The sequence below is a fragment of the Actinokineospora diospyrosa genome, assembly GCF_024171925.1.
GTDB classification, from domain to species: Bacteria; Actinomycetota; Actinomycetes; order Mycobacteriales; family Pseudonocardiaceae; genus Actinokineospora; species Actinokineospora diospyrosa.
In genome coordinates this window covers 1-57,671 of the sequence record NZ_JAMTCO010000010.1, presented here as the reverse complement: position 1 = coordinate 57,671, position 57,671 = coordinate 1, and the positions used below count along the sequence as shown (strand labels likewise).

52 protein-coding genes and 1 tRNA gene (1 of these 53 running past the window's edge) are annotated in these 57,671 nt (G+C 69.9%); 34 read left to right on the top strand and 19 right to left on the bottom strand.

The window, feature by feature from the left end; all coding sequences use genetic code 11:
• Positions 1–364 carry the 5' portion of an acyl-CoA dehydrogenase family protein gene (locus tag LV75_RS20560; protein ID WP_253888604.1) on the bottom strand. The gene continues 1,265 nt to the left of window position 1, outside the view, so 364 of the gene's 1,629 nt are visible here — the first part of the coding sequence; its start codon is at positions 362–364; its stop codon lies off the left edge, out of view.
• Between the two features lie 264 nt (positions 365–628).
• On the opposite strand from LV75_RS20560, the gene LV75_RS20555 reads away from it, so the two are divergent.
• The 8 genes from LV75_RS20555 to LV75_RS20520 all read left to right on the top strand — a co-directional run bounded on the left by LV75_RS20555 (position 629) and on the right by LV75_RS20520 (position 12,062).
• A complete protein-coding gene (locus LV75_RS20555; RefSeq protein ID WP_253888603.1) occupies positions 629–1,864 on the top strand; it encodes a lytic transglycosylase domain-containing protein in 1,236 nt (411 codons plus the stop codon).
• A gap of 1,524 nt (positions 1,865–3,388) precedes the next feature.
• Positions 3,389–4,360 (top strand): Ppx/GppA phosphatase family protein, encoded by a 972-nt coding sequence (locus tag LV75_RS20550; RefSeq protein ID WP_253888602.1) that lies wholly within the window; start codon positions 3,389–3,391, stop codon positions 4,358–4,360.
• Between the two features lie 277 nt (positions 4,361–4,637).
• Positions 4,638–6,308, top strand: a complete 1,671-nt coding sequence (locus LV75_RS20545) for a peptide ABC transporter substrate-binding protein (protein WP_253888601.1) — start codon at positions 4,638–4,640, stop codon at positions 6,306–6,308.
• A gap of 75 nt (positions 6,309–6,383) precedes the next feature.
• The gene (locus tag LV75_RS20540) at positions 6,384–7,313 is read left to right on the top strand and encodes an ABC transporter permease (RefSeq protein WP_253888599.1); all 930 of its coding nucleotides are present in this window, start codon (positions 6,384–6,386) and stop codon (positions 7,311–7,313) included.
• Positions 7,306–8,259, top strand: coding sequence for an ABC transporter permease (locus tag LV75_RS20535; RefSeq protein WP_253888598.1), 954 nt, complete (start codon positions 7,306–7,308; stop codon positions 8,257–8,259). Before LV75_RS20540 ends, LV75_RS20535 begins: the two co-directional genes overlap by 8 nt.
• 4 nt (positions 8,260–8,263) lie before the next feature.
• A complete protein-coding gene (locus LV75_RS20530) occupies positions 8,264–9,298 on the top strand; it encodes an ABC transporter ATP-binding protein (RefSeq protein WP_253888597.1) in 1,035 nt (344 codons plus the stop codon).
• Complete coding sequence (locus tag LV75_RS20525; protein ID WP_253888596.1) at positions 9,291–10,289, top strand: ABC transporter ATP-binding protein; 999 nt, start codon at positions 9,291–9,293, stop codon at positions 10,287–10,289. Before LV75_RS20530 ends, LV75_RS20525 begins: the two co-directional genes overlap by 8 nt.
• A 42-nt stretch (positions 10,290–10,331) precedes the next feature.
• Positions 10,332–12,062: a S8 family serine peptidase gene (locus LV75_RS20520; RefSeq protein WP_253888595.1), complete on the top strand. Its 1,731-nt coding sequence runs from the start codon at positions 10,332–10,334 to the stop codon at positions 12,060–12,062.
• Between the two features lie 1,177 nt (positions 12,063–13,239).
• On the opposite strand, the gene LV75_RS20515 is transcribed toward LV75_RS20520, so the two are convergent.
• The 4 genes from LV75_RS20515 to LV75_RS20500 all read right to left on the bottom strand — a co-directional run bounded on the left by LV75_RS20515 (position 13,240) and on the right by LV75_RS20500 (position 17,391).
• Positions 13,240–14,172 (bottom strand): hypothetical protein, encoded by a 933-nt coding sequence (locus LV75_RS20515; protein WP_253888593.1) that lies wholly within the window; start codon positions 14,170–14,172, stop codon positions 13,240–13,242.
• Positions 14,173–14,289: 117 nt separating this feature from the next.
• Positions 14,290–14,505 carry a hypothetical protein gene (locus LV75_RS20510; protein WP_204450346.1) on the bottom strand — a complete coding sequence of 72 codons (216 nt, stop codon included), beginning with the start codon at positions 14,503–14,505 and terminating at the stop codon, positions 14,290–14,292.
• Between the two features lie 137 nt (positions 14,506–14,642).
• Positions 14,643–15,818, bottom strand: coding sequence for a helix-turn-helix domain-containing protein (locus LV75_RS20505; protein WP_253888592.1), 1,176 nt, complete (start codon positions 15,816–15,818; stop codon positions 14,643–14,645).
• Between the two features lie 103 nt (positions 15,819–15,921).
• On the bottom strand, positions 15,922–17,391 hold the full coding sequence (locus LV75_RS20500) for a S10 family peptidase (protein ID WP_253888591.1): 1,470 nt from the start codon (positions 17,389–17,391) through the stop codon (positions 15,922–15,924).
• A gap of 59 nt (positions 17,392–17,450) precedes the next feature.
• Between LV75_RS20500 and LV75_RS20495 the strand changes: the two genes are divergently transcribed.
• A complete protein-coding gene (locus tag LV75_RS20495) occupies positions 17,451–18,152 on the top strand; it encodes a uracil-DNA glycosylase (protein ID WP_253888590.1) in 702 nt (233 codons plus the stop codon).
• Positions 18,153–18,271: 119 nt separating this feature from the next.
• Positions 18,272–18,466 (top strand): hypothetical protein, encoded by a 195-nt coding sequence (locus tag LV75_RS20490; protein WP_253888589.1) that lies wholly within the window; start codon positions 18,272–18,274, stop codon positions 18,464–18,466.
• Positions 18,467–18,522: 56 nt separating this feature from the next.
• On the opposite strand, the gene LV75_RS20485 is transcribed toward LV75_RS20490, so the two are convergent.
• The gene (locus tag LV75_RS20485; RefSeq protein ID WP_253888588.1) at positions 18,523–19,368 is read right to left on the bottom strand and encodes a helix-turn-helix domain-containing protein; all 846 of its coding nucleotides are present in this window, start codon (positions 19,366–19,368) and stop codon (positions 18,523–18,525) included.
• 376 nt (positions 19,369–19,744) lie between these two features.
• Here LV75_RS20485 and LV75_RS20480 point away from each other — a divergent pair, with 376 nt between their 5' ends.
• From LV75_RS20480 to LV75_RS20435, 10 genes are all read left to right on the top strand, one after another.
• Positions 19,745–19,918 carry a DUF397 domain-containing protein gene (locus LV75_RS20480; protein ID WP_253888587.1) on the top strand — a complete coding sequence of 58 codons (174 nt, stop codon included), beginning with the start codon at positions 19,745–19,747 and terminating at the stop codon, positions 19,916–19,918.
• Positions 19,919–19,959: 41 nt separating this feature from the next.
• Positions 19,960–20,634: a DUF4129 domain-containing protein gene (locus tag LV75_RS20475; protein ID WP_253888586.1), complete on the top strand. Its 675-nt coding sequence runs from the start codon at positions 19,960–19,962 to the stop codon at positions 20,632–20,634.
• The gene (locus LV75_RS20470) at positions 20,631–21,116 is read left to right on the top strand and encodes a hypothetical protein (protein ID WP_253888584.1); all 486 of its coding nucleotides are present in this window, start codon (positions 20,631–20,633) and stop codon (positions 21,114–21,116) included. Before LV75_RS20475 ends, LV75_RS20470 begins: the two co-directional genes overlap by 4 nt.
• 79 nt (positions 21,117–21,195) lie before the next feature.
• Positions 21,196–22,140, top strand: coding sequence for an AAA family ATPase (locus LV75_RS20465; protein WP_253888583.1), 945 nt, complete (start codon positions 21,196–21,198; stop codon positions 22,138–22,140).
• Positions 22,137–23,462 (top strand): DUF58 domain-containing protein, encoded by a 1,326-nt coding sequence (locus tag LV75_RS20460; RefSeq protein WP_253888581.1) that lies wholly within the window; start codon positions 22,137–22,139, stop codon positions 23,460–23,462. Before LV75_RS20465 ends, LV75_RS20460 begins: the two co-directional genes overlap by 4 nt.
• Positions 23,459–23,968 carry a hypothetical protein gene (locus LV75_RS20455; RefSeq protein ID WP_253888580.1) on the top strand — a complete coding sequence of 170 codons (510 nt, stop codon included), beginning with the start codon at positions 23,459–23,461 and terminating at the stop codon, positions 23,966–23,968. Before LV75_RS20460 ends, LV75_RS20455 begins: the two co-directional genes overlap by 4 nt.
• Positions 23,969–24,070: 102 nt before the next feature.
• On the top strand, positions 24,071–25,396 hold the full coding sequence (locus LV75_RS20450) for an NAD(P)/FAD-dependent oxidoreductase (protein ID WP_253888578.1): 1,326 nt from the start codon (positions 24,071–24,073) through the stop codon (positions 25,394–25,396).
• A 90-nt stretch (positions 25,397–25,486) separates the two neighbouring features.
• Positions 25,487–25,560 (top strand) — tRNA-Leu (locus LV75_RS20445).
• A gap of 245 nt (positions 25,561–25,805) precedes the next feature.
• Positions 25,806–26,555, top strand: coding sequence for a MerR family transcriptional regulator (locus LV75_RS20440; protein WP_253888577.1), 750 nt, complete (start codon positions 25,806–25,808; stop codon positions 26,553–26,555).
• 49 nt (positions 26,556–26,604) lie between these two features.
• Positions 26,605–28,326 carry an SDR family oxidoreductase gene (locus LV75_RS20435; protein WP_253888575.1) on the top strand — a complete coding sequence of 574 codons (1,722 nt, stop codon included), beginning with the start codon at positions 26,605–26,607 and terminating at the stop codon, positions 28,324–28,326.
• A gap of 23 nt (positions 28,327–28,349) precedes the next feature.
• Here the strand turns inward: LV75_RS20435 and LV75_RS20430 are convergent, their stop codons facing one another.
• Positions 28,350–28,736: a hypothetical protein gene (locus tag LV75_RS20430; protein ID WP_253888573.1), complete on the bottom strand. Its 387-nt coding sequence runs from the start codon at positions 28,734–28,736 to the stop codon at positions 28,350–28,352.
• A 75-nt stretch (positions 28,737–28,811) separates the two neighbouring features.
• Positions 28,812–29,633, bottom strand: a complete 822-nt coding sequence (locus LV75_RS20425; protein ID WP_253888572.1) for a Bax inhibitor-1/YccA family protein — start codon at positions 29,631–29,633, stop codon at positions 28,812–28,814.
• 409 nt (positions 29,634–30,042) lie between these two features.
• Here LV75_RS20425 and LV75_RS20420 point away from each other — a divergent pair, with 409 nt between their 5' ends.
• The 5 genes from LV75_RS20420 (at position 30,043) to LV75_RS20400 (ending at position 35,667) form a co-directional block, all read left to right on the top strand.
• Positions 30,043–31,515 carry a SpaA isopeptide-forming pilin-related protein gene (locus tag LV75_RS20420; protein ID WP_253888571.1) on the top strand — a complete coding sequence of 491 codons (1,473 nt, stop codon included), beginning with the start codon at positions 30,043–30,045 and terminating at the stop codon, positions 31,513–31,515.
• A gap of 6 nt (positions 31,516–31,521) precedes the next feature.
• Entirely contained in the window at positions 31,522–32,277 is a 756-nt protein-coding gene (locus LV75_RS20415; protein ID WP_253888570.1) for a class F sortase, read from the top strand.
• A 335-nt stretch (positions 32,278–32,612) separates the two neighbouring features.
• Positions 32,613–33,581, top strand: a complete 969-nt coding sequence (locus tag LV75_RS20410; protein WP_253888569.1) for a polysaccharide deacetylase family protein — start codon at positions 32,613–32,615, stop codon at positions 33,579–33,581.
• 85 nt (positions 33,582–33,666) lie between these two features.
• Positions 33,667–34,626 (top strand): ATP-binding protein, encoded by a 960-nt coding sequence (locus LV75_RS20405; RefSeq protein ID WP_253888568.1) that lies wholly within the window; start codon positions 33,667–33,669, stop codon positions 34,624–34,626.
• Positions 34,627–34,788: 162 nt separating this feature from the next.
• Positions 34,789–35,667 (top strand): coiled-coil domain-containing protein, encoded by an 879-nt coding sequence (locus tag LV75_RS20400; RefSeq protein WP_253888567.1) that lies wholly within the window; start codon positions 34,789–34,791, stop codon positions 35,665–35,667.
• Between the two features lie 966 nt (positions 35,668–36,633).
• Here LV75_RS20400 and LV75_RS20395 read toward each other — a convergent pair.
• Positions 36,634–37,641, bottom strand: a complete 1,008-nt coding sequence (locus LV75_RS20395) for a polyprenyl synthetase family protein (RefSeq protein ID WP_253888565.1) — start codon at positions 37,639–37,641, stop codon at positions 36,634–36,636.
• Between the two features lie 441 nt (positions 37,642–38,082).
• Here LV75_RS20395 and LV75_RS20390 point away from each other — a divergent pair, with 441 nt between their 5' ends.
• On the top strand, positions 38,083–39,123 hold the full coding sequence (locus tag LV75_RS20390; protein WP_253888563.1) for a terpene synthase family protein: 1,041 nt from the start codon (positions 38,083–38,085) through the stop codon (positions 39,121–39,123).
• 458 nt (positions 39,124–39,581) lie between these two features.
• Here the strand turns inward: LV75_RS20390 and LV75_RS20385 are convergent, their stop codons facing one another.
• Entirely contained in the window at positions 39,582–40,070 is a 489-nt protein-coding gene (locus LV75_RS20385; RefSeq protein WP_253888561.1) for an Lrp/AsnC family transcriptional regulator, read from the bottom strand.
• 158 nt (positions 40,071–40,228) lie between these two features.
• Between LV75_RS20385 and hppD the strand changes: the two genes are divergently transcribed.
• Positions 40,229–41,431, top strand: a complete 1,203-nt coding sequence (gene hppD / locus LV75_RS20380) for a 4-hydroxyphenylpyruvate dioxygenase (RefSeq protein ID WP_253888560.1) — start codon at positions 40,229–40,231, stop codon at positions 41,429–41,431.
• A gap of 130 nt (positions 41,432–41,561) precedes the next feature.
• Positions 41,562–41,813 (top strand): hypothetical protein, encoded by a 252-nt coding sequence (locus LV75_RS20375; RefSeq protein ID WP_253888559.1) that lies wholly within the window; start codon positions 41,562–41,564, stop codon positions 41,811–41,813.
• A gap of 52 nt (positions 41,814–41,865) precedes the next feature.
• Here LV75_RS20375 and LV75_RS20370 read toward each other — a convergent pair whose 3' ends face one another.
• From LV75_RS20370 to LV75_RS20355, 4 genes are all read right to left on the bottom strand, one after another.
• Positions 41,866–43,023 (bottom strand): cystathionine gamma-synthase, encoded by a 1,158-nt coding sequence (locus tag LV75_RS20370; RefSeq protein WP_253888557.1) that lies wholly within the window; start codon positions 43,021–43,023, stop codon positions 41,866–41,868.
• A 122-nt stretch (positions 43,024–43,145) separates the two neighbouring features.
• Positions 43,146–43,667 (bottom strand): hypothetical protein, encoded by a 522-nt coding sequence (locus tag LV75_RS20365; protein WP_253888556.1) that lies wholly within the window; start codon positions 43,665–43,667, stop codon positions 43,146–43,148.
• Positions 43,668–43,770: 103 nt separating this feature from the next.
• The gene (locus LV75_RS20360; RefSeq protein ID WP_253888555.1) at positions 43,771–45,024 is read right to left on the bottom strand and encodes a hypothetical protein; all 1,254 of its coding nucleotides are present in this window, start codon (positions 45,022–45,024) and stop codon (positions 43,771–43,773) included.
• A gap of 119 nt (positions 45,025–45,143) precedes the next feature.
• The gene (locus LV75_RS20355) at positions 45,144–46,523 is read right to left on the bottom strand and encodes a cystathionine beta-synthase (protein ID WP_253888554.1); all 1,380 of its coding nucleotides are present in this window, start codon (positions 46,521–46,523) and stop codon (positions 45,144–45,146) included.
• A 189-nt stretch (positions 46,524–46,712) separates the two neighbouring features.
• Here LV75_RS20355 and LV75_RS20350 point away from each other — a divergent pair, with 189 nt between their 5' ends.
• Positions 46,713–47,516 carry an SGNH/GDSL hydrolase family protein gene (locus tag LV75_RS20350; protein ID WP_253888553.1) on the top strand — a complete coding sequence of 268 codons (804 nt, stop codon included), beginning with the start codon at positions 46,713–46,715 and terminating at the stop codon, positions 47,514–47,516.
• Between the two features lie 102 nt (positions 47,517–47,618).
• Positions 47,619–48,839: an acetyl-CoA C-acetyltransferase gene (locus tag LV75_RS20345; RefSeq protein WP_253888552.1), complete on the top strand. Its 1,221-nt coding sequence runs from the start codon at positions 47,619–47,621 to the stop codon at positions 48,837–48,839.
• An 874-nt stretch (positions 48,840–49,713) separates the two neighbouring features.
• Here the strand turns inward: LV75_RS20345 and greA are convergent.
• Both greA and LV75_RS20335 read right to left on the bottom strand, forming a co-directional pair.
• A complete protein-coding gene (greA, locus tag LV75_RS20340; RefSeq protein ID WP_253888917.1) occupies positions 49,714–50,208 on the bottom strand; it encodes a transcription elongation factor GreA in 495 nt (164 codons plus the stop codon).
• 175 nt (positions 50,209–50,383) lie between these two features.
• Positions 50,384–50,824: a DUF4307 domain-containing protein gene (locus tag LV75_RS20335; protein WP_253888551.1), complete on the bottom strand. Its 441-nt coding sequence runs from the start codon at positions 50,822–50,824 to the stop codon at positions 50,384–50,386.
• A gap of 127 nt (positions 50,825–50,951) precedes the next feature.
• Here LV75_RS20335 and mca point away from each other — a divergent pair, with 127 nt between their 5' ends.
• Together mca and LV75_RS20325 are read left to right on the top strand one after the other, a co-directional pair.
• A complete protein-coding gene (mca, locus tag LV75_RS20330) occupies positions 50,952–51,833 on the top strand; it encodes a mycothiol conjugate amidase Mca (protein ID WP_253888550.1) in 882 nt (293 codons plus the stop codon).
• A complete protein-coding gene (locus tag LV75_RS20325) occupies positions 51,833–52,093 on the top strand; it encodes a hypothetical protein (protein ID WP_372504208.1) in 261 nt (86 codons plus the stop codon). Before mca ends, LV75_RS20325 begins: the two co-directional genes overlap by 1 nt.
• On the opposite strand, the gene LV75_RS20320 is transcribed toward LV75_RS20325, so the two are convergent.
• Positions 52,088–54,592: a polynucleotide kinase-phosphatase gene (locus LV75_RS20320; RefSeq protein WP_253888915.1), complete on the bottom strand. Its 2,505-nt coding sequence runs from the start codon at positions 54,590–54,592 to the stop codon at positions 52,088–52,090. The two genes, LV75_RS20325 and LV75_RS20320, sit on opposite strands and share 6 nt — an antisense overlap.
• Before the next feature lie 2 nt (positions 54,593–54,594).
• Positions 54,595–55,935, bottom strand: a complete 1,341-nt coding sequence (locus LV75_RS20315; protein WP_253888549.1) for a 3' terminal RNA ribose 2'-O-methyltransferase Hen1 — start codon at positions 55,933–55,935, stop codon at positions 54,595–54,597.
• Positions 55,936–56,030: 95 nt separating this feature from the next.
• Between LV75_RS20315 and LV75_RS20310 the strand changes: the two genes are divergently transcribed.
• Positions 56,031–56,333, top strand: coding sequence for a hypothetical protein (locus tag LV75_RS20310; protein WP_253888548.1), 303 nt, complete (start codon positions 56,031–56,033; stop codon positions 56,331–56,333).
• On the opposite strand, the gene abmR is transcribed toward LV75_RS20310, so the two are convergent.
• Positions 56,334–56,846 carry an ATP-binding transcription factor AbmR gene (gene abmR / locus LV75_RS20305; protein WP_253888547.1) on the bottom strand — a complete coding sequence of 171 codons (513 nt, stop codon included), beginning with the start codon at positions 56,844–56,846 and terminating at the stop codon, positions 56,334–56,336.
• 70 nt (positions 56,847–56,916) lie between these two features.
• Between abmR and LV75_RS20300 the strand changes: the two genes are divergently transcribed.
• A complete protein-coding gene (locus tag LV75_RS20300; protein WP_253888546.1) occupies positions 56,917–57,447 on the top strand; it encodes a GNAT family N-acetyltransferase in 531 nt (176 codons plus the stop codon).
• Positions 57,448–57,671 lie beyond the last annotated feature (224 nt).

The following is a 57,671-nucleotide window of genomic DNA, read 5'->3' as shown; positions in this document are numbered from 1 at the left end:
CGTGCTCGCCCGCGTCCGCGGCCCACGGCGCGGCGTGCAGCCCGTGTGCGACAGCGCGTGACATCAGCCAGTGCCACGAGGGGTGGAACTCGACCTCGTCCACCCGGTTGCCGTAGCGGTCGTGCGTGCGCAGCACCGGAGGGTGCTCATTGGCCAACCGTCCGTGTTCGCGGGAATCCTCAGCTCCGGCCTCCGCCGCGACGTCGGCCAGCGAGTCGAGCACCGCGGCCGACCCGTACGCGCGCACCGCGCTGACCAGCGCCGGGTCACACCCGAGGGGGTTGTGGCGATGCAACGGGGGCGTCTGGTTGACCACGTCGTGGGTGCGGTCAAGCTGGCGCGCGGCTGGCTCGATGGCGGTCACTACCCGAGGGTAACCGGACGCCGGGGGCAACCGGGAGGGCCGCGCGTTACGTCCCAGACGTGGTCGAGCGGACCAAACCTTCTGCACCAGGGTTAACAACGGACGGACGTAAGGGCGGCAGCTGACGACTTCTGGACCCTTTTACCGAGGTTCTGCCTGCCGACGATGACTCTGAGGCTGAGATGAGGCAGGGTAGATGACCGGAGACGCGAGTAGGGGTCGGCGGCAGCCGGCGGGCACACAACCGAGGGGCGGGGTTTCACGGTGGGTTTGAAGACCGGGGGCAGGAAGGCGGGCAAGCACCGGCAGCAGTCCAAGCGCAGACGCGGTGCGGCAGCGGCGGCGGGCGCACTGCTGTTCGTTCCGGTCGTCGCCGCTGGTGAGCCGGTGGACCTGGCGGGCGCGGACACCGCGAGCGAGGTCGCGCTGGCGAAGGGCATCGGTGGTGGGCTGTTCGGCCTGACCGACCCGAGCGAGGTCGGCGCGGACGGGTCGGCGCCGGAGAACGCGGAGCTGGGCAAGCAGATCCTCGCGCTCGCGGGTACCCCTGAACTGCTCAAGTACACGGCCGGTCCCGCGGTGACCGTGCCCGGCGGGCCCAACGGCATCCCGGGCACCATGCTGCAGGCCTACATGCGCGCCGCGCAGACGATGGCGACCACCACGCCCGGCTGCCACCTCGACTGGCCGCTGCTGGCCAGCATCGGCCGCATCGAGTCCAACCACGCCCGCGGCGGCCAGGTCGACGCGAGCGGCAAGACCGCGCACCCGATCCTGGGCCCGGTCCTCAACGGCGGCGGCTTCGCGGCGATCAGCGACACCGACGGCGGCCGCTACGACGGCGACGCCAGGTGGGACCGCGCGGTCGGCCCGATGCAGTTCATCCCGTCGACCTGGAAGGGCTACGCCTCCGACGGCAACGCCGACGGCCAGACCGACCCGAACAACATCTACGACGCGACCCTCGGCGCGGGCAAGTACCTGTGCTCCGGTGGTTTGGACCTGGCCAACGCGCAGCACCGCGCGACCGCCGTGTTCCGCTACAACCACTCCGACAGCTACGTCCGCACCGTCCTGATCTGGGCCGACGCCTACGCCAAGGGCGTCACCCCCCTGCCCAGCACCCCGGTCGACCGGACCGACCAGCTGGCCATCCCCGCCCCGATCACCCCCACCCCGCAGGGCACCCTCCCGCCCGTGGACGGCGTGGCCCCGACGCAGCCCCCGAGCACCCCCCCGGCGATCACCACCACGCCCCCGGGCTCGAGCGTCCCCAGCACCACCACCACGACCACGACGACGACCACCGTGCCCAGCACGACCACCACCACCCCAGACCCCACCACCACAACGACCACAACCCCCACGTGCGTCGACCCAACCACCACCACCCCCACGCCAACCCCCACCACGACCACCACCCCCGACCCCTGCGCCCCCGCCACCCCCGCGGTGACCCCCACCGGCGCAGCAGGCTCCTCAGTGGTACCGACGCCGTAGTTGGCTGTAGCTACAACCGCCCCGCTCATCTCCTTGAGCGGGGCGGTTTTTCTTTCTTCCGACTTCACTGTCCTGAATGGACCACATCTTTCTGGACACCCGGAAACCCTTGTGCCACCTCAACCTGCCAACCCAGCCCCCGACACCCGGAACTCGCTAGCTCCACCCCATCCCACGCAAGATCATCTGCCGCAAGAGCCCCCGATATGCAGCCTATTGACTGATCCCGACAGAACCGGGGCAGCGATCAGGGCCTGTGGACAACGGAACACGTTGTGGACAACCACCCGTCAGCCCACACGGCCCAGCCCCCTGGACACTCGGACCCGTCGGTGCCAACTCAGCTGCCGTCAGGTCCGCCCAGCCCACCCACTCAGCCCCTGAACACTCGGACCCGGCGGTGCCAGCCCGCGCTCCCCGTCAGGTCCGCCTCAGCCCACCTGATCAGCCCCGGACACTCGGAAGATCCGGTGCCAGCCCAGCCCGCTCTCGGCTGCCCTGCCAACCCAGCCCGGCGGCCGTCGGAGTCGCTGGTGCCAAGTGCTCGATGGGGTGGACCTGTTTTGTGTGGGGGGACGGCAGCCGTAGCGTCGTTCAGCGGCAGGGCCTGCTTTTGGGCCCCTGCTTTGCGGTTCTGCCACGGGTGTCGTAGGGGCCCCGCGCAAAACAGGTCCACCGCATCGAGCAAAGCTCGAAAATCGCGGATCGGGCCCGAGGTTGCCGCTAGGCAACGAGGCGTCCGATGCGGGTCGCCGAGCTCGCCGCCAGGCGACGAGGCCGACCCCCGGAGCCACCGAATCCCTTGCCCCGCAACACCAACCCCGGCCTACGCCAAGATCAACCTGATCGAAAGCCCCCAAATACACAGCCTACCGACGCACGCCGACACAGCGGGAGCGGCGACCAACGCCCTGTGGACACTCAGATCGGTTGTGGACAACCCATCCACCACAACCACTCCCGCAAGATCATCTGCCACAAGCGCCCCCGATATACAGCCTACCGAGGAGGCCCGACAAATCGGGAGCAGCGACCGCTCCCTGTGGACAGCACCAGCCCTTGTGGGCAGCTCCGAGGACAACTCCGCGCACCCAAGCTCGACAACCCGCACCACCCGAGTTCGACCCGCGCCCCAGGGTCAACAACCCCTCGGACTCACCAGCCGCCCACCCTCAAGGCCCCCACCCCGCGAACAACTACCCCGCAAACAGCCCCCGTCAACAACCACCCCACTAACCACCACTCACGCCAACAACCACCGCCAACCCCACCCGCCAACAATCAGCCCCCCACTACGCACAGCAACCACCCCAACGCGCCAAGCAACCTCAAATCCTCAACAAATGGCAAACGGTAAATGCGCCACTCCCCGTCAACCCATTGACACCCCGTGCCCCCACTTCCCCGAACCGGTGAATCCACCACCCCCGAGCGAATCGCGTCCCCCGCGAATGCACCCGACGAAAGTCTGATCACCCGGGCCCGACACGACGCTTTAAAAAACCGAAGCATAGGCTCGTGGGCATGAGCAGAGTCGCTGCCATCGACTGCGGTACGAACTCGATCCGCCTGCTGGTCGCCGAGGCGAGCACCGGGCACGACGGGACGACCGCGTTGCGGGATCTGCACCGCGAGATGCGGGTCGTGCGGCTCGGCCAGGGCGTTGACGCGACCGGGGTGCTGGCGGCGGAGGCCATTGAGCGGACCAGGGCTGCCCTGGTCGACTACGTCGGGGTGCTGCGCCGCAAGGGGGTCGAGCGGGTGCGGATGGTGGCCACCTCGGCCACCAGGGACGCCGCGAACCGGGCTGAGTTCTTCGCCATGACCGCCGCGGTGCTGGGGGTGGAGGCCGAGGTCATCAGCGGGGCCGAGGAGGCCGAGCTGTCCTTCCTGGGCGCCGTCGGCGAGCTGGACCCCGATGACGGTCCGTATCTGGTGGCCGATGTCGGGGGTGGGTCGACCGAGCTGGTGCTGGGGACCTGGGACGGCGCCGAAGCCCGCTTCGACGGCGCTAAATCCGTGGACGTCGGGTGCGTCCGGCTGACCGAGCGCGCGCTGCTGTCCGACCCGCCGACACCGGCCGAGGTCGCCGAGGCGCAGGCCGTCGCCGAGCGGGTGCTCGACGAGGCGTTCGCGCAGGTCCCGGTGGCCAAGGCGCGCACGTGGGTCGGCGTGGCGGGCACCGTGACCACGCTGGCGGCGATCCACCTGGGCCTGTCCGAGTACGACCCGGACCGGATCCACCTGAGCCGGATCCCGTTCGACGGGATCGAGTCCATCACCGCCCGCCTGCTCACCACGGGTCACCGCGAACGCGCCGCCATCGGGGCCATGCACCCCGGCCGGGTGGACGTGATCGGCGGTGGTGCCGTGGTCGTCAGGGCCCTGGCCAGGCGCGTCGCGCTGGAGACGGAGATCACAAGCCTGCTGGTCAGCGAGCACGACATTCTGGACGGCATCGCGCTGTCGCTCGCTAAGGTCGATGACCGGCGGTGACAAGCGCCAATACATCGCATAGCAGTCACAACAATGACCTGACACAGAACCGCCAACGACAAACTGTTCGGTTACCGGTCACTCTCCGATGAGACCATCCCCCAAACGGATGAACTACGTCTGATTGTGACTCGTTTGTGACGTCGTCGATCGCCTGCTGACTCACCCCTCCGGTTAACTTCCACTCACTTTCGGAGCGGGCGGTTCCGCTCCGCGATCGACGACTGCCGTTGGCGTACCAAGCCTGAGCACGTCGAACTAGCCTGGGAGGAGACCCATGCGCAAACCACGCTGGATAGCGGCATCGGTGATGCCGCTTGCACTCGCGCTCACAATCGCGGGTTGTGGCGGTGGCAGCGAAGACAGCGGCAGCAACGGCAACACCGGCGGCAGCACTGGCGCCAGTGACCCGGACGGCGCCCTGTCGGCCTTCGGGACCGAGCCGGAGAACCCGCTCATCCCCGGTAACACCACCGAGAGCGGCGGCAGCAAGGTCATCCGCTCCCTGTTCACCGGTCTGACCAGGTACGACCCGGTGACCGGCGAGTCGAAGAACGCCGTGGCCGAGAAGATCGACACGACCGACTCCAAGGTCTACACGATCAAGCTGAAGTCCGGCTGGAAGTTCCACGACGGCACCCCGGTGAAGGCCAAGAACTTCGTCGACGCCTGGAACTTCACCGCCGCCAGCCCCAACGGGCAGCAGGGCGCGAGCTTCTTCGAGCAGGTCCAGGGCTACAAGGACGTGCACACCGAGGACCCGGACGGCACCGCTGGCCCGCAGAAGGCCCCGGAGCCGACCGCGAAGGAGATGTCCGGCCTCAAGGTCGTCGACGACTCCACCTTCGAGGTCACCCTGAACGCCCCGTTCGCGGTCTTCCCGCTGAAGCTGGGCTACAACCCGTTCTTCCCGCTGCCGGACTCGTTCTTCAGCGACCAGAAGGCGTTCGAGGCCAAGCCGGTCGGCAACGGGCCGTTCAAGTTCGTCTCGCGCAAGCCCAACGCCGAGATCGTGCTGACCCGCAACGACGACTACGCCGGTGACGACAAGCCGAAGTTCAAGGACCTCACGTTCAAGATCTTCGAGTCGAACGAGGCCGCCTACACCGCCATCGTCGGTGGTGACCTGGACTTCCTGGACACCATCCCGCCGACCGGCATCGCCGGTGGCAAGTACAAGCAGGACCTCGAGGGCCGCAACGGGTCGACCCCGTACATGGGCAACCAGACCCTGACCTTCCCGTACTACGACCCGACGTACGCCAACGTCGACCTGCGCAAGGCGCTGTCGCTGGCGATCAACCGCCAGGAGATCGTCGACAAGATCTTCGACGGCACCCGCATCCCGGCCGACGGCTGGGTCAACCCGGCTGTCCCCGGCTACGCCAAGGGCCAGTGCGGCGACCTGTGCACCTACAACCCGGAGAAGGCCAAGGAGTACCTGGCCAAGTCCGGCTTCAAGGGCACCGTCAAGTTCTCCACCAACGCTGACGGTGGGCACAAGGACTGGATGACCGCGACCTGCAACAGCATCAAGAACGCGCTGGGCATCGAGTGCCTCTACGAGCCCATCCCGACCTTCGCCGAGACTCGGCAGAAGATCAACGCTCGGCAGATGAACGCGATCTTCCGCACCGGCTGGATCGCCGACTACCCGTCGATCGAGAACTTCCTCAACCAGCTCTACCGCACCGGCGCGTCCTCCAACGACGGTGAGTACAGCAACCCCAAGCTCGACGAGATCCTGGGTCGCGCGGACTCGGCGCCCAGCGTCGACGAGGCGAACAAGCTGTACCAGGAGGGCGAGCGCATCCTGGCCGAGGACTTCCCGGTCATCCCGCTGTGGAACCAGACCGCCCAGTACGGCTGGTCCGAGCGGCTCGACGGTGCCCGCCTCACCTCGCTGCGTGAACTGGACCTGACCAACGTGACGGTCAAGAAGAAGTAGTTCGCACCAGTTCCACTCCGGGCCGGGGGTGCGGCGATCCCGCGCCCCCGGCCCGGAGTCAGGTTGGGAGAGACAATGGGACGCTACGTCCTCCGACGACTGCTACAGCTGATCCCGGTGTTCATCGGGACCACCTTCCTGATCTACTGGCTGGTCTGGAGCCTGCCCGGGGACCCGTTCTCCGGCAAGTGCGGCGACCGCCCCTGCCCCGACTCCTACGTCGCGGCCATGGTCGAGAAGTTCAACTTCGACGACCCGCTGGTCGTGCAGTACGGCAAGTACATGCTCAACGTCCTGCAGGGCAACTTCGGCGAGACCTTCCGCGGCCTCGACGTCGGTGAGCTCATCGGCGAGGCCTACCCGAACACCATCCGCCTCGCCCTCGTCGCGCTCGCCATCGAGGCCGTCATCGGCCTGGCCGCTGGCGTGCTCACCGGTCTGCGCGGCCGCGGGTTCCTGGACAACCTCGTGCTGGTGTCCACCCTGTTCCTGATCTCGCTGCCGGTGTTCGTCACCGGGTTCGTCCTGCAGATCACGCTCGGGTTCGAGCTCAAGTGGATCAAGACCACGGTCTCGGCGTCACCAGCGCCGTGGGAGCACCTCATCGTGCCCGGATTCGTCCTCGGCAGCCTGTCCATGGCCTACGTGACCAGGTTGACCCGGACCTCCATCGCGGAGAACAAGCGCGCGGACTACGTCCGCACGGCGACCGCCAAGGGCCTGCGCCAGCGGCGCGTGGTCGGCGTGCACCTGCTGCGCAACTCCGCCATCCCCGTGGTGACGTTCCTCGGTACCGACCTGGGCGCCCTCATGGGCGGCGCCATCGTCACCGAGGGCATCTTCGACATCAAAGGCATCGGCAGCCTCGTCTACGACGGCATCCTCGGCAAGGAAGGGGTAACGGTCACCGGCGTCGTCACGCTGCTGGTGATGGTCTACCTGTTGTCGAACTTGCTGGTGGACCTGCTCTATGCCGTCCTCGACCCAAGGATCCGCTATGACTGACCCGAGCACCGCGAGCGCGGTGACGACCGCTCCGGAGGAGTTCGTCACCGCCGCCGAGCACGCCGAGGTCAAGGGCAACAAGCCCCGCAGCCTCGCCTCCGACGCCTGGCACGACCTGCGCAGGCGGCCGCTGTTCCTGGTGTCCGCGGCCCTGATCCTGCTCGTGCTGCTCATGTCGTTCTGGCCGAGCCTGTTCACCTCGGTGGACCCGAACTACGCCGAGCTGAGCAAGAGCCGCGAAGGGCCCTCCGGGGCCGCCTGGTTCGGCTACGACAACCAGGGCTACGACCTGTTCTCCCGTACGATCTACGGGAGCCGGGCCTCGATCATCGTCGGTGTGGCGGCGACCCTGCTCACCGTGCTGATCGGCTCGACCTTCGGCCTGCTCGCCGGCTACTACGGCGGCTGGCTCGACGGGCTCATGTCGCGCATCGCCGACGTGTTCTTCGGCCTGCCGTTCGTCCTGGGCGCCATCGTCATCCTGTCCAGCTTCCGCTCCAGCGGCGACACGAGCCCGACCCAGATCATCCTGCTGGTGGTGCTCTCGATCTCGATCCTGTCCTGGCCGGTGTGCATGCGGATCATGCGGTCGGCGGCCATCGCGGCCAAGCAGCAGGACTACGTCAAGGCGGCCCGCGCCCTGGGCGCGAGCACCTCGCGGATCATCCTGCGGCACATGCTGCCCAACGCCGTGGCCCCGGTGCTGGTCTACGCGACCATCGCGCTCGGCGCGTTCATCGGCGCGGAGGCGACGCTGTCGTTCCTGGGCATCGGCCTGCGCGCGCCGGTCGTGTCCTGGGGCGTGATGATCTCCGACTCGCGCGACGTGATCCGGGTAGCCCCGCACAGCCTGCTGTTCCCAGCCGCGTTCCTGACCGCGACCGTGCTCGCCTTCGTGATGCTCGGCGACGCCGTGCGCGAAGCGCTGGACCCCAAGGCGAGGTAGCGCCATGACCACCACACAGTCCGAAGTGGACTTCGAAGGAACCGCCCCGGTGCCGGGCGCCCCGCTGCTCGAGGTCGACAACCTGTTCGTCGAGTTCCGCACGCGCGACGGTGTCGCCAAGGTGCTCAACGGCGTCAGCTACCGGGTCGAGCCGGGCGAGACGCTCGCCGTGCTCGGCGAGTCCGGCTCCGGCAAGTCGGTGACCGCGCAGACCGTCATGGGCATCCTGGACATGCCGCCCGGTGTCATCACCGGCGGCGAGATCCGGTTCCACGGCGAGAACCTGCTCAAGGCCTCACCGAAGCGGCGGCGGGAGGTGCGCGGCTCGGGCATCGCCATGATCTTCCAGGACGCGCTCTCGGCGCTCAACCCGGTTTTCACCGTGGGCTTCCAGATCGAGGAGCAGCTGCGGCTGCGCAAGGGCATGTCCCGCCGCGACGCCCGCAAGCGCGCGGTCGAGCTGCTCGAGCAGGTCAAGATCCCCAACGCCAAGGGCCGGGTGCGCCAGTACCCGCACGAGTTCTCCGGCGGCATGCGGCAGCGCGCGATGATCGCGATGTCGCTGGCGCTCGACCCGGAGATGCTCATCGCCGACGAGCCGACCACCGCACTCGACGTCACCGTGCAGGCCCAGATCATGGACCTGCTCAAGGACATCCAGGTCGAGCGGAACATGGGCCTGATCCTGATCACCCACGACCTCGGCGTCGTCGCCGAGGTCGCCGACCGGATCGCGGTCATGTACGCCGGGCGCATCGTGGAGCAGTCGCACGCCCGCGACCTCTACCGCAAGCCCGGCCACCCCTACACCCAGGGCCTGCTCGACTCGCTGCCCCGGCTCGACCTCAAGGGAACCGAGCTGACCACCATCAAGGGGTTGCCGCCCAGCCTGCTCAACATCCCGAAGGGCTGTCCGTTCAACCCGAGGTGCCCGCGCGTGCAGGACATCTGCAAGACCGAGGTCCCGCCGCAGCACCGCCTCGCCCCCGGTCGGCTCAGCGCCTGCCACTTCGCCGAGGAGCTGATCAGCGGTGACTGACAACATCATCGAGGTCCGCGACCTGGTCAAGCACTTCCCGGTGCGGGTCGGCGTGCTGTTCAAGCGCACCGTCGGGCACGTCAGGGCGGTCGACGGGGTCTCCTTCGACCTCAAGCGCGGCGAGACCCTCGGCGTCGTCGGCGAGTCCGGCTGCGGCAAGTCGACCCTGGCCCAGGTGCTGATGCGCCTGGAGCCGCCGACCAGCGGCACCGCCACCTTCGAGGGTCGCGACATCCTGAAGATGAAGGGCGGCGAGCTGCGCAAGCTGCGCCGCGACATCCAGATCGTGCTGCAGGACCCGTACACCTCGCTCAACCCGAGGATGACCGTCGGCGACATCATCGGCGAGCCCTTCGAGATCCACCCCGAGGTGGCGCCGAAGGCCTCGCGGGCGAAGAAGGTGCGGGAGCTGCTGGACGTGGTCGGGCTCAACCCCGAGCACATCAACCGCTACCCGCACCAGTTCTCCGGCGGCCAGCGCCAGCGCATCGGCATCGCCCGCGCGCTCGCGCTGCGGCCCAAGGTGATCGTCTGCGACGAGCCGGTGTCCGCGCTCGACGTGTCGATCCAGGCCCAGGTGATGAACCTGCTCGGGGACCTGCAGACGGAGTTCGGCCTGTCGTACGTGTTCATCGCCCACGACCTGTCGGTGGTCCGCCACCTGTCCGACCGGGTCGCCGTGATGTACCTGGGCAAGATGGTGGAGGTCGGGACCGAGGAGGAGATCTACGAGCACCCGACCCACCCGTACACCCAGGCGTTGCTCTCGGCGGTGCCGGTGCCGGACCCGGAGCTGCGCGACCACCGGCAGGTGATCCGGCTGGAGGGCGACGTCCCCAGCCCGGTCGACCCGCCGTCGGGTTGCCGGTTCCGCACCCGGTGCTGGAAGGCGCAGGACATCTGCGCGACGGAGGAGCCGAAGCTGGTCACCCGAGTCGCCAACCACCCCAGCGCCTGCCACTTCGCCGAGGAGAAGTCGGTCGTTCCCTGAGTCGGGGGCAGATCTCAGGGGTGCTCACGAGGAGGAGTTCGCGTGAATCGTCGCAAACTGGTCGGTGCCGCGCTCGCGGTACCGCTGGTGGTGTCGCTCGCCGGGCTGGTCGCGCCAACCGCGGCCAACGCCCAACCCGCGTTGTCCGGCAAGACCGTCGAGTTCAACGTCCTCGCCGCTGACGGCTCGTCCGTCGAGTCGGCCGAGGCCGCTGTCCGCGCGGCCGGTGGCACGGTCGTGACCAGCAACAAGGCGGCTGGTCTGATCACCGCCACCGCCCCCGAGAACGGGTTCACCGCCCGCCTCGCTGGCAACAAGTCGGTGGACACGGCCGCCAGGTCGAAGTCCATCGGCCAGTCGCCGCGCGGGGACAAGGTGGCCAAGAGCAAGGCGGTCGAGCAGGAGGGCCGTTCGGCCAAGGCGGGCAAGAAGAAGTCCCCGAAGGCGTCGACGGCGGGTCTCGACCCGCTCGACTCGCTGGCGTGGGGGCTGACCGCGGTGCGCTCGGACCTGGCCCGCACCAAGCAGGCCGGGGACAAGCGGGTCAAGGTCGGTGTCCTCGACACCGGCGTCGACGCCTCGCACCCGGACATCGCGCCCAACTTCGACCGGGCCCTGTCGCGCAACTTCACCCGCGACATCCCGTTCGACGAGAACGGCGAGGTCGTCGACGGCCCCTGCGAGTACCGGGGCTGCGTCGACCCGGCGGACGTCGACAACGGCGGCCACGGCACGCACGTCGCGGGCACCATCGCCGCGGCTGCGGACGGCTTCGGCATCTCCGGTGTCGCGCCGAACGTGTCCATCGTCAACATCCGCGGTGGCCAGGACTCCGGCTTCTTCTTCCTGCAGCCGGTCGTCGACGCCATGACCTACGCGGGTGACGCGGGCCTCGACGTGGTGAACATGTCGTTCTACGTGGACCCGTGGCTGTACAACTGCGCCAACAACGCCGCGGACAGCCCGCAGCAGCGCGCGGAGCAGCGGTTGATCGTCCGCTCGATCAACCGGGCGATGGAGTACGCCCACCGCAAGGGCGTCAGCCAGATCGTGTCGCTGGGCAACGGGCACATGGACCTGGGCAACCCGTTGCCCGACTCCAGCAGCCCCGACTACCCGGCAGGCACGGCCTACCCGCGCACCATCGACAACGCCACCTGCTTCTCCCTGCCCATCGAGGGCCCGCACGCGATCGGCGTCAGCGCGTACGGCCCCTCGCAGGCGAAGGCCGACTACTCCAACTACGGCACCGAGCGCATCTCGGTGTCGGCCCCGGGCGGCTACTTCCGGGACGGCCTGGGCACGGACTGGTACCGCACCAACGAGAACCTCATCCTCTCGTCCTACCCCCGCAACGTCGCCCTGACCGAAGGGGCCATCGACGAGGCCGGGAACATCACCCCCGACGGTGAGGCCCTCGGCGTCCAGAAGGCCTGCAAGCCCAACGGCACGTGCGGCTACTACCAGTACCTGCAGGGCACCTCGATGGCCTCACCGCACGCCTCGGGTGTGGCCGCCCTGATCGTCTCCCAGTACGGCGACTACACCCGCAACGGCGTGTCGCTGTCCCCGGACAAGGTCAAGCGGGTCCTGGAGGGCACCGCCGCCGAGATCGCCTGCCCCACCCCGCGCACGGTCGACTACACCCCGATCGGACGCCCGGCGGAGTTCAACGCGACCTGCACCGGCACCCCGTCGTTCAACAGCTTCTACGGCCACGGATCGGTCGACGCCTGGAACGCTGTGACCAACGGGCGGAAGTTCTTGAAGTAGCACGTGGTTTGACGCGAAGGGCCCCTCGGTTCGCTGAGGGGCCCTTTTGCTGTCCTTGGTCAGGTTGTCTTCGCGCCCGTGGTTGTCTACAACGCCTGTGGTTGTTCGCAGGCGCTCTGGTTGCCCACAACTTCTGTGGTTGTCTGCAACGCCTGTGGTTGTCGGCAGGCGCTCTGGTGCCTACAACGCCTGTGGTTGTCCACAACGCCTTGGGTATCCGCAGGCTCTGGTTGTCCGCAGGTTCGGGTTGTCCACAACGCGTTCTGCTGTCCACAGGCTGCTGCTTGCTGCTGCCGTTGTGTCGGTCTCTCTCGGTAGGCTGTATATCGGGGGCTCTTGGTTCAGTTGATCTTGGATGTGGGGCGGTTGGGTCGCTTGTTGCCGTGACGAGTTGCTTGGTTGTCCACAATGGCTGCGGTTGTCCACAGGCTCCGTTCGCCGCTCCCGGTTTGTTGGTGCTGCGCGCTAAGCTGTGTATTTGGGGGCTTTTGATCAGGTTGATCTTGACGTAGGCCGTGGTTGGGGATGCGGGGCAAGGGATTCGGGCCTCCGCCTTCGGCTCCGGTGGACGGCCTCGTCGCCTAGCGGCGAACTCGGCGCCCGATCCGCGATTTTCGAGCTTTGCTCGATGGGGTGGACCTGTTTTGCGCGGGGCCCCTACGACACCCGTGGCAGAACCGCAAAGCAGGGGCCGAAAAGACTGGCCCTGCCGCGCGGAAACGCTACGGGTGTCGTCCCCCACACAAAACAGGTCCACCCCATCGAGCAGTTGGCACCAGCGACTCCGACTGTCCAGGCGCTGAGCAGGTGGGCTGAGGCGGACCTGACGGAAGGCCAGTTGACACCGCAGGGTCCGACTGTCCAGGGGCTGGGTTGGCAGGGCAACCGAGAGCGGGCTGAGATGGCACCGGCCGTTCCGAGTGTCCAAGGTTGAGCAGGTGGGTTGGGGCGGACCTGACGGGGGGCGGGTTGGCACCGCAGCTTCGGAGTGTTCAGTGGTTGGCCTGGGTGGTGTCTGTCCACAAAGTCCACTCAGGTCAGCGAGCGCGGAGTCTGTTGATAACGGCAATCAAGGCTGTCTGTTCCGGCATGCGCAGTGGCAGGCAGCGTCGGGCCTGTTCCAGTGCGAGCAGAACAGCTCGTGGTGGCTGTCCTCGCGGATCACGTACTGCGCCGTTCACCCACGAGCGGAGCGGAGTTGGGCGATCGCCGCGGCCAGGGTGGCTTGTTCTGCGGTGGTGGGGTGGATCTGGGTGTGGAAGTCAGAGTAGGGGGTGGGGGTGCCGCCGAGGCGGGCGGCTAGGGCCTGTAGGTCGACGGTTGTGGGGGAGCGGCCGATTGTGGCGGTGACGGTGTCTAGGCCCCGGTGGAAGTCTGGTTCGGGCAAGGGGAACAGCGCTTGGCAGCGGGTTGCCTGTTCTCGGTGGCGGTCCGCCCAGAAGGTGAAGGTCCAGCCCGGCCACAGCGACGCCAGTTCCTCGGCCGTGTAGTGGATTGTGCGGGAGGTCCACAGGCCGACCTCGCGGGAGGGCACGTCGATGTGCAGGCCCGCGGGGACCAGGGTGTCGCACTGGTGGATCCGACCGGATTCGGGCAACCGCCGCAGGAGGGACGGGCCGAGGGCGGCGACGGTGGGGCCTTCGTCCCAGACGGTGTAGGCGCGGGGGCCTTCGGGGGTGTGCAGGGTGACCAGGGTGTCGGCCTGGTCGGCCGGGACGCCGGGGACCTCGTCGGGGACGCGGGTGGTGCGCACGGTCGAGCGGTCCAGGCCGACGTGGGCGGCGAGGTCGGCGATGCCGTCGTAGGCCCAGTGGACCTCCCAGCCCCGCCAGGTGACCGCGAGGACGGCGAGCAGCGCCTCCCGGTGGGCGACATCGGCCAGGTGGATGCTGAAGAACAGCAGCACCCGGCGGGTCGTGTCGATCAGCACGGCGGCTTCGCACCAGGTGTCGTCGAGCCAGTGGTCGTCGGGTTGTTGCGCGTGGACGAAGCGCAGGGCCGCGGTGGGGCCAGCCAGGATGTCGGTGTCCAGGGTGCGCGCGCCCCAGTGCGAGTAGCGCAACCGCCAGCCGTCGTCGTCGACGGTGGCGTAGTGCGCGCGTTCGCCCATGGGTCGATGCTCCCAGCGGGGCGCGCCGATGTCCACATGGACCATCCACAGTGGATGACAGCGGACCCCGCCGGGGGCTGTCCCGGCGAGGCCCGCTGCCCTGCGGTGGAGCGGGTGCTACTCCATGGTCAGCACGAACCTCGGTCGGTTGAGGCGGATCTGTCGTGCTGTTTCCTCGAGGGCGTCGGCCAGGGCATCGGCTTGTTCGGGAGAGGCCCAGCCGATGATCAGACCGGAGGCGTAGTCACGCAACCGCGCGGGCAGCGTGTCCAGTTTGGCGGCGAGCAGGACGATCGCCCGTGCTGTGTCGACCTGCTCCGGGGTCGCCGTCACACCGTGCTGCCCTGTGCTGCGGACCCGATCTCCCCGACCACGCCCATCACCTCCTCCACCGCGTTCCACGCTAAGGTCCGTGGCGACAACGGGGATTGCCACTGTGGCAAGGTCGCCCATTCGGCGCAGGGTGGCGATCAGGACAGCAAACCCGCGCGGTAAGCCAAACCCCGCAATTCCCGACCGATGGCGTCGTCGCGGGCGCGCGCCAGCAGCTCAGATAGTACGGAGTGCATGAATGGGTGCCGGTGCACCCGCGCCGGGGAGATCCGCTCGGCCCTGCGCAGCATGAGCACCGCCTCGTCGCGGCGGTTGGGCATGCGGGCCAGCGCGCGGCCGTATTCGCGCCAATAGGCCGACTTCCTGGTCGCCGAGGGCAGCACGTTCGGGTCGACGGTGCTCGCGATCCGCGCCGCCTCGGTGTGCTCGCCCGCCTCCAGCGCCACCGACATCCGCCACACCCCCACGTTCGAGGGGCCGAAGCCGAAGCCGAGCGCGTTGCCCTCGCCCGCGTGCCTGGCCAGGTCCTCGGCGTGGTCGAGCGCGGAGACCCGCTCGCCCTGCTCGCCCTTGGCCGCGGCCACCAGCGAGCGGGTGAGGGTCAGCATGCCCGACATCTGCAGCTCGGTGTTGCCGCTGGTGCCCGGGTCGGTGTCGACCACGACCCGCTCGGCCAGGTCGAACCCGCCCGCGCCGATCAACCCGAACGCGGTGCCGAACCCGCTGACCGCCAGCGACACCGGCTCGTCGAGGCGCTGCGCGGCGTCGGCGGCCAGCGTCGCGGCTTGCCAGCCGAGGTCCTGGCTGGCCCCGATGTCGCCCAACCACGCCTGGGTGCCCTGCACGTGGGTGACGACCAGCATGCGGAGCACGTCGCGCTCGGCGCGGCCCGCGGCCAGCGTGGCGTGCAGGTCGTCGATCAGGTCGGGTAAGAGCGCGCCGACGGTGGCGTAATCGCAATCGCGCTGGCGCACGAGCAGGTCGTCGGATCGGTTCCGCAGCTCCTCGACCTCGCAGACCCGCCCGCGCCAGGTGTGCATCGCCGCTGCGAACAGGGCGAGCCGGACCGCGCCGAGCGACCGGTCCTCCTCCGCCTCGCCCGGCGCGGCGAGCGCGACGTTGGTTATCTCCGTCGGCGCCACGTCCAACGCCCTGGCCAGCGCCATGATCAGCGAGCGCCGGTCGAGCGCCCGGTGACCGGACTCCAGCCTGCTCAGGTAGGACGGCGAGATGCCTGCCAACCCGGCAACGACCGCCAGCGACTTGCCCCGCGCGTTGCGGATCTGCCGCAGGCGTCGCCCGATATCGCTCACGCTTGACCCCTTCGTCGAAGGGAAGCTCAGCTGAGACCGCCCCCGGTCGACCCGACCGGGGGCACCGCCCAGCGTACGGCGTCGGGGTCCGCGTGGTAACCGCTTATCCGCTAACGGTTTTGCCGATGAAGGCCGCGATGTCCTTCGACTGGCGCAACCGGGACGGTTCGTGCACGTACATCATGTGCCCGGCCTCGTAGTAGGAAACCTCGATGTTCGCCCGCAACGAAGCTGGAATGTTCAACTGCGCCAACGAGTGCTCGGTGGCGAAGTACGGGGTCGCCCCGTCGGTGTACCCGGATGCGACATGGACCCGCAGGTGGGGGTTGGCCCGCATGGCCGCCGCGAGCTTGTCGGCCACCGTGACGTGCGCGTTCTCGAATTCTTTGAACGACCAGGATCGATTCACCTCGAGGCTGAGCACCTCGTAGGGCAAGTCGTTGGGGTAGGCCAGTTCCGTGTGCAGGTAGTGGTTTATACCAGCCGTGTAGGCCCCCATGATGGCCGAGGCGGTCGGGTCGTCGCTGAACCGTTCACGACCGTAGTCGGCCTCCCAGCCGGTGAACCGCCCGTCCAGCCGCCCGACGGTTTGTTTGCGGTGGCGCAAAAGCTCGGTGAAGAAGCGAACGTGCTCCACCCGCAGGTTGACCCGCTCGACGTAGTCCTCGGTGAGCCCGGTCAGCCCGGCCAGGGTGCGCACCGCGGCCGTTCGCTCCTCTGTGGACAGACGGGAGCCCTGGGCGAGCGCGTACGGGTAGTCCCTGGTGGCGAAGGCCTCGGCCTCGTCGAGCACCTCGCGCAGCGGCCGGTCGCCGTGCAGGCCGTGGTAGTGCGCGATCGCGGCGTAGGTCGGCAGGAACAGCGCGTACGGGGCGTCGTTGCCCGCGGTGAAGTCCATAGTGGCGAAGTCGAGCACCGAGGAGATCAGCACGAGCCCGTTGAGGTACATCCCGTGCCTGGTCTGCAGGTGGTGCGCCAGCCCGGCGGCGCGGGTGGTGCCGTAGGACTCCCCGGCCAGGAACTTCGGCGAGATCCACCGCCCGTTGCGGGTGGTCCACAGCCGGATGAGCTCGCCGACCGACTCCAGGTCGGCCTGGAAACCGTGGTAATCGCCCGCCTTCTCGCCCTTGACCGCCCGCGAGTAGCCGGTGGACACGGGATCGATGAAGACCAGGTCGCTGTGCGCAAGCAGCGTCTCGGTGTTGTCGACCAAACCGTAGGGCGGCGCGGCCAGGTCGCCGACGTCCCCGGTGACCACCCGTCGTGGGCCGAACAGGCCCAGGTGCAGCCAGACGCTGGCCGAGCCGGGGCCGCCGTTGAACGCGAAGGTGACCGGCCTGCGCGCCGGGTCCGCCCCGTCGAGGGTGTAGGCGGTGAGGAAGACCTCGGCCTTGGGCTGGTGCCCCTCGAACTTGCCCTCGGTGGTCACCTCCTTGCGCAGGACCACCCGGCCGGTGGTCGCGGTGTAGTTGAGCTTGCGGCGCCGCACGGTGAGCGAGTGCGCGGTGCTCACCAGGTCGTCAGTGGGCTCGACCGCGGGCTTTGGCTCGTTGTCGGAGTCGGTGGATGCCATGCCGACGACCCTAGTGGCGCTCGCGCCGCACCGTGGGTGACGTGGTGTGATTGCCGATCGTGACCACTCTCGCCGAGTTGGACCGCCGCGTCGTCGACTGCCGCGCCTGCCCCCGCCTGGTCGCCTGGCGCGAGGAGGTCGCCAGGACCAAACGCGCTTCCTTTCGCGACCAGGACTACTGGGGCCGCCCGGTACCCGGCTTCGGCCCGGCGGACGCCGCGGTCGGCGTCGTCGGCCTCGCCCCCGCCGCGCACGGCGCCAACCGCACCGGCCGGATGTTCACCGGTGACCGCTCCGGTGACGTCCTCTACGCCGCCCTGCACGCGGTCGGTCTCGCGTCGCGGCCGACCGCCACCCACACCGGTGACGGTCTTGAGCTGTTCGGGGTCCGGATCACCGCGCCGGTGAAGTGCGCGCCGCCCGCCAACAAGCCGACACCGGCCGAGCGCGACAACTGCAGGCCGTGGCTGGAGCGGGAACTGGCCCTGCTGCGCCCGACCCTGCGCTCTGTTGTCGTATTGGGTGCCTTCGGCTGGCAGGCGCTGCTGCCCGTTCTGGGCGCCGCGTGGGCGGTGCCGGTCCCGCGCCCGCGCTTCGGCCACGGCGTGGCGCACGAACTCGCCGCCGTCGACGGGGGACCGCCGCTGACGGTCTTCGGCTGCTACCACGTGAGCCAGCAGAACACCTTCACCGGCAGGCTCACCCCGGCCATGGTCGAGGACGTCCTGCGAGCCGCGGGCCGAACTGCCGGAATCCTCTGAGCGGCCGGGTGTTCTAGTCCGAACAGCGGCGTTGACAGCCATCGCTATGCTCGGGGGCAGGCGCTACCGCCGCGCTGGGGGGCGAATTGGCCCAGGCGGGTTTGGTGAGGGAACCACAAGTGACAGCGCTCATCGTTCTGCTCGGCGTGTGCGTGTCCTGGGGGTTTGTTTTCCTGTTGCTCCGGTGGCTGCTGGCGAAACCGGTGCGGGAGATCAGGGTCAGCGTTCGGCCGTTGCCCGGTGTGGCGCTCGAGGTCGTGGTCGTTCCCGATCCGCATTCCGGGAAAATGGGAACGGCTATTCGACGCCGGTGACGCTAAGTGTCGGTGGCGGTCCCATGTGGGCCGCCACCGGCGTCGCGTTGGGACTGTCAGCTTTCGACAAGTTGCCGCAGCAGGGCGGCCGTGTCGGTCTCGGACAGGGCTAACTGCTCGATCGCCAGGAACCTCTCCCAGGCGGCGGTAACCACATCGTTGTCCCCGGTCGCCAGGTAGTCCTTACCTGCGGCCTCCTCGAACAGGACGGTGTCCCCGATCTCATCGTCCAGTTCGAGCAACATGAAAGCGCCACCGATCCCGGGATGGGCGCCCGCGCCGAAGGGCACGACCCGGATCGTGGTGCAGTCCTCGGCCGACCGCGCCAGCAGCGCCCGCAGTTGTCCGCGCAGCACATCGGGTCCGCCGATGCCGCGGCGCACGGCGGCCTCGTCGACCAACGCGACCAGCTTGGGCCGGTCGCTCTCGAACCGGTACTGCCGCTGCAGCCTGCACTCCACGGCGAGGTCGAGCTCCACACCGGAGTAGTAGGTGCCCAGCACGGCCCTGGCGTAGTCGGCGGTCTGCAGGTGCCCGGGGACCAGCACCGGGTGGTACTGGTGGATCGCGGCCGTGGAGCCCTCGTAGGCCAGCAGGCGGCGGAACGGCTCGCTGGTGACCGCGTCGTAGCGGGCGTACCAGGGCTGCTCGCGGCTCTCCTTGGCCACCTCGACCAGGTCCGCGATCACCTCCTGGTCGTTCATGCCGTACTCGGCCAGCAGCGCGCGCAGATCGGTGGTGGAGACCCCGACCGCCGCCTTCTCTATGCGAATCAGTTTCGACACCGACCAGTCCATGGTGGCCGCGACCTCGGGCTGGGTCTTGCCCGCCTGCTCGCGGAATGTCCGCAGGAGTCGGCCGAGCTGGCGCTTGGAGAAGCGGGGGTCCCGTTGTCTTGGCATCGTGCGACTCCGAGGGGGACGTTCGGCTACGGGGTGTCATACTATAGAGCGAGTGCCACCCGGCAGAGTGCCACTTGGCTGTCCGCCACCGCGCTGCGCGTCTGGGGGCGTTTGGCAAGGTAGCACGGGTCACCCCGGTTTCGCTGCCCCTTCGTTAACCCCGCAACGACAAGTTTGACCACCCCGTCGGTATCACCTTGACGCGAGCCGCGACTACTCTCGGTAGAAGATTCGGTCAGTGGTGAAACAGCTCGCGTGCCCTGCGTTCGGTGCAGTGGTGCTACCCGGCCAGCGGATTCACGGGTTGCCGACAATCGCGGAATAATGCCCGGGTATTGCGCCCCCGCATGGGGGAGCCGAACTCGGAGGGGCTTTGATGACCGTCGTGCTGCTGGAGTGGCGAAAGAGTTCCTACAGCGAAAGCAATAATTGCGTCGAACTCGCCAGGTGGTCCGGTGGGAATTCCGTCCGAGATTCGAAGAATCCGGGCCGAAAATTGGACATCTCGCGGCGCACCGTGCGCAGGCTGCTCGCCTTCGTGCGCGGGTAAGCACTGGTACCCGGGGGCATCGGTCGGGCAAGCTGGCGGCCATGTCCCCGCGCCTGGTCCTGCCGCTGGTCGCGACCGCGCTGCTGCTGCTCGCGGTCGTCGCCGCTCGTGGCGGCTCGGCGATCCCGGCGGGCCAGGGGAGCGCCGCGACGGTGGAGCCCACCCCGCCGCCGCCCCCGCCGACCGGGTCGGCCCCGGAGCCGCCGGACCGGGTGCTCGACTTCATCACCGGCATCTCCACCGGCGTGCTGCTGCTGGTCATCGCCGTCATGCTGCTCATCGGCCTCGTCGGCCTGCTCGCGGGCTTGACCCGCCGCCGCACCCGCCCCGTGCTCCCGGAGCTCGACTGGGCCGGGGCGCCAGGTGACGCCGAGGGCGCGGCCGCCGTGCCGCACTTGCTCGCCGCCGCCCGCACCGCTCGCCGCACCCTCACCGCCAACGCCGCGGGCAACCCCACCGACGCCGTGGTCGCCGCCTGGTTGACCCTGGAGGCCGCCGCCGCGGCACTGGGCACCCCGCGCGCCGCTCACGAGACCCCGACCGAGTTCACCGAACACGTCCTCGGCGCCCACGCCGCGGACCCCGGCGCCCTCGCCACCCTGCGCGGCGCCTACCACCGGGCCCGGTTCAGCCCCACCGCCGTGATCACCCCGGTCGACATCGAGGCCGCCGCCGACGCGCTCTCCCGCATCGAGCGCTCCCTGGTCGCGACATGACCACCAAGAGCGTCGCACTGGGCATCGCCGCGGGCATCGTCGTCTTCGTCGCGGCGGTGTGGCGGGGCGGCATCCCGGTGTTCTGGGCCATCGCCCTCGCCGTACCCGCGGGCGTGGTCACCGGTCTCGGCGTACTCCTGGCAGGTCCCCTGGAACCGGTGTGGTCCGCCCTCCCGGACGAGATCGGCTCCGGCACCCAACCCCAAGCGGCGACCCTGGCCGCGCGCCTGGCCGAGGCCGAGCACGACCGGCAGCGGTTCCACACCCGCATCCAGCCCCGCCTGCGCGCCACCATCGCCCGCACCCTCGAAGTGTCCGATGTGGACTCGCCGGGGGTGCGCGAGCGCATCGGCCAGGAGCTGTACCGCCTCATCACCTCGCCGACCGCGCAACTGCCCCCACCGGCGCGGTTGGCCGAGCTGCTCGAACCCGTCATCGGCGACCACGAGTCCGCTGATGCGCCTGCGCCGGGGCAACGTTGATCGCCCGGGGATCGGCGGGGTTTCCCGAATCCGCCACCAGCGACCACGAGTCCGCTGGTGCGTTGTCCACTGTGGAGGAATGTTGATCGTCCGCGAATCCGCCAAGGCGATCACCGACGCGGTCGGTGCGGTTGTCGTCGGTCGTGATCGGGCCCTGCACCTGACCCTCGCCGCGGTGCTGGCCGGTGGGCACGTGTTGCTCGAAGACGTGCCCGGCCTTGGCAAAACCCTGCTCGCGCGCAGCCTCGCCGGTGCCATCGGGCTGCGGTTCGCGCGCCTGCAGTGCACCCCCGACCTGCAGCCCGCCGACGTCACCGGGTCCTTCGTGTTCGACCCGACCGAGCGCGAGTTCACCTTCCGGCCCGGTCCCGTCTTCACCGGCCTGCTGCTCGCCGACGAGATCAACCGCACGCCGCCCAAGACCCAGTCCGCTTTGCTGGAGGCCATGCAGGAGCGGCAGGTCACCGTCGAGGGCCGCACTTTCCCGCTGCCGCGCCCGTTCCACGTCCTCGCCACCGCCAACCCCATCGAATACGAAGGCACGTACCCGCTGCCCGAGGCCCAGCTCGACCGGTTCCTGCTGCGCGTCGACATCGGCTACCCGCCCGCCGACGACGAGGTCGAGGTCTTGCGCCGCAGGCTGGAGCGGCGCAAGGAGGAGGCCGCCGTCGACGCCGTTGTCGATGACCTGGCCGTGCTCCAAGCCGCCGTGGAACAGGTGGACGTCGACCCGGACATCCTGCGCTACTGCGTCGACCTCGCCCGCGCCACGCGCGAGCACCCCAGCGTCGAGGTCGGCGCCTCCCCGCGCGGCTCGCAAGCCCTCCTCCTCGTCGCCAGGGCGCTCGCGGTTCTCGACGGCCGGGACTTCGTGCTCCCCGAGGACGTCAAGGAGTGCGCTGTGCCCGCGCTGGCCCACCGGCTCACCCTGCGGCCCGAGACCTGGAGTTCCGGTGCGACCGGCGTCGAGGTGGTCACCGAGCTGCTGGGTTCGGTGCCCGGTCCGGCGGGCGCCCGCGCGTGAACCGGGTCCAAAGGTGGGCGACCGCGCGGCGAACGGCGGGCCGCTCCGGGTGGCGGGGGACCGACGCGCTGTTCCGCGGTGCCATCGGCGGGCTCGGGTTGGTCGGCGTCGGCGTTGTGGCGCACCGGATCGACCTCGTGCTCATCGGCGCGCCGCTGCTGCTCGGCACGATCGCCGCGCTCGCCGTCCCCACCGGGCCGGTCCCCGCGCCGAAGCTCGAAAGGCTGCCCGCGGCGGTCGAATCGGGTGACCGGACCAAAGCGGCCATCACCGTCGCCGCGGGCCCCGGCGTCGAGTACCTCGCCATCCGGCTGCCCTCGCCGGACCACACGGCCATCGGGCCCGTCCACCTGCTGCCCGGCAGCGCCACCACGATCCGGGCCGCGCTGCGCTGGAACGCCTGGGGCGAGGGCGTCGACCTGCGGCCCGACCACCTCGCCGCGAGCCGGGACGCGCTGCTGATCAACGGCCCGGTCGTGGGCGCCGAGAGCCGCCGGACCGTGCTGCCCCCGATCACCCCGCTCGCCCCCGGCCCGCTGCCGCCCCGGGCGTCCGGCCTGGTCGGCGCGCACCGCGCCCGGCGCCCGGGCGACGGCGTCGAACTCCGCGCCGTGCGGCCGTTCCAGCCGGGCGACCGGCTGCGCCGCATCGACTGGCGGGTGACCCTGCGCGCGGGCGCGGCCACCGGTGAGCCCCTCGCCGTCCCGCACGTGCGCGAACGGCACGCCGAGGTCGACGCCGACCTGGTGCTGGTGCTGGATTCCCTGGTCGACGTCGGCGCCGACCTGGGCGAGTGGTCCACTGCGGCGGCAGGCGTCGCGGTCCGCCCCGGCGGCAGCCTCGACCGCGCGGTCCGCTCCGCCGCCTCGCTCGCCGCGGGCTACCTGCGCCAGGGCGACCGGGTCGGGTTGGTCGACCTGGGCCGCCCGCAGCTGTCCGTGCCACCCGGGGTCGGCCACCGGCAGCTCGTCCGCGTCCGCCACCAGCTCGTCGCCTGCACCCGCACCGCGGGCTGGGCCACCCGCCCGGTCCTGCTGCCCAAGCAGATCCCGCGCGGCGCCGTGGTCGTGTTCCTCTCCCCGTTCCTCGACGACGCCACCGTGACCGCCGCGACCGCGACCGCCCGCCGCCACCTGGTCATCGCCGTCGACACCCTGCCCGCGCCGCTGCTCGCCGACCCCTCGACGCCGTGGGGCGAGGTGGTCCGGCTCGTCGTCGCTGGCGAGCACCGGGCCAGGCGCAACGCCTTGCGCGCCAACGGGGTCGCGGTCGTCGACAGCGCGGACGCGGTCGCCTCGGCGCTGCGGCGGGTGCGGTCGTGAGCGCGCTGGAAGTCGGTCGCGGCCGGTCCGCCTGGTGGTTGCGCGGCGCGGCCGGGGGCGCCTGCGCGGGCATCGTGCTCGACCTCGCGCTCAGCGGTGTGTCCACCGTCATGCTCGCGGTTGCCGCTCTGCTGTCCCTCGCGGCGGTCCTGCTGCCCGCCTCACCCGCGCCGCTCGTGCTCATCTGCACCGCCGCGCTGCTGCTCACCCTCGACGGCGGCGACCCGCTGCGCCCGGCCGTGCTGGTGCTGATCCCGCTGGTCCACGCCCTGCACCTGGCCTGCGCGCTGGCGGGCCTGCTGCCCGGGGGTGCCCGGTTCGACCCCGCTGCCGTGCGCCCGACCCTGCGCCGCGCCGCCGCTGTGCAGGCCGTCGCGCTCGGGTTCGCCGCGGTGGCCGCCGTGGTGCCGATCACGCGTACACCCGAACCGGTGGAGTTGATCGCGTTACTGTCGATCGCCGGTCTCGCACTGCTCGTGATCGTCGCTCGCCAGCGCCGCCGCTAGGCCCGCGATGGGCGTCACACCTGCGGAAATCCCCCAGCGACCGGGGTCACACCAACACAGGGGCGGCGCGCGGGCACCCCGCACCAGTGCCACCATGAACGCATGGCGCATGGAAAGTCGGAGCCCACCCGGATCCTGATCCTCGGTGGCGGCTACGTGGGGCTGTACACCGCGCTCGGCCTGCAGCGCAAGCTGCGCTCCGGCGAGGCCTCGGTGACCGTCGTCGACCCGCAGCCGCACATGACCTACCAGCCGTTCCTGCCCGAGGCGGCCGCGGGCGCGATCGAGCCCCGGCACGTGGTGGTGCCGCTGCGCCGCGCCCTCAAGCGCTGCCACGTGATCACCGCGCGGACCACCGCCATCGAGCACGCCCGCAAGGTCGTCACCATCGAGGCGCCCGACGGCCACACCGAGGAGCTGGGCTACGACGTGCTCGTCGTCGCCCTCGGTTCGGTCGCCCGGCTGCTGCCCATCCCCGGCCTGGTCGAGAACGGCATCGCCTTCAAGACCATCGGCGAGGCGATCTACCTGCGCAACCACGTGATGACCAAGCTGGACGAGGCCGACAGCACGCTGGACCCCGAGCTGCGCAAGCGGCAGCTCACCTTCACCTTCGTCGGCGGCGGGTTCGCGGGCATCGAGGCGCTGGGCGAGCTGGAGGACATGGCCCGCTTCGCCACCCAGTACTACAAGAACATCAAGCCGGAGGACCTGCGCTTCGTGCTCGTCGAGGCGGCGGGCCGGGTGCTGCCCGAGGTCCGCGAGAGCCTGGGCGTGTACACCGTGATGCAGCTGGAGAAGCGCGGCATCGAGGTCTACCTGTCGACGCTGGCGAAGTCGTTCGAGGGCGGCCACGTCGTGCTCTCCGACGGCACCGAGTTCGACAGCGACACCATCGTGTGGACCGCCGGGGTCAAGTCCAACCCGGTGCTCGCCGCCTCGGACCTGCCGCTGACCAAGCAGGGCCGCCTGCGCGCCACCGCCGCGATGCGCGTCGAGGGCCTGGCCGACGCGTGGACCGCCGGTGACTGCGCCGCGGTGCCCGACTTGTCGCGCACCCAGGAGGACCCGACCGCGATCTGCGCGCCCAACGCCCAGAACGCGGTGCGCCAGGCCCGGCTGCTGGCGAAGAACATCGTCACCGCGCTGCGCGGCGACGAGCCCAAGGACTACTTCCACAAGAACATCGGCTCGGTCGCCAGCCTCGGCCTGCACAAGGGCGTCGGCGATGTCTTCAACATCAAGGCGAAGGGCTTCCTCGCCTGGGCCATGCACCGCGCCTACCACGTCAAGGCGATGCCGACCTTCAACCGCAAGGTCCGCATCACGCTGGACTGGTTAACTGGCGGCCTGTTCCGGCGCGAAGTGATCTCGATGGGCCAGATCAACGACCCCAAGGCGGAGTTCGCCAGGGTTTCCAAGGGCTGACCGGCAAACGGCCCAGCCTTGGTTGGGCCACCCGGCCGGAGTTGTCACAAACCCGTCCCGAGGCCGCCTGTCGCGCCTTAGGCTGCCGCTGCCCCCGTAGCCCAACAGGCAGAGGCAGCCCCCTTAAAAGGGGTCGAGTGCCGGTTCGAATCCGGTCGGGGGCACAAAAGCAGGACAGCAGTCCGCTAGGGACGTCTCTTGGCGATCGTCCACTGGTCCACTGTCGCGGCGGTGAATCACCACCGCGCGCCGAGGTGTGACGTCCGTCCACTCCGGGCGGGCCGGACCGCTGTCCGCGCACCGAGCACGCGCGTCCGCGCGCCGGTCGCGCTGAATTGTTGGCTCTTTTCGCCCGGGGCGCCCAGGTTGTCCACAGTGGAGCATCCCGGCGTGCGGCTAAGCTCGACCGGTGGCCGAGTACCGGATCGATGACCTGGCGCGGGTGGCGGGGACGTCGGTGCGCAACGTGCGGGTGTACCAGGACCGGGAGCTGTTGCCCGCGCCGGTGCGGCGCGGGCGCAGCGCGGTGTACTCCGACGCGCACCTGGCGCGGTTGCGGTTGATCCTCAGCATGCTCGACCGCGGCTACGCGTTCGCCCAGATCAAGGAGATGCTCGACGCCTGGCAGGCGGGGCACAGCCTCGCGGACGTGCTCGGGTTGGAGGAGGCGACCGGGGCGGCCTGGTCGCACGAGCAGCCGACGGTCGTGCCCATGGCCGAGCTGGTGCGGATGTTCGGCGCGCAGGTCACCCCCGCGAACCTGCGCACCGCCCTCGAGCTCGGCATCCTGCGCAGGCGCGGTGCCCAGTTGATCGCGCCCAGCCTGAAGCTGCTGGAGGCGGGTCACGAGCTGGTCAAGCTCGATGTCCCGCTCGGTGAGGCGCTCAAGCTGGCCGCGGAGCTGCAGCGGGAGACCGACCGGGTCACCGCGCTGCTCATCGGGCTGGTGCGCGAGTACGTGCTCGACCCCAAGGGGCCCGACTGGCTGCCCAGCGGCGACGAGCTGCCGCGCTTCGCCGACGTCATCTCGCGGCTGCACCCGCTGGTCATGTCCGCGGTCAGCGCGGCGGTGGACCGGTCGGCCCGCCGGGTCATCCCGGAGGTCATGGGGGACCGGTTGATCGCCCTGGCCGAGCGGGCCAGGGACCTTGCAGAGTGACAATGGCGATTGTAACGTTCGCCATTGTCGAATAACCGAGGGAGTCGCCGTGGCCAGTGCACCACCCCCGCGCCGCAGCGTCGTGACCAGCGGCGACGTCGAGCTCGCGGTCTTCAGCGAGGGCGACCCCGCCGACCCCACCGTCCTGCTCGTGCACGGCTTCCCCGACACGCACCGGCTCTGGGACGGCGTGGCCGAGCGGCTGGTCGGCGACCACCACGTGGTCCGCTACGACGTGCGCGGCGCGGGGGCCTCGAGCGCGCCGCGCAAGACCGCCGCGTACCGCACCGAGCTGCTCGCCGAGGACCTGTTCGCCGTCGCCGACGCGGTCAGCCCGAACCGGCCGGTGCACCTGGTCGCGCACGACTGGGGCTCCATCCAGGCCTGGGCCGCGGTGACCGCCCCGCGCGCCAAGAGCCGGATCGCGTCCTTCACCTCGATCTCCGGCCCGCACCTCGACCACGTCGGCCAGTGGGTGCGGCGCAGGCTCAGCCACCCGACCCCGGCGAACCTCATCAAGGTCGTCACCCAGCTCAACCACTCCTGGTACATCGCGGCGTTCCACATCCCGGTCCTGCCCGGCCTCGCCTGGCGCACCGTCCTCGGCCCGCGCTGGCGCCACCTGCTGCGCCTCGTCGAGGGCATCGAGGCCACCCCGGCGCCGACGATCGGGGCCGACGCGGCGCGCGGGGTGCGGCTCTACCGCGCGAACATGCTGACCCGCCACCCCGAGCCGAGCCCGGTCGAGATCCCGGTGCAGGTGGTCATCCCCACCAAGGACCGGTTCGTCACCCCCGAGCTCGCCGAGGACCTGGAGCACTGGATCCCGCGGCTGTGGCGGCGGCGCGTCGCCGCGGGGCACTGGGTCCCGCTGTCGCACCCGGCGGTGGTGGCCCGCGTGGTCGACGAGTTCGTCGACCACACCAGCGGTGCCCCGATGACCCGCGGCCTGCAGCGCGGCCGGGCGGGCGTGCCGTTCACCAACCAGCTCGTCGTCATCACCGGTGCTGGCAAGGGAATCGGCAGGGCCACCGCACTCGCTTTCGCCGCGACGGGTGCGGAAGTCGTCGTCGCCGACGTCGACATCGAGTCCGCTCGGCGCACCGCCGCCGAGATCGGTCCGGCGGGCTACGCCTACCAGGTCGATGTGTCCGACGCCGAGGCCATGAGCCGCTTCGCGCACGACGTCGCCGCCGAACACGGCGTGCCGGACGTCGTGGTCAACAACGCCGGGATCGGGATGGCCGGGCCGTTCCTGGCCACCACGGACCGGGATTGGCGCCGGGTCACCGACATCAACCTGCTCGGAGTCGTCAACGGCTGCCGCGAGTTCGGCGCGCTGATGGCCGACGCGGGCGAGGGCGGGTACATCGTCAATGTGGCCTCAGCGGCCGCGTACACCCCGAGCCGGTCGCTTTCCGCTTACGCCGCAAGCAAAGCGGCCGTCCTGGCGCTGTCGGACTGCTTGCGCGCCGAGTTCGCGGGCCACGGCATCGGGATCAGCGCGATCTGCCCGGGGATCGTGGCCACCGACATCACCAACACGACCACCTTCGCAGGTGCTGATGACGTTGAGCAGCAACGGTTGCGCCACCGCGCGAGCAAGGCTTACGCCCGTCGCGGGTTCACCCCGGACCGGGTCGCCGAGGAGGTCCTGCGGGCCGTGCGGCGGCGGATCCCGGTCCTCCCGGTCACCCCGGAGGCCAAGCTCGCCCGCTTCGGATCCCGCTTCGCGCCCGGCTTGATGCGCCGCCTGGCCCGGATCTTCTAGGTGCGGTCATTGCCAGGCAGCGCTTAGAGCCTGCCGGGTCGCAGTAAGCCAGCCGCGAGTACCAGGAGGCTGCCGAACAACGTGTTCCACGCCCCCAGGTGCAACTCGTCCCAGTCGAGGATCTCGCGCGCCTGGAGTACCCACACGACCATCGTCGCCGCCAGGATGACCCCGCCCAGTTGCAGGATCCCCTTGGCGCGGACCATGCCCACCACCGCGAGCAGCACCCCGATCGCCAGCGGCAGCGTCAACGACCCGATGGCGGACGCGCTCTCCCTGGTGACCCCGCTGAACAGGTCCGACAACGGGAGGGTGTTGCCCGCGCGGTCCTCGTACCACGGCCGGAACGCCCCGAAGCCGACCACGGCAACCCCGGCCAGGCACAGCAGCCACGAGATCAGTGCGCGCACGAGATCGACTCTAGGGCTAACGGCGAAGGGCGCCCAACCGGCCGGTTGGGCGCCCTTCGCGTGGTGATCGGGTGATCAGTCGCTGCTCTGCAGCATGTACAGCAGGCGCAGGATCTCCAGGTACAGCCAGACCAGGGTGGTCATCAGGCCGAAGGCCACGTACCAGGCGAACTTCGACGGGGTGCCGGACCGGATCATCTGGTCGGCCATGTCGAAGTCGAGCAGGAAGTTGAACGCGGCGATGCCGATGAACAGCAGGCTGATGCCGATGCCGAGCGGACCGGCGTCGCGGATGCCCAGGTTCACGCCGAACATCGACAGCAGGAGGTTGACCAGCATCAGGCCCGCGGCGCCCGCGGTGGCACCGATGATCCACTTGGTCAGCTTCGGGGTGACCTTGACCGCGCCGGTCTTGTAGACCACCAGCATCGTGATGAACACCAGCGCGGTGCCCAGGATGGCCTGGAACGCGATGCCGGGCGCGAACGACTCGAAGATGCCGGTGATCGCGCCGAGGAACAGACCCTCGGCCGCCGAGTAGGCCAGCACCAGCGCCGGGTTCGGGGTGCGCTTGAAGATCACCACGAGGGAGAGCACGAGGCCCGCGATCAGACCGATGATCATCGGCGGGTACGGGCTGATCGTGCGGCCGAGCACCAGCACGGCGGTGATGATGCCGACCACCAGCGCGACGCCGAGGGTGGCCGCGGTCTTGGTGACCACGTCGTCCACGGTCATCGGGCGGTCGTTGGTCGCGGGCGGGGCGTTGTAGCCGCCGTACCCGGGCGGGTTGCCCTGGTCCTGGTAGCCCTGGGCCTGGGGCTGGAAGCCCGCGTACCCGCCGCCGTACCCGCCTTGGGGTAGGTTTCGGAACGCGGGGTTGCTGGTAGAACGCACCTGATCCTCCTGGGCCTGGATGGCGCCTGCTGACGGTCAACGATCGACCCGGCCGACCGGTTCCCGCTGGGTAAAACCCACTTTACCCACATTCGGCGCAACGCCGGGTGGGCACCACCGATTCCCGCACGTCACACCGAGGGTGACCGACCAGGTCGGACCCTACGCCGTTCGGTACCCCGCTCCCCGCTTGGCCCCTTTCCCGACCTGGGGGAACGCCGCTCGGTAACCATGATCATCTCCACCCGTTGGCGGATTGCCGTTGCCCGTTCCCACCTAGCAGGCTCGCACGAGGTGCGCCCCCCGGTCCCCACCCGTTCCCCATGGCGGCCGCACCGCCAGGAGTTCCACGCACTTCAAGCGCCGACGGCCGTGCGCTGCCCCGGCGCGGCAAGGAGCCGACCGAACAATGCGGCGATCCACATTCGGTGTCCGGTTGACCTCGGCGTTGGCCACGGTGGCCACCCTGTCGGCTGCCTTACTCGTCACAGGGGCCGCGCCCGCCGCGGCCGAGTACAAGAAGGGCCTCGGCATCGGGGTGGCACCCCAGCCCTACAAGGGCGCCTCTCAGGAGGTGGTCGAGGACTGGCTCGGGTCCTACATCGTCAACGGCAAGCAGGTTTGGTGCGTCAAGTTCGCTTTCAAGGAGCCTGACACCAACGAGGTCTACAAGTCCGGCGACGTGCTTAAGACCAAATACGGCGCCGACCTCGACCCGGTCCAAGCAGCCGACATCTCCTACCTGCTGCTGCGCTACGCCGACACCAAGGACGCCACCGAGGCGGCCGCGCTCGCGCACCTGCTGCACCAGTGGACTGCCGCGCCGCGCACCCCGGCCGACTTGGACCCGGCGACCAACGGCTACCGCACCATCGCCTACAACATCGCCTACCACGAGGAGGCGCTGCGGGCGAAGGACGCCAACGTGCTCACTGCGGTCAACAGGCTCAAGGCCGACGCGACCGCCAACCACGGCCCGTGGACCACGACGCTGACCAAGCCGACCAAACCGCAGGTCATCGGCACCCCGGACACCTGGAACATCGAGGTGCTGGGCAAGGGCGGCAGCGGCGTCGGCAAGGTCCCGGTCAAGGTAACGCTGGTCGACGCCACCTCGGGCGGCAAGACCGAGCTGACCGCGACCACCAAGGACAACGGCGGCGGGATCGCGCTGGAGGTCGTGCCGACCGGGCCCAAGCCGTCGGTGTCGATCTCGCTGCTCGGCCCGGCCGACCAGCCCGTCGTGCAGCACGCGGTGAAGGACGGCACGCAGAGCGTGGTGTCCACCGGCGGTGAGAAGGAGATCAAGGCCGCCGCCGACACCACCGCGGTCACCGCGCCCGGCTCGGTCGCGGTCGCCAAGGTCGACGAGAAGACCGGCAAGGGCATCGCCTCGGTGTCGCTGCGGGTCACCGGCGCCGACAAGACGACTCCCGCCGTCGACCAGGACGGCAAGCCGCTCGTCGGGACCGATGGCAAGCCGCTGGTCGTGGTGACCGGCGCAGACGGCACGGCCACCGTGCCGAACCTGCGCACCCCGCAGGAGATCTGCGTGACCGAGACCGCCGCACCACCGGGCTACGAGCAGTCCTTCGACGCGGCCAACCCACCATCGGCCTGCGGGAAGGTCGACGCGGGCAAGACGCTCGAGCTGAAGCTGGCCAACAAGCCCAACGTGCCGACCGTGCCCAAGACGATCCCCGCCGGTGACACCCCAGCCGCGGCCGCTGCCGTGCTCGACGACGGCGGACCGTCGGTGGGCCTGCTCGTCGCGCTCAGCGCGCTGCTGCTGTTCGCCGCCGGTGCGGGCACCGCGCTGGTGCGCCGCGGCCGCGGACCCGTGGTGGTCAGCCGCCGGATGCGCAAGGACTGGGGGCACTGACCGGGCATGGCTCGCCGTAGCTCACCGTTCGCCCCGCCCGCCGCCGCGGGCGGGGCGGGCCTGCTCGTGGTCCTCGTCTGCGGGCTGACCTTCACCACACCCACCTACGTCGGTGGTCTGCCGCTGCCCAGTGACGGCGGCCTGCAACGCGTCGCGGTGGAGCGGGCGGCCGCCGACAGCGACGCCGCGCTCGCCGGGATGCGCACGCAGATCAAGCCGAAGACCGCCGAGCCGACGACGAGTGCGCCCCCGCCGCCGTCGCAACCACCGCCCGCCCCGACCACCAAGCCCGCACCCCAGCCGCCGAGCTCGCCCGAGACCGGGCAGCGGCCGGGCACCCTGCGGCTCGCCAAGGGCGGCACGGCGACGCTGGTCCGCAAGGAACTGGGCCCCGACGCCACGTTGCCGGTGCCCAGCGGGGTCCGGGAGGCGACCTGGTGGGGCGCGGGCCTGGACGCCGCGGCGGGCGCCTCGGTGTTCGCCGGGCACGTGAACTGGAAGGGCAAGACCGGGCCGTTCGCCGAGCTGTGGAGCTCGCGGGTCGGCGACCTCGTCTCCGTGGTCGACGACCGGGGCACCCAGTGGCGCTACCGGGTGAGCCAGGTGGAGACGGTCAGCAAGCACGACCTGCCCGCCAGGGCCGAGGAGTTCTTCGGCCAGCGCGGCCCGCACCGGGTCGTGCTGGTGACCTGCGGCGGCCAGTGGGTCGGCGGCCCGGAGGGCTACGAGTCGAACCGGGTGGTCATCGCGGTCCCGGTCTAGCGGTCTCCGGACCGACCCGAGCTGACAGAGACTCACACAGCCGACACGATCCAGGGTCACTGGCTCGTGTCGGTTCGTCTCAATTGGGGGACGTCGAATTACCGTTGGCAACGACCTCACCGGACAGGCGTCTATCCGAACGGGAGCACCGAGCGGCGACAGGGGAGGGGACGCGAATGGTGGCCAGGAGGCGTTGGGGGATAGTGGTTGTCGGGGTCGCGCTGGTTCTGGCCTTTGTGGTCCTTGTCGCGATAGGGACGGTTCGTCCGGAACAGCACGGTCGCGTTCTGCAGCAGTCGCCCAGTCCGCAAGCCTCAGCCGGACCACCCGCCTGGATGCGGAAGCTGAACCCGGGGGAGAAACCGCCGCAGTTCGTGCTGTTCTCTTTCGACGGCGCCGGGTCGCACGAGCACTGGCAGCGCTTCTTACCCCTGGCGCGGAGCGTGAACGCGCATTTCTCCGGATTCCTGTCCGGTATCTACATGCTCACCGACGACCAGAAGACCGCCTATACCGGACCCGGCCACAAACCCGGCCGCGCGTCCATCGGGTTCGGCGGCAGCGCCGATGACGTGCGCCTGCTCATCGGCGACCTCAACACCGCGCTCGAGCAGGGCAACGAGATCGGCACCCACTACAACGGCCACTTCTGCCAGGGCGCCGAACCCAGCGTGGGCCGCTGGGACGCCGCGCAGTGGAACTCCGAGCTGGACCAGTTCTTCGCCTTCGTGGACCGGGGTCGAGCGCAGGGGCTGCGGCTGGACCCGAAGACCGTCAAGGGCGGCCGCACGCCGTGCCTGGAGGGCCGGTTCGACGTGCTGATGCCGGTGCTGGCCAATCGCGGTATGACGTACGACTCGAGTCAGGTTTCCGACGGACTCGCTTGGCCCACGATGCAAGGCGGGGTGTGGGAATTTGCCATGCCCTCGGTACGGGTGCCAGGACTGCGGTACAAGAAGACAATCATGATGGACTACAACTTCTGGTACCTGCTCAACAAAGCGAAGGACGAGCCCGCCAGGGCGGCCGAGTTCACCGGCGTCGTGCTCGACACCTATGAACGCGCCTACCAGGCCGCGTTCGACGGCAACCGGGCGCCGGTGGTGGTGGGAAACCACTTCAACAACTGGTCCGGCGGCGCGTTCCTCGCCGCGACCGAGAAGTTCATGGGATCGGTGTGCGCGAAGCCGGAGACGGTGTGCGCCTCCTACTCCGAGGTCGTCGAATGGTTGGCCCTGCAGGATCCCGCGGTGCTCGACGCGTGGCGGAAAATGCCCAACGCGCAGATCGCCCAACCGAGCTGATCACATTCGGGTGGTCCTGCTTGCGTTGGATAATGATAACCGATACCAGTAGTGGGTCAGGATCCACCCACCACCGGAGACCCACGTGAAGATCGCCTTCGTAGGCAAGGGCGGCAGCGGCAAGACGACGCTGGCGTCGCTGTTCCTGCGCCACCTCGCCGCCGAGACCCCGGCGCCCCCGCTGCTGGGCGTCGACGCCGACATCAACCAGCACCTCGCAGCCGCGCTCGGCGCGCCGGAGGACCACCACCAGCCCACCCTGGGCGAACACCTGACCGCCATCAAGGACCACCTGCGCGGGGACAACCCCCGCGTGCTCTCGGCGGCCGACATGATCAAGACGACCCCACCGGGTCGGGGCTCCCGGCTGGTCGGGATCGCCGACGACAACCCGCTCTACGACCGGTTCGTCCGCGAGGTCGACGGCGTGCGGCTGGCCGCGACCGGCCCGTTCGCCGAGTCCGACCTCGGCGTGTCCTGCTACCACTCCAAGGTCGGCGCGGTCGAGCTGCTGCTCAACCACATGGTGGACGGGGCGGGTGAGTACGCGGTGGTCGACATGACCGCGGGCGCGGACTCGTTCGCCTCCGGCCTGTTCACCCGGTTCGACGTCACCTTCCTGGTGTGCGAGCCCACGCTGCGCAGCGTCGGGGTGTACCGCCAGTACCTGGAGTACGCCCGCGACTTCGACGTCCGCGTCGCCGTGGTCGGCAACAAGGTCATCGACGGCGACGACGTCGCCTTCCTGCGCCAGCACGTCGGCGCCGACCTGCTCACCTGGATCGGCCGCTCCGACCACGTCCGCGCCGCCGAGCGCGGCGAGATCCGCCCGATCGGGGCGCTGGAGCCGGACAACCGCGACGCGCTGCGCTCGATGCGCGCCCTGGTCGACACGGTCGAGAAGGACTGGGCGAAGTTCCACCGGCAGACCGTGCAGTTCCACCTGCGCAACGCTTCCGCGTGGGCGAACGGCCGGGCGGGTCGCGACCTGGCCGAGCAGGTCGACCCGGGGTTCGTGGCGGGTCCGGTGTCGCTGGCCGGGTGATACCGCCGGGGTGGGTCAACGGCTCCCGGCAGGCAGGTGTCCGCTCCGCGGCATCCCGGGGCTGTTGCGCCCACCGCTGCTACACCCACCGCGGAGTGACGTGTCACCTGTCCGAGCGGCCTTCATGTCGCCGTTCGTACCCGCCCGGGTACGGTCGTGCGCATGGGCCCCCAGCAGGATCACCCCGACTTCAGCGTGGCGCGGCACGGGTACGACCGGACCCAGGTCCGCCGTTACGTCGACCGGCTCGTCGAGGAGCACGCGGGCACGACCGCGCAGCGGGACGAGGCCAGGGCGCGCGCCGAGGAGCTGGAGGGCCAGCTGCAGCTGGCGCGCCGCGAGATCGCCGCCCTCACCGAGCGCCTGGACAAGATCGGCAACGCCGCCGCGGCCTCGTCGGCCCCCAACGCCCCCGAACGCGCCGCCCGCACGATCGCCACTGCCGAGGCCCAGGCCGCGGAGATCACCACCCGCGCCCAAACCGCCGCCGACACGGCGTGGGCCGCCGCCGAGGCCGCCTCGACCGAGCTGCGCGACCGCTACCGCACCCTCTTCGCCGACGTCGAGAAGCGCCACGCCGAACTGCACGAGGCCCACGTCCAGCTCATGGCCGAGGCCAAGGCCAAGGCCGAAGACATGACCACGGCCGCCACAGCCCGCCAACGCGCCACCGACGACCAGGCCGAGCGCGACCGCCAGCGCCAGGAACAGCAGTTCCAGCAGACCCAAACAACCCGCCGAGCCGACCTGGACACCGAGGTGGCCACCCGCCAAGCCACCTCCGAGGCCGAAGCCACCCGCCGCATAACCGAAGCCACCGACGAAGCCGCCAAGCGAATCGCCACGGCCACCAGCCAGGTGGAGCAGTTGACCGCCCTACGCGAGCAACTAGCCGGTCGCCTGCGCGGTACCTCGGACCTGCTGAACCAGAGCGCCCAGTTGCTGGAGCCGATCGAGGCCGAGGTCGAACTCGACCACCTCAACACCGAGGCCCCGACCGCCAAGAACCTCCCCATCCCCCAGAAAGCCCCCCAGCCGTAGTTCCCTCGGCCGCCCGTTCTTCGCCCCTGCCCGCCGTACAGCCCCGGCACCCACCCAGCCCGTGGCCCCTCGGACCCAGCGGCGCCCCAACTCGCGGTGCCACCCCAACCCACAGTGCCAGCCTGGATCCTCGGACCTAGCGGTGCCAGCCCGCCCTCCGCCAGGTCCGCCCCGACCCACCTTGCCAGCCACCGGACATTCGGAAGCCGAGGTGCCAGCTCGGCTGCCGTCAGGTCCGCCCCGTCCCACAGTGCCAGCCCCTGGACACTCGGACCCTGCGGTGCCAACTCGCCCCCCGTCAGGTCCGCCTCAGCCCGCCTGCTCAGCGCGTGGACAGTCGGAGTCGCTGGTGCCAGGCCGGCTCGATGGGGCGGACTTGTTTTGCGTGGGGGGACGACACCCGTAGCGTCGGTAGCGGACAGGGCCATGCTTTTCGGCCCCTGCTTTGCGGTTCTGCGTCGGGTGTTGTAGGGGCCCCGCGCAAAACAAGTTCGCCCCATCGAGCTTTTCGCATTGTCGCGGATCGGGCGCCGAGCTCGCCGCCAGGCGACGAGGCCGTCCACCGGAGCCGAAGGCGGAGGCCCGAATCCCTTGCCCCGCACTCCCAACCCCGGCCTACGCCAAGATCAACCTGATCGAAAGCCCCCAAATACACAGCCTACCGCGCAGCACCGACAAACCGGGGCCAGCAACCAACGCCCTGTGGACAACCAGAACCGTTGTGGACAAACAACAACCAGCCCCGCAAGATCATCTACCGCAAGAGCCCCCGATACACAGCCTACCGCCAAGAACCGACACATCAGCAGCGACGACCACGCCCTGTGGACAACCAAACACCTTGTGGAAAACCAAACCCGTTGTGGACGACCACCCCGTGGACGACCACCCCGTGGACGACCACCCTGTGGACAACCAGCTTGTGGACAACCACCCTGCGGACACCCAAGCAGCCAACGAACACCATCAACGATCCCGATGCGTCAAATGCGCCGCCAACAACGACAACGCCTCCGCCGCCACCGGTTGTGGGTCCGCGTGCGCGAGCAACACCACCGCCCGGGCCAACCTCCGCTCCGCCTCCGTCTGCGCCCAATCCCGGCCGCCCGCCGACTGGATCAGCTCCGCCGCCCGCACCTGTTCCAGCTCCGTCAATTCGCGCTCAGCGCGATAGAACGCCGCCAACTCGTTCCCCGCAGGCGTTCCGGAGTTCAACGCGGCCACCACCGGCAAGGACTTCTTGCGGTTCACCAGATCCCCGCCCGGTTTCCCCATCGCCTCGGGATCGCCCCAGATTCCCAGTAGGTCATCCACGAGTTGGAAGGCCAGTCCCAGTTGTTCCCCCATCTCGCGCAGCGCCGCGATCTGGCGCGCGCTCCCGCCACCGAGCAACGCGCCCAGCGCGCACGCGCACCCCATGATCGACCCGGTCTTCCCGGCGGCCATCGCCTCGCACTCGGCGACGGTGACTTCGGTGCGGTGGGGGAAGTCGGCGTCGGCGCTTTGGCCGTCCATCAGCCACCACAGGGCTTCGGTGAGGATGGGGAGGGAGCGGTCGGCGTGGGGTGCGCCGGCGAGGACGCGCAAAGCCAAGGCCCACAAGGCATCGCCAGCCAGCAGTGCGGCTAGGACGCCGAACACCGACCAGGCCGAGCCCCGGTGCCTGCGGGTTCGGTCGCCGTCCATGATGTCGTCGTGGAGCAGGGAGAAGTTGTGCACCAGCTCCACCGCCACGGCCGCGGGGACCGCGGTGGCGGGGTCGCCGCCGACGGCGCGGGCGGAGAGCAGGGTCAGCGCGGAGCGGACCATCTTGCCGCTGCCCGCCTGGATGGGGCTGCCGAAGGCGTCCAGCCAGCCAAAGTGGTAGCACGCTATTCGCCTCAAGGCGTACGGCATCGACTCCACGGCCGCACGCAGCGCAGGCAGCGCGGCCACCCGGCTCTCGGCCAGCACCTGCTCGACACCCGGGCTCATGGCTCGCGCTTCCCCGTCGACGTCCGATCGCGTACCTGAATGATCCCGTGCAGCTGCACGGCCTCCAGTGATCTTTTCGGGTGATCTCCGGGCTGATATGCCCCGAATGGCCCAAACAGTTGCCGCACACCGTAGGGAGCCCGCCGCCGCGCAGGTGAAAGCGGTTCACACTCGGGTGGCGTGGGTCCGCCGAAGGGCAGGCTAAGGAAGCAGCGGTCACTTACCGGTTCGACGTCGACCCGGTTCCCCGGCCAAGATCACCGGAGTGGCCCAACCGGCGGCCGCACACGGTGACGCGCGTGCGTCCGCACAGGTGAACCGCTGCGGCATCAGCATGAGCGAGATGGAGCGAAACAATCCACCGCGTTTACACTTGAACTATAAAATGGAGGAGTTGGTTTGAAAAATTCTCCCCATGCAGGCGGCAGTCTTCGTTATGGAATGACCTATCAGCTGCCCGCACTGCCGACCCACTGCCCGCTCGCGCTGCACCCCGACTACGCGGCCACCGCGCCGCGGGTCCTCGGGTGGCTGCGCCCCCACCTGGCGGCCTACTTCGGCGAGTCCGAACAGGACAGTCCGATCACCCACCGCTACCTCCGGCAGGACCTGCACCGCTGGGGCGCGCTCTGCCTGCCGCACACCCGGCCGGACCGGTTCTTCGCCCAGCAGCTGTGGATGAACACCGCCGCCCTGGTCGACGACGCCTTCTCCGCGCCGTGGCTGCGCGACCCGCTCGACCGCGCCCGGCTCGCCGACCAGTTGTGCGCCGCGCTCGAAGCCGCCGGTGGCGGTGCGCCCCCGCTGGTCGGACTCGTGCGCGAGGTGCACGCCATGCTGCTGCCCACCGGTGATTCGGTGGGGCGGCGGATGGTCGAGGCGGGTCGGGCGGTGGTCCGCAACAACGCCAACGAGAACACCGTCGAGGACCTCACCGACCTCGACGCCTACCTCGGCTCCACCCGCCGGGTGAACGCCTACGGGTTCTGGATCCTCACCGTCGCGGAGTGGGCGCTGGGCATCGACCTCGACGGGATCGCCACCGAGGACCCGTTGGTGCGCCGCGCCTGCACGCTCGCCATCGACCACTGGATCCTCGTCAACGACCTTTACTCGTTCGCCAAGGAACTAGAAGAGGGTGAGACCAGCAACGCGGTGTGGGTCCTCTTAGGACAAGGGGTGCCGCTGCAGGAGGCGCTCGACGCGATCGCCGCCCGCGCGGTGGCCACCGAGCAGCGCTTCATCGCCACCCGCGCGAAGGTCGCCAACGGCCCCCTGCGCCACCGCGACGACCTGGCCCGCTTCCTCGTCGAGGTCGGTCACATGATCACCGGCAACCTCCGGCACGCCCGCGAGAGCAGCCGCTACCACGGCGACAACCACACCGTCGCCGACGACCTCGCGGGCAACCCGACCGCCGAACAACGCACCCTCCACCGCCTCGGCACGGTCCACCACCCCCTCCCCAACCCCAGCCGCTGACCCTCCCCAACCACCGCTGGTGTCCAGCCCACCAGCTCTACCCCCTCGCCCCAGCCACCCCGAGTTGTCCACAGCCCCCACCCTCACTCGCCGCGTTCAACCGACTCTCCCCGGTAAGCTGTATATCGGGGGCTGCTCAACCCGATTTGATCTTGCTCATCGCGGCACAACACCCCTCCACCAAGCAAATCCCGCCCCGGCCACAACGACCTCCACCCGCCACCGCTCCCCGCCGCGAACGGCCTTCAGTCGCCCGCGCCTCAGCAGCGGACGGCGCCCAACCGCTGGCGCCCAGCCCCAGCCGTCGCCCAACCAGCACGAGTTGTCCACAGCCCCACGTTCACTCGCCGCGTTCAGGCGGCTCTCCCCGGTAAGCTGTATATCGGGGGCTGCTCAACCCGGTTTGATCTTGTCCAACGCAGGCGAAACGCGGCTCCACCAACCAAATCCCGCCTCGACTAGCGCACCGCCCGCTCCAACAGCGGCCGGACCCGGGTCGGGATCGGTGTCGACAAGGCGATCGACGTCGATGTTCGCCGGACCCACTCGACGTTGACCACGCGGTCGATCACCCGCTGCAGGTCGGCGTTGTTCTGCGCGACCATCCGCACCAGCAGGTCGCCCTCGCCGGTCGTCGCGTGGACCTCGCACACCTCGGGGATCGCGTGCAGCCGCTGGGCGACCTCCCCGCGCTTGCCCTGCGCGATCTCCAGCACGGCGAACGCGGTCAGGCCGTAGCCCATCGCGGCCAGGTCGACCGCGGGTGGGAAGCCGGTCAGCACCCCGCGCCGCTCCAGCCGGTCCATCCGGGCCTGCACCGTGCCCCTGGCCACGCCCAGCCTGCGCGAGCACTCCAGCACGCCCAGCCGCGGCTCGTCGGTGAGCAGCAGCAGCAGTCGGGCGTCCAGGTCGTCGATCCCCGGCCCGCCCTCGGTGGTCTCGCTCATCGGCCCTTCCCCTCGTCACGGGTGCGCAGAGTGTCTGAATTGTCGAACACGATGGGTAATACCCTATACATACTGCCCAGTGATCGTCACAACTGTTGCGCAGGATGCCTGGTCTGCCCATGCTCGTGCCAACAGGACGCGAACGCAGGAGGAATGCCATGACGGGCACGCTGAACCGCGGTGACCAGGGCATGGACGAGGTGAGCTTCGACCAGCTCCGCCAGCTCGTCGGTCTCGTCGAGTACGACGAGAGCAAGGACCCGTTCCCGGTCCGGGCCATGGACGCCGTCGTGTTCGTCGTCGGCAACGCCACCCAGACCGCGCTGTTCTACCAGGCCGCGTTCGGCATGACGCAGGTCGCCTACTCCGGACCGGAGACCGGCAACCGCGACCACAAGGCCTTCGTGCTCAAGTCCGGCTCCGCGCGCTTCGTCATCAAGGGCGGCGTCGACCCCAAGAGCCCGCTGCTCGACCACCAGCGCGCGCACGGCGACGGCGTCGTCGACCTGGCCCTCGAGGTCACCGACGTGGACAAGTGCCTGGCGCACGCCCGCGCCCAGGGCGCGATCGTGCTCGAGGAGGCGCACGACGTCACCGACGAGCACGGCACCATCCGCGTCGGCGCCATCGCCACCTACGGCAAGACCAGGCACACCCTGGTCGACCGCTCCCGCTACAACGGCGTCTACCTGCCCGGTTACGTCGAGAAGGCGGGCGCCTACACCAAGCCCGAGGGTGCCCCCAAGCGCATCTTCCAGGCCGTCGACCACTGCGTCGGCAACGTCGAGCTCGGCAAGATGGACTACTGGGTCGAGTGGTACAACCGCGTCATGGGCTTCGTGAACATGGCGGAGTTCGTCGGCGACGACATCGCCACCGAGTACTCGGCGCTGATGAGCAAGGTCGTCGCCAACGGCAACCACCGGGTCAAGTTCCCGCTCAACGAGCCCGCGATCGCGAAGAAGAAGTCGCAGATCGACGAGTACCTGGAGTTCTACGGCGGCCCCGGCTGCCAGCACATCGCGCTGGCCACCAACGACATCATCGCCACCGTGACCGCCATGCGCGCCGCCGGTGTCGAGTTCCTCGACGTGCCGGACTCCTACTACGAGGACCCGGAGCTGCGCGAGCGCATCGGCAACGTCCGCGTGCCGATCGAGCAGCTCAAGGAGCACGCCATCCTGGTCGACCGGGACGAGGACGGCTACCTGCTGCAGATCTTCACCAAGCCCACCGGCGACCGCCCGACCGTGTTCTACGAGATGATCGAGCGGCACGGTTCGCTCGGCTTCGGCAAGGGCAACTTCAAGGCCCTGTTCGAGGCCATCGAGCGCGAGCAGGACCGCCGGGGCAACCTGTAAGAACACCACGCTGACCTCGTTGTGGCCCCCGTCCGGTGTTCGGACGGGGGCCACACTCAGCTACTACTCAGGTGCGCCAGGGGGAGTGCGGGTACGCTCGCCCCAGGGCGTATTCACCTCGGGGAGAACCATGGCCACCGCACGCAGGACAATGCCACTGGCTGGCGCTGCCGCTGCTGCTCTGGTCCTGGCGGGCGTCGCCGTGTTCACGGTGAGCAACGCGGGCTGTGCGAGCGCCGGTGAGTTCGTCCAACGACCCCAGGGCCTGGAACTGGTCGGCGGCTGCGTCGACCCCGCTGACCTGCCCGCGGCGCCCAGCACACCGACGTCGGAGACCGACGCGGGCCGGGCCGTGGAGCGCTTCCACCAGATCAGCCCGTGAAATAGGAGCGGGGCCCCGTTTCCGAGGCCCCGCCAGCTCGTTGCCCGATCCTCTAGTCCAGCGCCTTCAGCAGGTCGTTGACCAAATCGGTGCCGTCCTCGATTCCCACCGAGAGCCGCAGGATGTCCCCGGCGATCTGCAGCGGCGATCCCGTGGTGCTCGCGTGCGTCATCTTCCCCGGGTGCTCGATCAGCGACTCGATGCCGCCGAGCGATTCCGCCAGCAGGAACAGCCGGGTGCGGGCCGCGACCGCCAGCGCGGCCTCCTCGCCGCCCGCCACGGAGAACGACACCATCCCGCCGAAGCGCCGCATCTGCTTCGCGGCGACCTCGTGCCCGGGGTGCTCGGCCAGGCCCGGGTAGTAGACCCGGGTCACCTTGGGGTGGCTGACCAGCGTCTCCACGATGCGCTCGGCGTTGTCGCTGTGCCGCTCCATCCGCAGCGCCAGGGTCTTGGCCCCGCGCAGCACCAGCCAGGCGTCGAACGGGCCGGGGACCGCGCCCGCGGCGTTGCGCAGGAACGCGAACTTCTCGCGCAGTTCCTCGTCGGAGGTGATGAGCGCGCCGCCCACGACGTCGGAGTGACCGCCGAGGTACTTGGTCGTCGAGTGCAGCACCACGTCGGCGCCCAGGCCGAGCGGCGACTGCAGGTACGGGGTGGCGAAGGTGTTGTCGATGATCAGCCGGGCGCCCGCCTCGGCGGCGACGGCGGCCAGCGCGGCGATGTCGGCGACCCCGAGCAGCGGGTTGGTCGGCGTCTCCGACCAGATGACCTTGGTGTTCGGGCGCACCGCGGCCCGGGTGGCGGTCACGTCGGACAGGTCGACCGAGGTGTACTCGACGCCCCACTGGGTCAACACCTTGTCCAGCAGGCGGAACGTGCCGCCGTAGGCGTCGTTGCCGAGGACCACGTGGTCGCCCGGCCGGGTGAGGGCCCGCAGCGCGACGTCGGAGGCGGCCAGGCCGGAGGCGAAGGCCAGGCCGTGCTTGCCGCCCTCGAGCGCGGCGAGCGCCTGCTCCAGCGCGGTCCGGGTCGGGTTGGCGCTGCGCGAGTACTCGTACCCGCCCTCGCGCAGGCTGCCAACACCGTCTTGGACGAAGGTCGAGGTGGCGTAGATGGGCACGATCACCGCACCGGTGTGCGGGTCGGGTTCCTGCCCAGCATGGATCGCGCGGGTCTCGAACCCCCAGCGCGCAGTCTCATCAGCCATGCTCCCAGGCTACGGGGATCACCCCGGTTGCCCACCACGTGGGAGCAATCCCACTATGAGGAATATTTCACTGATCGAGGGACCCCGGTAAGTGTGAACATCGTGGTCCGATTCGCCTAAGCCTAGTAATGGCGCGAGCCCCGAAGCCACCGGCTAGTCGACGGTACGACGGCGAACAGGAAGGCCAAGAGGCCTGCGACAGCGCCAACTCCGAGCAGGACCGAGTAGGCGTTGTCGAACGCGATGAGCGCCTGGAAGTAGTCGCCGACGGAGAGGCCGATGCCGTTCAGCATCTCCGAAACCACGGGCTCCAGCGGCAGCGACGCCGCACCGAGGATCGCGCTGATAGCGACAACCGGCGCCCCCGCCCGGCGCCGCGCGAACAACATCACCGCGCCGATAAGCGCTAACGCCGCCACGGCGAGCCTGCCGATCAGGATCGACTGCATCCCGGCCGGGAGGTCGAAAACGTTGTCGTAGCCGGGGAACTCGGCGATGAAGTACGCGGAGGCGCCGCCGATGCCCGCCGCGACGGCCAAAGAGGACAGTCCGGCGAACACGGCCGTCCCGGGGCTACCCGGTGCCGACTGCTGGTAAGACGGGTAGAACCCTTGCTGCTGCGGGTACTGGGCTTGGTAGTTCATCTGCTCCCCCTCGCGTCTGCGGTAACGACCCCTGAGACGCGGATGGGCCCCGGCGGGTTGCCGGGGCCCATCAATCACTTCGTCAGTTCAACCGGTGGCGCCACTAGCTCCACTGCTGCGGCGGCTGCTGGCCGGGGGGCTGCTGCCCGTAACCACCCTGCTGGGGCGGCGGGGGCTGCTGCCCGTAACCCTGCTGCGGCGGCGGGAAGCCGGGCGGCGGGGTCTGCGGCGGCTGGCCGTACCCCTGCGGCGGCTGCTGCTGGCCGTAAGGCTGGCCGTAGCCCTGCTGGGGCTGCTGCGGCTGCTGCGGCTGCCCGAAACCGGGCTGCTGCGGCTGGCCGAACCCGCCCGGCGCGCCGGGACCGCCGGGGCCACCGCCGCCGCTGAGCGAGCTGAGCGGCGAGCTGCCCAGCAGGTAGTCCTTGGTCTGCGGGAAGAACGCCAGCGCACCGGCACCCGCGATGATCAGACCGAACACGAACGACGTGGTGATGCTGCCGCCGAAGGTGAAGGTGATGCCGTTGAGCAGCGAACCGAGCAGCACGCCACCGCCGCCGCCCGCGACGAGCAGGTGGGCGATGTTGAGGTTCTTCTTCAGCGCCAGCAGTACCGCGCCCGCGATGGCCGCGCCCGCGCCCACCAGTTGCAGCAGCGAGAACACCACGTTGACGCCGGTCGGGCACGCCAGGTCGACCGCGAAGGCGCTGCCCTTGAGGTCCGAGCACGCGCTGCTGACCGACGAGATGTCGGAGACGAGCGAGATCGCCATGATCAGCGTGATCAGGCCGAGCAGCGCGACGACGCCGAGCACGATCAGCGCGATCATGCCGGTGTTGGCGGGCTGCCCGGCCGCGCGCGGCGGACCGCCGAGGCCGGGCTGCTGCGCGAAACCACCCTGCTGCGGGTAACCGCCGGGCTGCTGGCCGTAGCCGGGCTGCTGTTGCTGACCGTAACCACCGGGCTGGCCGTACTGCTGCTGCTGGCCGTAGGGCTGACCGAACCCGCCAGGGGGCGAGGCGGTGTCCGCCGCGCTGGGCGGCGGGGTGTACGGCGGGGACTGCGGGACCGAGCCCGGCGGCACCATCTGGGTGGCGTCACCCTGACCGGGCCGCACCACCTGGGTGCGGTCGACGCCGTCGTCCTCGGTTCCCGGGGGGTTCTGACCGGGGCGGATGGCCTGGGTCCGTTCCACGCCGTCGGCGCCGGTGTTGTCACCGGGCGGCGGCGCGTAGTGCGGCTGCTGGGCCGGGTAACCACCCGGCTGCTGGCCATATGGCTGGTCCTGGCCGGGTTGACCAGGCCACTGCTGGGGCTGACCGCCCTGCCATGGCTGGTTCGGCGGTTGGGGAGCACTCATTGGGTTTCCCACCCCTTTTGACCTGGTGTGTCAGCTAGCAACGCGGATAACACTGCGGGTAACGCTATCTGATGCGCTATCTGGGTGTAGTTCGTGCCTCGCTGGGTGACCATATGGCGCTACCTGCCTGCCAGGAAGCCCAGGAGATCTTGCCTAGTAACTACCCCCGCGGGCTTGCCGTCAACAAGAACGAGTGCCCCGTCGGCGTCGGTCAGCGCCTTCATGGCCGCGGACACCTGCTCACCAGCGCCGATCGTGGGCAGAGGGCCGGACATGTGGTGGTCGAGCCGGTCGGCCAAGGCGGCCTTGCCGGTGAACAGGGCGTCGAGCAGGTCGCGCTCGTTGACCGCGCCTACGACCTCGGCGGCCATGACGGGCGGCTCAGCGTTGACGACCGGCATCTGGCTCACGCCGAACTCGCGCAAGATGGCCACGGCGTCCGCGACGGTCTCGGTCGGGTGGGCGTGCACGAAGTCCGGGATGGTGTTCCCCGACGCGCTCTTACGCCGCAGCACATCCCCGACCGTGGCGCCGGAGTGCTCAGGCGGGAGGAACCCGTACTGGGCCATCCACGAGTCGTTGAAGACCTTCGACAGGTAGCCGCGACCGCCGTCCGGCAGGAGCACTACGACAACGTCGTCCGGTCCGAGCCTCTTAGCCAACCGGAGCGCTGCTGCCGCTGCCATGCCGCACGAGCCGCCGACCAACAGGCCCTCTTCGCGAGCCAACCTGCGGGTGATCTCAAAGGACTCAGCGTCGGTCACCGCGATGATCTCGTCAGCGACAGTGCGGTCGTAGGCATCCGGCCAGAAGTCCTCGCCGACACCCTCGACCAAATAGGGCCTTCCGGTGCCACCCGAGTAAACAGAGCCTTCCGGGTCGGCGCCGATGACCTGAACTTTGCCGTTCGAGATCTCCTTGAGGTACCGGCCGGTGCCCGAGATCGTGCCGCCGGTGCCGACGCCCGCGACGAAGTGCGTGATCTTGCCCTCGGTCTGCCGCCACAACTCCGGCCCGGTCGAGCGGTAGTGGCTCTCCGGGTTCTCGGGGTTGGAGTACTGGTTCGGCTTCCACGCCCCCTCGATCTCGCGCACGAGTCGATCGGAGACGTTGTAGTAAGAGTCCGGGTGCTCCGGTGCCACAGCGGTCGGGCATACGACTACCTCGGCGCCGTAAGCCTTAAGAACGTTGCGCTTGTCTTCGCTGACCTTGTCCGGGCAGACGAAGACGCACTTGTAGCCCTTGCGCTGGGCCACCAAGGCAAGGCCGACGCCGGTGTTGCCCGAGGTCGGCTCGACGATCGTGCCGCCCGGCCGCAACTCGCCGGACGCCTCAGCCGCCTCCACCATGCGCAGCGCGATCCGGTCTTTGACGCTGCCGCCCGGGTTGAAGTACTCGACCTTGGCCAAGACCGTCGGTGCCAAGCCTTCGGCCAGGGAGTTCAGCTTCACCAGAGGCGTGTCACCGACGAGATCGATGATGTGCTCGACGTACTCCACCGAGGGCTCCTTCGTGGGGTCGCGTGTAGGGGTCGCGTCGTTGACCTGCACCTGGAGCGTAGCCGGGGGCAAGTCCGGGCGAAGTATTCGGCGCGTTTGGTAAAGAGGAGGTCCGAGGTGGCGATAGGTCTAGGACAGTCACCTTTGGTCGAAGGGGGGCAGGCGATGTTGTGGATACGAGGACTTCGAGTGGCCGCGGTCGCCGTTGGCTCCGTGGGCGGCCTGTCCGGCGCTGCCTACACCCTCTTACAGTCACAATCCCGGCAGGCCCGCAGCATCATCGGGGCTCCCCGCGACCTGCCGTTCAACGCTGACGGGACCTACCTGCCCGATGGCACCGGGCCTATCGCGGCATCCGGCGGCCTCACCTTCGGAGTCTTCGGTGATTCGAGCGCGGCAGGACTAGGTGCCGAGGCCCCGGACTGGCTCCCGGGCGTGCAGCTCGCGCGCGGCCTCGCCGAGGAGGCAGGCCTGCCGGTCCAGTTGACGACCTACGCCATCAGCGGCTCCCGCAGCTCCGACCTCGGCCGCCAAGTCGACCGCGCTTTGATAGCCCCGCCCCGCGTCGCGCTGGTCATGGTCGGCGGCAACGACGTCACCGCCCGGCGCGGGGTCGCCGAGTGCGCCGAACTCCTCGCCGAGCAGGTCCGGCGGCTGGTCGCGGCGGGCACCTCGGTCGTCGTCGGCACCTGCCCCGACCTGGGCTCGGTCCGGCCCATCCCGCAGCCGCTGCGCTCCCTCGCGCAGCGCTGGAGCCTGGCGCTCGGCCGGGCGCAGGCGCGCGCCCTGGTGGGCAGCGGTGCCGCGGTCGTCCCGCTGACGCTGCTGTCGCGGCACTTCGCCACCCGGCCGGACGAGCTGTTCAGCACCGACCGGTTCCACCCCAACGGCGCGGGCTACGCGCTGGCCGCGGGGGTGATCCTCGCCCCACTCTGCGCAGCGGCAGGTCTGTGGGGGAGTGCGCGGCCCGCCGGATGTGCCACAGTGCGGTGACACCCGGCTGAGCAGCGTGGCTCCACGGGTGGGTTACCGGCGGGTAGTTCGGCGTAGCCTCAGCGGTGTCGAGTTGGTGTCCACCGCGAAGGAGTACCCGCCATGCCCGAGGCAGTCATCGTCTCCGCCGTCCGGTCGCCGATCGGGCGCGCGGGCAAGGGGTCACTGGTCGACATCCGCCCGGACGACCTGACCGCGCAGATGGTCCGCGCCGCCCTCGACCGGGTGCCCGCGCTCGACCCCACCGAGATCGACGACCTCATGCTCGGCTGCGGCCTGCCCGGCGGCGAGCAGGGCAACAACATGGGCCGCATCGTCTCGGTCCTGCTCGGCTACGACTTCCTGCCCGGCTGCACGGTGACCCGCTACTGCGCCTCCTCGCTGCAGACCACCCGGATGGCGCTGCACGCGATCAAGGCTGGCGAGGGCGAGGTCTTCATCTCCGCTGGCGTCGAGGCGGTCTCGCGCTTCGCCAAGGGCAGTTCCGACTCCTGGCCGGACACGCACAACCCGATCTTCGCCGAGGCCGAGGCGCGCACCGCCGAGGTCGCCGCGGCCGGGGCGGGGGAGTGGCACGACCCGCGCGCCGACGGCCGCGTCCCCAACGCCTACATCGCGATGGGCCAGACCGCGGAGAACCTGGCGCTGGCCAAGGGCATCACCCGCGAGGAGATGGACCACTTCGGCGTCCGCTCGCAGAACCGCGCCGAGGCGGCGATCGAGGCGGGCTTCTGGGCCCGCGAGATCACCCCGGTCACCCTGCCCGACGGCCGCGTGGTCGACACCGACGACGGCCCGCGCGCTGGTGTGACCTACGAGAAGACCGCGACCCTGCAGCCGGTCTTCCGCCCCGACGGCCGGGTCACCGCGGGCAACTGCTGCCCGCTCAACGACGGCGCGGCGGCCCTGGTGATCATGTCCGACCGCAAGGCCGCCGAGCTCGGCCTGACCCCGCTGGCCCGCATCGTGTCCACCGGCGTCTCCGGCCTGTCCCCGGAGATCATGGGCCTCGGCCCGGTCGAGGCGTCCCGGCGGGCACTGGCCGGGGCGGGGCTGTCCATCGCCGACATCGACCTGGTCGAGATCAACGAGGCCTTCGCCGCCCAGGTCATCCCCTCCGCCCGCGAACTCGGCGTCGACGAGGACCGGCTCAACGTCAACGGCGGCGCCATCGCCGTCGGCCACCCCTTCGGCATGACCGGCGCCCGCATCGCCACCACCCTGATCAATTCCCTGCAGTGGCACGACAAGCAGTTCGGCCTGGAAACCATGTGCGTCGGCGGCGGCCAGGGCATGGCCATGGTCCTGGAGCGGCTCAGCTGACCAAGATCGCCTTGAGCAGCCCCCGAATCGATCCTCCCAGGTTCGGCAGCCTGGCCTCGAGCCCGCGAGCCCGACCGTGGACAACCACTGGCGTTGTGGACAACCGGGCACTCCCTGCCCGCCCCACTTCCCGCCGAGTTATCCACAGCCCACCCCGCCGAGCCCCCATCCCGTCCGCCCCGCTCGGTAAGCTGTATATCGGGGGCTGCTCACCACATTTGATCTTGAACCGCCCGCGAACCTCGACCGCCGCTCCTCACACAGGAGCGGCGGTCGCCTTGTTTCGCCGAGTTGTCCACAGCCCACCCGTCAAGCCCCTCGTTCTGTCGCCTCTCCTCGGTAAGCTGTGTACTGGGGGCTGCTCGCTGCAGTTCGATCTTGAACCGCCCGCCCCGCCGCTAGGCCGTACATCGGGCTGCTCAGCCCAGTTCGATCTCGCCTGCGGACCTCAAGCACCCACAAAACGCCGAACTCCGCTCCTCGCACGGGAGCGGCGTCTGCCTATCCGCCGAGTTGTCCACAGGCCGCTCCTCGGACCGCCCGTTCCGTCCGCCCTCGCCGGTAGGCTGTGTATTGGGGGCTGCTCATTGCGGTTTGATCTCGCGCCCGAACGCAAGCGCTCACGAAACGCCGGGCCGCCGCCGCTCGCGGAAGCGGCCGTCAAGAGACCTGCCCGCCGAGTTGTCCACAGGCTGGCCTTCAGCGCGCCCGTTCCGTCGGCAAGCGGGGGCTGCTCAGCTCAACCCGATCTTGTGAATGGCAGCACGGCAGCGCCGCGGCCATCCACGAGCAGACCGCGCGACCAAACCCCCGGAAACGCCAAACGGCCACCCCCGCCGGCACGCGGGGATGGCCGTGAGCGTCGTGCGCGGGATCAGCCGCCGTAAGGAACGGCCTTGGTGAGGGTGACCTTCTGCGTCTTGCCGTTGGGCAGCTCGTACTCGCGGGTCTCGCCCTCCTTGGCGCCCAGCAGTGCGCGGCCGAGGGGGGACTCGGGGGAGTAGACCTCCAGCTCGCCCTCTCCGCCCTCTTCGCGGGTGGCCAGCAGGAACACCTCTTCGTCGTCCTCACCGTCGTAGCGGACGGTCAGCACCATGCCGGGCTCGGCGATACCGTCGTTGGCCGGGGCCTCGCCGACCTTGGCGCCGCGCAGCAGCTCCTGCAGGTGCCGGATCCGGGCCTCCTGCTGCCCCTGCTCCTCGCGGGCCGCGTGGTAACCGCCGTTCTCCTTGAGGTCACCCTCCTCGCGGCTGGTGTTGATCTTCTGCGCGATGACCGGGCGGTTCTCAATCAGCTCGTCGAGCTCGTGCTTGAGCCGGTTGTAGGCCTCCTGGGTCAACCAGGTCACCTGGGTGTCGCTCACGGTCACCAACTCCTCGTCGTACTCCGGGCCCGTGGTCACAGGCCGGCAGTCCGGGCCTCGTGGCGCACCCGGAATGGAAAAAACACGGCCCTCCTAGGGGCCGTGCAGGTCTACGAGCGTACCACGAACACACGTGCTATAACGCCGGATTTGTCCGCTTCGCCCCAATTCTGGGCGTAGTTCACCCCGTTGGCGGCTGGGTTGTGGACAGGTAAGCGGGCACCTGGTACGAGCAGCCGAAAACGTCCGCTGTGACCGGTTCCGTGCTGCTCGCGACCACCGTCGTCATCCTGACAGACGAACCGCCCGGCGGCACGTAGACCTCTTTGCGGCCACCTTCCGCGCCGTCGATCCCGCGCACCCGCACCACGCACACCGCAGCGCGTTCCGGGGTGGCTCTGGTCACCTCGAACGTCATTCGCATCCGGTTGCCGGGCTCCGTATTAAAGGCGGACCGCTCCGCCTCTATAGGCGCCGAACCCAGGTTGCGATATCCGACGTAAGCCACCGCGATCCCCACGGCAAGGCCAAGAGTGACCAACACGACCGCCGTCCGCCGCGACCGGGGGGCCTTGCGCGCGCCGTAGCGGCCCTCTGGCGGTGTGCGACCGTCGACGGTCATAAGCGGGGCCTCCTCGCACGGGCAGTCCAACCGGCGGGAACAATGGTCCCGGTCCGGCGCGTTGCGCAGTTCGGGTTGAGTATCCGCCGTGCGCGGGACCACAAACCAGGAGGGGCCGAGGAGGACCATGTCCGAGAAGCTGCGGTTGATGACGGTGCACGCCCACCCCGACGACGAGTCCAGCAAGGGCGCGGCGACGATGGCCAAGTACGTCGCCCGCGGCCACGAGGTCATGGTCGTCACCTGCACCGGCGGGGAGCGCGGGGACATCCTCAACCCGGCGATGGACCGGCCCGAGATCACCGCCGACATCCCCGGCGTGCGGCGCGCGGAGATGGCCAGGGCCGCCGAGATCCTGGGCGTCGAGCACCGCTGGCTCGGGTTCGTCGACTCCGGCCTGCCCGAGGGCGACCCCAAGCCGCCGCTGCCCGAGGGCTGCTTCGCGCTGGTGCCGCTGGAGGAGTCGGTGCCGCCGCTGGTCGCCGCGATCCGCGAGTTCCGCCCGCACGTCGTCATCACCTACGACGAGAACGGCGGCTACCCGCACCCCGACCACATCCGCTGCCACGAGGTCTCCGTCGCCGCGTTCGACGCCGCGGGCGACCCCGAGCTGCACGCCGAGGCGGGTGAGCCCTGGCAGCCGCTGAAGCTGTACTACTCGCACGGCTTCAGCCGGGCCCGGCTGGTGGCCGTGCACGAGGCCCTGCTCGAGCGCGGCCTGGAGTCCCCGTACGGCGAGTGGCTGGAGAACTGGCCCACCGACCGCGGCGACATCACCCACCGGATCACCACCCGCGTCGAGTGCGCCGACTACTTCGAGGTCCGCGACGCCGCGCTGCTGGCGCACGCGACCCAGATCGACCCCAACAGCCGCTGGTTCGCGGTGCCGCTGGACCTGCAGCGCTCGGTGTGGCCGTACGAGGAGTACGAGCTGGTCCGCTCGCTGGTCGACAGCACCCTGCCCGAGGACGACCTCTTCTCCGGCATCCAGGAGAAGGTCTCGCTGTGATCCCCGGTCCGGAGTTCCCGATCACCACGGCCCAGGTCCAGACCCAGCCGCCCAAGCCAGCCGACCCCGGCGGGCAGGGGGAGGACTTCGGCAAGTCCTCCCCCCTCGGCTTCCTGATCCTGGTGCTGTTCTTCGTCGCGGTGGCCTTTCTGGTCCGCTCGATGACAAAGCACCTCAAGCGGCTTCCAGAGTCCTTCGACGAGCCCGCTGCTGGATTGCCCACCGCCGAGGAGCCCCCGGCCAAACCCGCCGGTTCATAGCCGGGGGTCGATCGGCTCCGACTCCAGCGCGAGGACCGCGAACACGGCCTCGTGCACCCGCCACAGCGGCTCCGCCCTGGTCAGCCGGTCCAGTGCCTCCAGGCCGAGCGCGTACTCGCGCAGGGCCAGGGAGCGCTTGGTGCCGAGCTTGCGGTCGCGCAGGCGGTCCAGGGTGGTGGTGTAGTCCGGGCCGTAGACCACCCGCAGGTAGTCGCGGCCGCGGACCTTGAGGCCGGGCAGGGTGAGCTTGCGGCCGGTGCGGACGAAGTTCGCCGCCGGTTTGACCACCATGCCCTCGCCGCCCGCCGCGGTCAGCGACTCCCACCAGGCCACGCCCTCGGCCACCGACCCGGCGTCGGTCGGGTCGACCGCCAGCCGCCGGGTGCGGGTGAACAGCTCCGGGTCGGCCGCGTGCAGGCGGTCGGCGACCTCCAGGTGCCAGGCGTGCTCGCGGTCGTGGTAGGTCCGGCCCTCGGTCGCCAGCAGCTGGAACGGCGCCAGCCGCACACCGTCCACACCGGACGTCGGCCAGCAGTAGCGCCGATAGACCTCGCGGAAGGAACCCGCGTTGGTGAGCCGGGTTTCCACGCGGGACAACAGGTCCGCCACGCCGACACCGCGCTCCGCCGCCGCGCGCAGCGACGAGAGGGCGGCCGGGAGCGCCGCGTGGGCCGAGGCGGCGACGGCGGCGAACTGGTCGGTGATCAGCTCCATCGCCTTCGCGTTCCACGGCAGCAACTCCGCGTCGAGCAGCACCCAGTCGGTGTCCAGCTCGTCCCACGGGACCGCGGCCCGAACGCGTCTCAAGAGGACGGACGTGGTCTTCTCATCGAAGAACGGGCGGCCGGTGCGCGTGTACACGGCACCATCGCCTTCGATCGCGAAGCGCCGTGGGGCAACCGATTCGGATCGGGTCACCAGTACGACCGCGCGCGAGCCCATGTGCTTCTCCTCGCACAGCACCGGTAGCGCCCCGTACCCGGCGAACGCCTCCCTCGGGTGCTCCAGGTACTCGCCCTCGCGGTGCGTGTCCGCGGGCGCCATCGTCGGCGGCAGGTACACCAGCCAGCGCGGGTCCACCGCGAACCGGCTCATCACCTCCAGTGCCGCGGCCGACTGCTCCCCGCGCACCGTCACCGCGTCCTGCGCCCAGGTCTGCACGACCCGACGGCCCAGCACGTCGTCCAGCGCCAGCGCCGTCGGCTCCCGCTCGTCGACCGGCGCCGCCAACGGCCGCACCGGCTCGTACCACACCTCGTGCGCCGCGACGGAGACCAGTTCCCGCTCCGGGTAGCGCATCGCGGTGAGCTTCCCGCCGAACACGCACCCGGTGTCCAGGCACATGGTCGAGTTGACCCACTCCGCCTCCGGCACCGGGGTGTGTCCATACAGGACCACCGCGCGACCGCGGTAGTCGCGCGCCCACGGGTAGCGCACCGGCAGCCCGTACTCGTCGGTCTCCCCGGTCGTGTCCCCGTACAGCGCGAACGAGCGCACCCGGCCCGACGCCCGCCCGTGGTACTGCTCGGGCAGACCCGCGTGCGCGACCACGAGCGCGCCGCCGTCGAGCACGTAGTGCCCGATCAGCCCGTCGCAGAAGCGTTCCACGCGCGCGGTGAACCCCGGCTCCGCGCGCCCCAACTGCTCCAGCGACTCGGCGAGCCCGTGCCGCACCGTGACCTGCTTGCCGCGCAACGCCCGCAGCAGCTTGTGCTCGTGGTTGCCCGACACCGCCAGCGCGGTCCCGGCCTCGACCATGCCCATCGCCAGCCGCAGCACGCCGGGCGTGTCCGGCCCGCGGTCCACGAGGTCGCCGACGAACACCGCGCGCCGCCCGGCCGGGTGCGCCGCGCCGATCGCCCGCCCCTCGGTGTCCCGTTCGACCACGTAGCCCAGCTTGTCGAGCAGCTCCTCCAGTTCCGCGCGGCAGCCGTGCACGTCGCCGATCACGTCGAACGGACCGGTCTCGCCGCGCAGGTCGTTGCGCAGCGGCTCGACCACGATCCGCGCGTTGTCCACTTCGGACTCACCGCGCAGCACGTGCACCCGGCGGAAGCCCTCCTTGGTCAGCGACCGCACCGACCGGCGCAGCTCCTCGACGTGGCGGTGCACCACCCGGGCGCCGAAATCGCGGTCGGCCCGGTCGGCGTTGCGCCGCAGACAAACCGACTCCGGCATGTCGAGCACGATCGCCACGGCGAGCACGTCGTGTTCCTTTGCCAGCCGCAGCAGGTCCGCTCGCGGGCCGCGCTGGGTGTTGGTCGCGTCGACCACGGTCACCAGCCCGGCGCGCAAGCGCTTGCCCGCGATGTAGTGCAGTGCGTCGAACGCCTCGGCCGAGGCGCCCTGGTTGTTCTCGTCGTCGCTGACCAGGCCGCGGAAGACGTCGCTGGAGAGCACCTGGGTCGGCGCGAAGTGCTTGCGCGCGAAGGTCGACTTGCCGGACCCGGAGGCGCCGACCAGCACCACCAGGGCCATGTCCGGGATGGCGAGATCCATGGTCACGCCTCCTTCCTGGAGAACACGGCCAGCTGGGTCGGCGGGCCGAGATCGGGGTCGACCGGACCGACCTGGCCGAACCGCACGGTGTAGCCGGTGCGCTCGGCGACGCCGTCGGCCCAGGACCGGAACTGCGCCCTGGTCCACTCGAACCGGTGGTCGCGGTGCCGGGTCTTGGCCGAGCCCAGCAACGGGTTGTACTCGACGTTCGGGGTCGTGACGATCACGTGCGCGGGCTTGGCCGCGCTGAACACAACCCGCTCCACAGCGGGCAGCCGAGGCGGGTCGACGTGCTCGATGACCTCCATCAGCACCGCCGCGTCGAACCCCGCCAGCCCCGGGTCGGTGTAGGTGACCGACGAGTGCCGCAACGACACCCGCTCGCGCACCCGATCCGGCAGCCGCGACAACCGGCGCTCGGCCGCGTCCAGTGCACCTGCGGCGACATCGGTGCCGACGATTTCGGTGAACGCCGACTCCTCCGCCAACCGCTCCAGCAGCGCACCGCCACCGCAGCCCAGGTCGAGCACCCGCCGCGCACCGACCTCGCGCAGCGCCGCGATCACCGCATCCGCCCGCGCCGCCGCGAGCGGACGGGTCGTGACCGGCTCCGGTTCGACCAGCGTGCCGTCCAGTTCGGCCAGTTGCGCCAGCGCGCTGCGCACGTACCCCCGCTGGTGGGCCAGGTAGCGGCGGCTGATCAGGTCCCGCTCGGGGTGCGTGGGTAGCCAGTCGCCACCCGCCCGGACCAGCTTCGCGACCTCGTCCTCGCCGACCCAGTAGTGCTTGGTGTCGTCGAGCACCGGCAGCAGGACATACAGGTGGTGCAGGGCGTCGGCCAGCCGCTGCGCGCCGGTGAGCCGCAGGTCCAGGTACCGGGAGTCGCCCCACCCGGGCATCTGCTCGTCCAACGGCACCGGCCGGGCGTCGACCTGCCAACCGAGCGGCGCGAACAGCCGCTCAGCGAGGTCGGCGCCACCGTTGCAGGCGACGGCGGGCAGGTGCACCGACAACGGGATCGCGGTGCCGGGCAGCTCGGGGCGCGCGTCGCAGCGCCCGGTCATCGCGGTGCGGAACACCGACCCCAGCGCGACGGCGAGCAGCGACCCGGACGCGTAGGTGCGGTCGTCGACATGACTGCCACCGGGTCGGCTCTTGGCCAGGGCGACGGGGTCGATCTCGAGCAGGAGCGCCGCGGTGCACACCGCCTCGTCCGCTTGCGGGTAGAAGACGTGCGCGGTACCGGACGCGGTCGTGAAGGACTGCGCCCGGTCTGGGTGCTTGAACAGCAGGTATCCCAGGTCGGTGGCCGGGTTCATGGTGGTCGAGACCGTCAACAACACCCGTGGAGTGTCGCAAACCCCGGCGTCCGGCCGCACGCCGGTTTGGGTCGCGCTGTCCACTGTGGATGGTGTGCCTGCTGGTAGGGTCCCCGCGCGTGCGGATCGGTGAGGTGTGGCGGCTGACGCGCGGCGGGGAACCCGTCGCCGAGATCGTGGTCGACGACGGCGACTTCCCGTGGTTGTACGGGCGACTCGTGCCGCTCGCGCCCTTCGAGGAGTTCCGCCCGCTGTTCGAGGAGGAACACCGCCTCCTGCAAGAGGACTCCTCCGCCGAGGAGTGGGATGCCGTCTACGCCAGGATCTCCAGCGCCCTCACCCTGCACTCCCCGGACGGCCCCGTCGCCGAGTACCTGCTGCACGTTGACGGCGACGAGGCCTGGTTCCGCTGGATCGACTGACTACCGGTCCGGGCCCTGGGTCCGCAGGTCCTCGACCTTGGTCATCGCCGACCGCAGGTCCGTGAGCCACTCCTCGGCGTGCTTGCCCACCAACCGCACCGCCCACGCCAGCGCGTCCGACCGCGACCGGGCCACCCCGGCGTCGACCAGCGTGTCGAGCGTCCGCCGCTCCGGCTGCCGCAACCGGGTCATGACCGGCACGGACAGCGTGGTGAACAGCTCCTCGGTGCCGCCTTGGCGCGCGCCCCAGGCGACCTTGCGCCCGTACCGGTGCTCAGCCTGCCGGGCGATCTCAATCCGCCGCTCCCGGGTCTCCTCCCGCCACCGGGCGATCCGCCCCGCCTCCGCGGCGGCCGTCGCCGCCTCGTCCGGGTAGTCGTCGGTGAGCGCGGGCAGGCTGCCGACCAGCAGGATCTCCTCCCGGTCGACGGTGATCTCGGGCTTGCCGGTGAACCACCCCTCGGGCAGCCGCCCCGAGAACCAAGCCTCGACGTCCTCAGCATGTCTGGTCATCCGCCTCGACCACCTTCCTTTGATTACCTGATTACAACGTTACACCTCCCCGTCGTCCTACCCTGGCGGTATGACCCTCACCGGTGACCTGGTCCACCTCCGAGCCCTGGAACCCGAAGACGCCGACGCGTTCTGGCGCTGGCACCACGACCCCGAAGCCATGCGCTGGATGACGACCTCCTACCCCGAGTCCCTCGCCCAACTCCGCAAACGCTTCGTCGACCTCCCGCCCAACTCCTACGAGCGCTGCAGCTTCGCCATAACCACGACCGCCGAGTCCCGCCTCATCGGCTGCGTCGTCCTCCGCGACGCCACCCCCGAGGTCGGCCGAGCGACCCTCGACATCTACCTGGGCGAGAAAGACACCTGGAACAAGGGCTACGCAACCGAAGCCCTCCGCCTCCTCTGCCGCTGGGCCTTCAACGACATGCGCCTGACCGCGATAGAGCTAACAGTGGTGGCCGACAACGACCCCGCCCGCCACCTTTACCGCAAACTAGGCTTCGTAGAAGAAGGCCGCCGCCGAGAATCCTTCCGTCGCGACGGCCAACTCCACGACGCGATCATCATGAGCCTCCTAGCCCGCGAGTTCATCGACTAAGCCCTTTCTGTAGGCGCCCGATGATTCCCGGCCAAAGACTCCTATAGACCGCGTATTGGCCCCCATTTGTCTAACCACCCACCGGGCACTCGGGAAGCAACGGCCGACGCCCCAGTTCCAGCCCAGCCACCGTCAGGTCCGCCCCAACCCACCTGCCCAGCCGTGGACACCGGAAGGTCCGGTGTCAGCCCAGCCCGCTCTCGTCGGCCCTGCCAGCCCAGCAC

Excerpts from the sequence above, each read along its gene's own strand:
- LV75_RS20550 (WP_253888602.1), top strand. The coding sequence starts at position 3,389 with ATGAGCAGAGTCGCTGCCATCGACTGCGGTACGAACTCGATCCGCCTG.
- LV75_RS20545 (WP_253888601.1), top strand. The coding sequence starts at position 4,638 with ATGCGCAAACCACGCTGGATAGCGGCATCGGTGATGCCGCTTGCACTC.
- LV75_RS20540 (WP_253888599.1), top strand. The coding sequence starts at position 6,384 with ATGGGACGCTACGTCCTCCGACGACTGCTACAGCTGATCCCGGTGTTC.
- LV75_RS20535 (WP_253888598.1), top strand. The coding sequence starts at position 7,306 with ATGACTGACCCGAGCACCGCGAGCGCGGTGACGACCGCTCCGGAGGAG.
- LV75_RS20530 (WP_253888597.1), top strand. The coding sequence starts at position 8,264 with ATGACCACCACACAGTCCGAAGTGGACTTCGAAGGAACCGCCCCGGTG.
- LV75_RS20515 (WP_253888593.1), bottom strand. The coding sequence starts at position 14,172 with ATGGGCGAACGCGCGCACTACGCCACCGTCGACGACGACGGCTGGCGG.
- LV75_RS20500 (WP_253888591.1), bottom strand. The coding sequence starts at position 17,391 with ATGGCATCCACCGACTCCGACAACGAGCCAAAGCCCGCGGTCGAGCCC.
- LV75_RS20485 (WP_253888588.1), bottom strand. The coding sequence starts at position 19,368 with ATGCCAAGACAACGGGACCCCCGCTTCTCCAAGCGCCAGCTCGGCCGA.
- LV75_RS20480 (WP_253888587.1), top strand. The coding sequence starts at position 19,745 with ATGACCGTCGTGCTGCTGGAGTGGCGAAAGAGTTCCTACAGCGAAAGC.
- LV75_RS20475 (WP_253888586.1), top strand. The coding sequence starts at position 19,960 with ATGTCCCCGCGCCTGGTCCTGCCGCTGGTCGCGACCGCGCTGCTGCTG.
- LV75_RS20470 (WP_253888584.1), top strand. The coding sequence starts at position 20,631 with ATGACCACCAAGAGCGTCGCACTGGGCATCGCCGCGGGCATCGTCGTC.
- LV75_RS20465 (WP_253888583.1), top strand. The coding sequence starts at position 21,196 with ATGTTGATCGTCCGCGAATCCGCCAAGGCGATCACCGACGCGGTCGGT.
- LV75_RS20450 (WP_253888578.1), top strand. The coding sequence starts at position 24,071 with ATGGCGCATGGAAAGTCGGAGCCCACCCGGATCCTGATCCTCGGTGGC.
- LV75_RS20420 (WP_253888571.1), top strand. The coding sequence starts at position 30,043 with ATGCGGCGATCCACATTCGGTGTCCGGTTGACCTCGGCGTTGGCCACG.
- LV75_RS20415 (WP_253888570.1), top strand. The coding sequence starts at position 31,522 with ATGGCTCGCCGTAGCTCACCGTTCGCCCCGCCCGCCGCCGCGGGCGGG.
- LV75_RS20410 (WP_253888569.1), top strand. The coding sequence starts at position 32,613 with ATGCGGAAGCTGAACCCGGGGGAGAAACCGCCGCAGTTCGTGCTGTTC.
- LV75_RS20400 (WP_253888567.1), top strand. The coding sequence starts at position 34,789 with ATGGGCCCCCAGCAGGATCACCCCGACTTCAGCGTGGCGCGGCACGGG.
- LV75_RS20395 (WP_253888565.1), bottom strand. The coding sequence starts at position 37,641 with ATGAGCCCGGGTGTCGAGCAGGTGCTGGCCGAGAGCCGGGTGGCCGCG.
- LV75_RS20390 (WP_253888563.1), top strand. The coding sequence starts at position 38,083 with ATGACCTATCAGCTGCCCGCACTGCCGACCCACTGCCCGCTCGCGCTG.
- LV75_RS20385 (WP_253888561.1), bottom strand. The coding sequence starts at position 40,070 with ATGAGCGAGACCACCGAGGGCGGGCCGGGGATCGACGACCTGGACGCC.
- hppD (WP_253888560.1), top strand. The coding sequence starts at position 40,229 with ATGACGGGCACGCTGAACCGCGGTGACCAGGGCATGGACGAGGTGAGC.
- LV75_RS20375 (WP_253888559.1), top strand. The coding sequence starts at position 41,562 with ATGGCCACCGCACGCAGGACAATGCCACTGGCTGGCGCTGCCGCTGCT.
- LV75_RS20370 (WP_253888557.1), bottom strand. The coding sequence starts at position 43,023 with ATGGCTGATGAGACTGCGCGCTGGGGGTTCGAGACCCGCGCGATCCAT.
- LV75_RS20365 (WP_253888556.1), bottom strand. The coding sequence starts at position 43,667 with ATGAACTACCAAGCCCAGTACCCGCAGCAGCAAGGGTTCTACCCGTCT.
- LV75_RS20360 (WP_253888555.1), bottom strand. The coding sequence starts at position 45,024 with ATGAGTGCTCCCCAACCGCCGAACCAGCCATGGCAGGGCGGTCAGCCC.
- LV75_RS20345 (WP_253888552.1), top strand. The coding sequence starts at position 47,619 with ATGCCCGAGGCAGTCATCGTCTCCGCCGTCCGGTCGCCGATCGGGCGC.
- LV75_RS20335 (WP_253888551.1), bottom strand. The coding sequence starts at position 50,824 with ATGACCGTCGACGGTCGCACACCGCCAGAGGGCCGCTACGGCGCGCGC.
- mca (WP_253888550.1), top strand. The coding sequence starts at position 50,952 with ATGTCCGAGAAGCTGCGGTTGATGACGGTGCACGCCCACCCCGACGAC.
- LV75_RS20320 (WP_253888915.1), bottom strand. The coding sequence starts at position 54,592 with ATGGATCTCGCCATCCCGGACATGGCCCTGGTGGTGCTGGTCGGCGCC.
- abmR (WP_253888547.1), bottom strand. The coding sequence starts at position 56,846 with ATGACCAGACATGCTGAGGACGTCGAGGCTTGGTTCTCGGGGCGGCTG.
- LV75_RS20300 (WP_253888546.1), top strand. The coding sequence starts at position 56,917 with ATGACCCTCACCGGTGACCTGGTCCACCTCCGAGCCCTGGAACCCGAA.